General features: G+C 52.1%; 51 protein-coding genes, 7 tRNA genes, 2 pseudogenes and 1 riboswitch (1 of these 61 running past the window's edge). Of the genes and pseudogenes, 13 read left to right on the top strand and 47 right to left on the bottom strand.

From position 1 onward, the window contains the following. The 6 genes from D3P07_RS22345 to D3P07_RS22320 form a co-directional block, all read right to left on the bottom strand. On the bottom strand, window positions 1-159 hold the start of the coding sequence (locus D3P07_RS22345; protein ID WP_259391656.1) for an ABC transporter permease. It extends 756 nt beyond the left edge of the window; only the first 159 of its 915 coding nucleotides appear in the window; its start codon is at window positions 157-159; its stop codon lies beyond the left edge, outside the window. 425 nt (window positions 160-584) lie between these two features. Continuing rightward, a complete protein-coding gene (locus D3P07_RS22340; protein WP_006040330.1) occupies window positions 585-809 on the bottom strand; it encodes a helix-turn-helix domain-containing protein in 225 nt (74 codons plus the stop codon). A 129-nt stretch (window positions 810-938) separates the two neighbouring features. Further along, on the bottom strand, window positions 939-1,604 hold the full coding sequence (locus D3P07_RS22335) for a class D sortase (protein ID WP_119802464.1): 666 nt from the start codon (window positions 1,602-1,604) through the stop codon (window positions 939-941). Next, window positions 1,601-2,041: a GtrA family protein gene (locus D3P07_RS22330; RefSeq protein ID WP_119802463.1), complete on the bottom strand. Its 441-nt coding sequence runs from the start codon at window positions 2,039-2,041 to the stop codon at window positions 1,601-1,603. The genes D3P07_RS22335 and D3P07_RS22330 overlap by 4 nt, the downstream gene beginning before the upstream one ends. Then, the gene (locus D3P07_RS22325) at window positions 2,034-3,032 is read right to left on the bottom strand and encodes a glycosyltransferase family 2 protein (RefSeq protein WP_119802462.1); all 999 of its coding nucleotides are present in this window, start codon (window positions 3,030-3,032) and stop codon (window positions 2,034-2,036) included. Before D3P07_RS22325 ends, D3P07_RS22330 begins: the two co-directional genes overlap by 8 nt. 27 nt (window positions 3,033-3,059) lie before the next feature. Continuing rightward, entirely contained in the window at window positions 3,060-6,884 is a 3,825-nt protein-coding gene (locus D3P07_RS22320) for a glycosyltransferase family 39 protein (protein WP_259391645.1), read from the bottom strand. Between the two features lie 199 nt (window positions 6,885-7,083). On the opposite strand from D3P07_RS22320, the gene D3P07_RS22315 reads away from it, so the two are divergent. Then, window positions 7,084-7,884, top strand: a complete 801-nt coding sequence (locus D3P07_RS22315) for an FkbM family methyltransferase (protein ID WP_182914460.1) — start codon at window positions 7,084-7,086, stop codon at window positions 7,882-7,884. Between the two features lie 70 nt (window positions 7,885-7,954). Here D3P07_RS22315 and D3P07_RS22310 read toward each other — a convergent pair whose 3' ends face one another. The 9 genes from D3P07_RS22310 to D3P07_RS22270 form a co-directional block, all read right to left on the bottom strand. Beyond that, complete coding sequence (locus tag D3P07_RS22310) at window positions 7,955-8,884, bottom strand: glycosyltransferase family protein (protein WP_119802460.1); 930 nt, start codon at window positions 8,882-8,884, stop codon at window positions 7,955-7,957. Between the two features lie 19 nt (window positions 8,885-8,903). Further along, window positions 8,904-9,617 carry an acyltransferase gene (locus tag D3P07_RS22305; protein WP_119802459.1) on the bottom strand — a complete coding sequence of 238 codons (714 nt, stop codon included), beginning with the start codon at window positions 9,615-9,617 and terminating at the stop codon, window positions 8,904-8,906. 7 nt (window positions 9,618-9,624) lie between these two features. Next, entirely contained in the window at window positions 9,625-10,728 is a 1,104-nt protein-coding gene (locus D3P07_RS22300) for a DegT/DnrJ/EryC1/StrS family aminotransferase (RefSeq protein WP_119802458.1), read from the bottom strand. Next, on the bottom strand, window positions 10,725-11,801 hold the full coding sequence (locus D3P07_RS22295; RefSeq protein ID WP_182914459.1) for a Gfo/Idh/MocA family protein: 1,077 nt from the start codon (window positions 11,799-11,801) through the stop codon (window positions 10,725-10,727). Before D3P07_RS22295 ends, D3P07_RS22300 begins: the two co-directional genes overlap by 4 nt. Window positions 11,802-11,904: 103 nt before the next feature. After that, a complete protein-coding gene (locus D3P07_RS22290; RefSeq protein WP_119802456.1) occupies window positions 11,905-12,774 on the bottom strand; it encodes a dTDP-4-dehydrorhamnose reductase family protein in 870 nt (289 codons plus the stop codon). Window positions 12,775-12,799: 25 nt separating this feature from the next. Further along, entirely contained in the window at window positions 12,800-13,486 is a 687-nt protein-coding gene (locus D3P07_RS22285; protein ID WP_119802455.1) for a glycosyltransferase, read from the bottom strand. Between the two features lie 2 nt (window positions 13,487-13,488). After that, on the bottom strand, window positions 13,489-14,472 hold the full coding sequence (locus D3P07_RS22280) for a polysaccharide biosynthesis protein (protein WP_119802454.1): 984 nt from the start codon (window positions 14,470-14,472) through the stop codon (window positions 13,489-13,491). Between the two features lie 53 nt (window positions 14,473-14,525). Continuing rightward, on the bottom strand, window positions 14,526-15,839 hold the full coding sequence (locus tag D3P07_RS22275) for a nucleotide sugar dehydrogenase (protein ID WP_310732568.1): 1,314 nt from the start codon (window positions 15,837-15,839) through the stop codon (window positions 14,526-14,528). Window positions 15,840-15,988: 149 nt separating this feature from the next. Continuing rightward, complete coding sequence (locus D3P07_RS22270) at window positions 15,989-16,735, bottom strand: YhcN/YlaJ family sporulation lipoprotein (protein WP_119802453.1); 747 nt, start codon at window positions 16,733-16,735, stop codon at window positions 15,989-15,991. Window positions 16,736-16,900: 165 nt separating this feature from the next. On the opposite strand from D3P07_RS22270, the gene D3P07_RS22265 reads away from it, so the two are divergent. Next, window positions 16,901-17,920 carry a ketoacyl-ACP synthase III gene (locus tag D3P07_RS22265; RefSeq protein ID WP_119802452.1) on the top strand — a complete coding sequence of 340 codons (1,020 nt, stop codon included), beginning with the start codon at window positions 16,901-16,903 and terminating at the stop codon, window positions 17,918-17,920. A 47-nt stretch (window positions 17,921-17,967) separates the two neighbouring features. Here D3P07_RS22265 and D3P07_RS22260 read toward each other — a convergent pair whose 3' ends face one another. The 11 genes from D3P07_RS22260 to moaA form a co-directional block, all read right to left on the bottom strand. Then, on the bottom strand, window positions 17,968-18,696 hold the full coding sequence (locus D3P07_RS22260) for a GT-D fold domain-containing glycosyltransferase (RefSeq protein WP_119802451.1): 729 nt from the start codon (window positions 18,694-18,696) through the stop codon (window positions 17,968-17,970). Window positions 18,697-18,813: 117 nt separating this feature from the next. Continuing rightward, on the bottom strand, window positions 18,814-19,944 hold the full coding sequence (thiO, locus tag D3P07_RS22255) for a glycine oxidase ThiO (RefSeq protein ID WP_119802450.1): 1,131 nt from the start codon (window positions 19,942-19,944) through the stop codon (window positions 18,814-18,816). Beyond that, complete coding sequence (locus D3P07_RS22250; protein ID WP_119802449.1) at window positions 19,944-20,768, bottom strand: thiazole synthase; 825 nt, start codon at window positions 20,766-20,768, stop codon at window positions 19,944-19,946. Before D3P07_RS22250 ends, thiO begins: the two co-directional genes overlap by 1 nt. A gap of 4 nt (window positions 20,769-20,772) precedes the next feature. Then, window positions 20,773-21,624: a thiamine phosphate synthase gene (thiE, locus tag D3P07_RS22245; protein ID WP_310732567.1), complete on the bottom strand. Its 852-nt coding sequence runs from the start codon at window positions 21,622-21,624 to the stop codon at window positions 20,773-20,775. Continuing rightward, window positions 21,621-22,766, bottom strand: coding sequence for a ThiF family adenylyltransferase (locus tag D3P07_RS22240; RefSeq protein ID WP_119802447.1), 1,146 nt, complete (start codon window positions 22,764-22,766; stop codon window positions 21,621-21,623). The genes thiE and D3P07_RS22240 overlap by 4 nt, the downstream gene beginning before the upstream one ends. Further along, window positions 22,759-24,516, bottom strand: coding sequence for a phosphomethylpyrimidine synthase ThiC (gene thiC, locus D3P07_RS22235; RefSeq protein WP_182914458.1), 1,758 nt, complete (start codon window positions 24,514-24,516; stop codon window positions 22,759-22,761). The genes D3P07_RS22240 and thiC overlap by 8 nt, the downstream gene beginning before the upstream one ends. 191 nt (window positions 24,517-24,707) lie before the next feature. Next, window positions 24,708-24,810: riboswitch (TPP riboswitch) on the bottom strand. A 45-nt stretch (window positions 24,811-24,855) separates the two neighbouring features. Next, complete coding sequence (ytvI, locus tag D3P07_RS22230) at window positions 24,856-25,887, bottom strand: sporulation integral membrane protein YtvI (RefSeq protein ID WP_119802445.1); 1,032 nt, start codon at window positions 25,885-25,887, stop codon at window positions 24,856-24,858. Between the two features lie 24 nt (window positions 25,888-25,911). Next, window positions 25,912-27,063, bottom strand: coding sequence for a radical SAM/CxCxxxxC motif protein YfkAB (yfkAB, locus tag D3P07_RS22225; RefSeq protein WP_119802667.1), 1,152 nt, complete (start codon window positions 27,061-27,063; stop codon window positions 25,912-25,914). A gap of 211 nt (window positions 27,064-27,274) precedes the next feature. Next, window positions 27,275-28,393, bottom strand: coding sequence for an HD-GYP domain-containing protein (locus D3P07_RS22220; RefSeq protein WP_119802444.1), 1,119 nt, complete (start codon window positions 28,391-28,393; stop codon window positions 27,275-27,277). Between the two features lie 152 nt (window positions 28,394-28,545). Then, window positions 28,546-29,985, bottom strand: a complete 1,440-nt coding sequence (locus D3P07_RS22215; protein ID WP_259391644.1) for a bifunctional metallophosphatase/5'-nucleotidase — start codon at window positions 29,983-29,985, stop codon at window positions 28,546-28,548. A 92-nt stretch (window positions 29,986-30,077) separates the two neighbouring features. Next, complete coding sequence (gene moaA / locus D3P07_RS22210) at window positions 30,078-31,076, bottom strand: GTP 3',8-cyclase MoaA (RefSeq protein WP_119802443.1); 999 nt, start codon at window positions 31,074-31,076, stop codon at window positions 30,078-30,080. Between the two features lie 102 nt (window positions 31,077-31,178). Here moaA and D3P07_RS22205 point away from each other — a divergent pair, with 102 nt between their 5' ends. The 3 genes from D3P07_RS22205 to D3P07_RS22195 all read left to right on the top strand — a co-directional run bounded on the left by D3P07_RS22205 (window position 31,179) and on the right by D3P07_RS22195 (window position 34,217). Then, window positions 31,179-31,916 (top strand): molybdenum cofactor biosynthesis protein, encoded by a 738-nt coding sequence (locus tag D3P07_RS22205; RefSeq protein WP_119802442.1) that lies wholly within the window; start codon window positions 31,179-31,181, stop codon window positions 31,914-31,916. 77 nt (window positions 31,917-31,993) lie between these two features. Beyond that, a complete protein-coding gene (locus D3P07_RS22200) occupies window positions 31,994-33,022 on the top strand; it encodes a ThiF family adenylyltransferase (RefSeq protein WP_259391653.1) in 1,029 nt (342 codons plus the stop codon). Window positions 33,023-33,143: 121 nt separating this feature from the next. After that, window positions 33,144-34,217: an HD-GYP domain-containing protein gene (locus D3P07_RS22195; RefSeq protein ID WP_119802440.1), complete on the top strand. Its 1,074-nt coding sequence runs from the start codon at window positions 33,144-33,146 to the stop codon at window positions 34,215-34,217. A gap of 86 nt (window positions 34,218-34,303) precedes the next feature. Here the strand turns inward: D3P07_RS22195 and D3P07_RS22190 are convergent, their stop codons facing one another. The 7 genes from D3P07_RS22190 to D3P07_RS22160 form a co-directional block, all read right to left on the bottom strand. Continuing rightward, window positions 34,304-34,633, bottom strand: coding sequence for a hypothetical protein (locus tag D3P07_RS22190; protein WP_119802439.1), 330 nt, complete (start codon window positions 34,631-34,633; stop codon window positions 34,304-34,306). Between the two features lie 168 nt (window positions 34,634-34,801). Further along, a complete protein-coding gene (gene sufB / locus D3P07_RS22185; protein ID WP_119802438.1) occupies window positions 34,802-36,199 on the bottom strand; it encodes a Fe-S cluster assembly protein SufB in 1,398 nt (465 codons plus the stop codon). 5 nt (window positions 36,200-36,204) lie between these two features. Further along, window positions 36,205-36,633 carry a Fe-S cluster assembly sulfur transfer protein SufU gene (sufU, locus tag D3P07_RS22180; RefSeq protein ID WP_119802437.1) on the bottom strand — a complete coding sequence of 143 codons (429 nt, stop codon included), beginning with the start codon at window positions 36,631-36,633 and terminating at the stop codon, window positions 36,205-36,207. Continuing rightward, window positions 36,620-37,846, bottom strand: coding sequence for a cysteine desulfurase (locus D3P07_RS22175; protein WP_119802436.1), 1,227 nt, complete (start codon window positions 37,844-37,846; stop codon window positions 36,620-36,622). Before D3P07_RS22175 ends, sufU begins: the two co-directional genes overlap by 14 nt. After that, window positions 37,843-39,150 carry a Fe-S cluster assembly protein SufD gene (sufD, locus tag D3P07_RS22170; protein WP_119802435.1) on the bottom strand — a complete coding sequence of 436 codons (1,308 nt, stop codon included), beginning with the start codon at window positions 39,148-39,150 and terminating at the stop codon, window positions 37,843-37,845. The genes D3P07_RS22175 and sufD overlap by 4 nt, the downstream gene beginning before the upstream one ends. 22 nt (window positions 39,151-39,172) lie before the next feature. Further along, window positions 39,173-39,952: a Fe-S cluster assembly ATPase SufC gene (sufC, locus tag D3P07_RS22165; RefSeq protein ID WP_119802434.1), complete on the bottom strand. Its 780-nt coding sequence runs from the start codon at window positions 39,950-39,952 to the stop codon at window positions 39,173-39,175. 146 nt (window positions 39,953-40,098) lie between these two features. Further along, a complete protein-coding gene (locus tag D3P07_RS22160; RefSeq protein WP_119802433.1) occupies window positions 40,099-40,683 on the bottom strand; it encodes a DUF1802 family protein in 585 nt (194 codons plus the stop codon). 179 nt (window positions 40,684-40,862) lie between these two features. On the opposite strand from D3P07_RS22160, the gene mtnK reads away from it, so the two are divergent. Beyond that, entirely contained in the window at window positions 40,863-42,074 is a 1,212-nt protein-coding gene (mtnK, locus tag D3P07_RS22155; protein ID WP_182914474.1) for an S-methyl-5-thioribose kinase, read from the top strand. A gap of 39 nt (window positions 42,075-42,113) precedes the next feature. Beyond that, a complete protein-coding gene (gene mtnA / locus D3P07_RS22150; protein ID WP_119802432.1) occupies window positions 42,114-43,169 on the top strand; it encodes an S-methyl-5-thioribose-1-phosphate isomerase in 1,056 nt (351 codons plus the stop codon). A gap of 51 nt (window positions 43,170-43,220) precedes the next feature. On the opposite strand, the gene D3P07_RS22145 is transcribed toward mtnA, so the two are convergent. After that, entirely contained in the window at window positions 43,221-43,526 is a 306-nt protein-coding gene (locus D3P07_RS22145) for a YunC family protein (RefSeq protein ID WP_119802431.1), read from the bottom strand. A 165-nt stretch (window positions 43,527-43,691) separates the two neighbouring features. On the opposite strand from D3P07_RS22145, the gene D3P07_RS22140 reads away from it, so the two are divergent. Continuing rightward, a complete protein-coding gene (locus tag D3P07_RS22140) occupies window positions 43,692-44,168 on the top strand; it encodes a hypothetical protein (RefSeq protein ID WP_119802430.1) in 477 nt (158 codons plus the stop codon). 148 nt (window positions 44,169-44,316) lie between these two features. Here the strand turns inward: D3P07_RS22140 and D3P07_RS22135 are convergent, their stop codons facing one another. Together D3P07_RS22135 and D3P07_RS22130 are read right to left on the bottom strand one after the other, a co-directional pair. Continuing rightward, window positions 44,317-46,215: a putative bifunctional diguanylate cyclase/phosphodiesterase gene (locus D3P07_RS22135; protein ID WP_259391643.1), complete on the bottom strand. Its 1,899-nt coding sequence runs from the start codon at window positions 46,213-46,215 to the stop codon at window positions 44,317-44,319. Between the two features lie 158 nt (window positions 46,216-46,373). Beyond that, window positions 46,374-46,754, bottom strand: a complete 381-nt coding sequence (locus D3P07_RS22130) for a DUF423 domain-containing protein (RefSeq protein WP_119802428.1) — start codon at window positions 46,752-46,754, stop codon at window positions 46,374-46,376. A 65-nt stretch (window positions 46,755-46,819) separates the two neighbouring features. Here D3P07_RS22130 and D3P07_RS22125 point away from each other — a divergent pair, with 65 nt between their 5' ends. After that, entirely contained in the window at window positions 46,820-47,299 is a 480-nt protein-coding gene (locus tag D3P07_RS22125; RefSeq protein ID WP_119802427.1) for a hypothetical protein, read from the top strand. A 79-nt stretch (window positions 47,300-47,378) separates the two neighbouring features. Here D3P07_RS22125 and D3P07_RS22120 read toward each other — a convergent pair whose 3' ends face one another. After that, a complete protein-coding gene (locus tag D3P07_RS22120) occupies window positions 47,379-50,507 on the bottom strand; it encodes an AAA family ATPase (RefSeq protein ID WP_119802426.1) in 3,129 nt (1,042 codons plus the stop codon). Then, window positions 50,504-51,679 carry an exonuclease SbcCD subunit D gene (locus D3P07_RS22115; RefSeq protein ID WP_119802425.1) on the bottom strand — a complete coding sequence of 392 codons (1,176 nt, stop codon included), beginning with the start codon at window positions 51,677-51,679 and terminating at the stop codon, window positions 50,504-50,506. The genes D3P07_RS22120 and D3P07_RS22115 overlap by 4 nt, the downstream gene beginning before the upstream one ends. Window positions 51,680-51,887: 208 nt before the next feature. On the opposite strand from D3P07_RS22115, the pseudogene D3P07_RS28050 reads away from it, so the two are divergent. Together D3P07_RS28050 and yhbH are read left to right on the top strand one after the other, a co-directional pair. Continuing rightward, window positions 51,888-52,197, top strand: a pseudogene (locus D3P07_RS28050) (hypothetical protein); the annotation flags it as partial. Between the two features lie 33 nt (window positions 52,198-52,230). Beyond that, entirely contained in the window at window positions 52,231-53,385 is a 1,155-nt protein-coding gene (gene yhbH / locus D3P07_RS22105) for a sporulation protein YhbH (protein ID WP_119802424.1), read from the top strand. Between the two features lie 219 nt (window positions 53,386-53,604). On the opposite strand, the gene D3P07_RS22100 is transcribed toward yhbH, so the two are convergent. Further along, window positions 53,605-54,060 carry a DUF6843 domain-containing protein gene (locus D3P07_RS22100; RefSeq protein WP_119802423.1) on the bottom strand — a complete coding sequence of 152 codons (456 nt, stop codon included), beginning with the start codon at window positions 54,058-54,060 and terminating at the stop codon, window positions 53,605-53,607. Window positions 54,061-54,419: 359 nt separating this feature from the next. Then, entirely contained in the window at window positions 54,420-55,229 is an 810-nt protein-coding gene (gene pdaA / locus D3P07_RS22095) for a delta-lactam-biosynthetic de-N-acetylase (RefSeq protein WP_119802661.1), read from the bottom strand. A gap of 289 nt (window positions 55,230-55,518) precedes the next feature. Here pdaA and D3P07_RS22090 point away from each other — a divergent pair, with 289 nt between their 5' ends. Together D3P07_RS22090 and D3P07_RS27685 are read left to right on the top strand one after the other, a co-directional pair. Beyond that, window positions 55,519-55,980 carry a GreA/GreB family elongation factor gene (locus tag D3P07_RS22090; protein WP_119802422.1) on the top strand — a complete coding sequence of 154 codons (462 nt, stop codon included), beginning with the start codon at window positions 55,519-55,521 and terminating at the stop codon, window positions 55,978-55,980. Then, window positions 55,977-56,105 (top strand): annotated as a pseudogene (locus D3P07_RS27685) (cation:proton antiporter regulatory subunit); the annotation flags it as partial. The gene D3P07_RS22090 and the pseudogene D3P07_RS27685, both read left to right, overlap by 4 nt. Before the next feature lie 789 nt (window positions 56,106-56,894). Here D3P07_RS27685 and D3P07_RS22080 read toward each other — a convergent pair. The 7 genes from D3P07_RS22080 to D3P07_RS22050 all read right to left on the bottom strand — a co-directional run bounded on the left by D3P07_RS22080 (window position 56,895) and on the right by D3P07_RS22050 (window position 57,527). Further along, window positions 56,895-56,971 (bottom strand) — tRNA-Pro (locus D3P07_RS22080). A gap of 6 nt (window positions 56,972-56,977) precedes the next feature. Then, window positions 56,978-57,052: transfer RNA gene (locus D3P07_RS22075), tRNA-Gly, on the bottom strand. An 8-nt stretch (window positions 57,053-57,060) separates the two neighbouring features. Then, a tRNA-Thr gene (locus D3P07_RS22070) sits at window positions 57,061-57,136 on the bottom strand. A gap of 33 nt (window positions 57,137-57,169) precedes the next feature. Further along, window positions 57,170-57,246 (bottom strand) — tRNA-Met (locus D3P07_RS22065). Between the two features lie 13 nt (window positions 57,247-57,259). Further along, window positions 57,260-57,334, bottom strand: a tRNA-Glu gene (locus D3P07_RS22060). A gap of 23 nt (window positions 57,335-57,357) precedes the next feature. Next, a tRNA-Ser gene (locus tag D3P07_RS22055) sits at window positions 57,358-57,445 on the bottom strand. Between the two features lie 6 nt (window positions 57,446-57,451). Next, a tRNA-Asn gene (locus D3P07_RS22050) sits at window positions 57,452-57,527 on the bottom strand. Window positions 57,528-57,671: the final 144 nt, after the last annotated feature.

Genomic DNA, 57,671 nt, shown 5'->3' with positions numbered 1-57,671 from the left:
ATTCTCGAATATCCGATGCGCAGTGAACACGTTGTAATCCATAAATGCGGTGAGCACACCATACATCGGTATATAGGAGAACACGAAAACTAATAATATCCCCGGAAAAACCATTAGCTGCACGTCGATCTGCTTCCAAAAGCGGCGGAAAGGATTCATCTTTTTCACCGGTCTCAGCTGTGGCGAAGACGAAGGGTGTGGCTTGTTCGTCGTTGTCTCCGACATAATATCCTCCTCTGGAATGTAGTTCTGGAAGGCGATTGCTTCCTTCCGGCTTATGTACATTCTACCGCCAGCCCGAGAGCGAAACGATATAAGAGGAGCGCGATTTTTTGCACTACAGAAGTTACTTTTTTTTCGAAAAATGATAGAAAACCAAGGTCGGCTAGTGTAAGTTATGGAAATTGTTAGAAAGGCGAGATGAGGGGGAATGGCTTGTTATCAAAGTCGTGAAATCGATTAAATTCGAGCTAAAATGCAAAAAAAAGACAGCATATCGCTATGCTGTCTTCCATACAATCCTATAGTTAGCATGTAGAAAGGGCATACGCCCTGACAAACGAGAATGGAGAGACCTTACTATGTTAAATTTGTAACTCCCCAAGCTTAATTAGCTCGACAACCGCTTGCGAACGACCTTTGACATTCAATTTTTGCATGACATTCGAAATATGGTTGCGAACGGTTTTCTCGCTGATGAATAATTGCTGCGCGATATCTCTTGTCGTTTTGTCCTGCACCAACAGCTCGAATACCTCTCGTTCACGATGTGTCAGTAAAAACTTGCTCTTATGGTCGCTTCCCTTCAATGTTTGTCACCCCTCCTTGCTCGGGTTTTTATGGTATAACAAGGGCAAGGGATACAGTCAACTTATCATATGAAGGGGGTGTAGCGATGGTGCTCTATATGAGTAAAATGGGCGCGGTAGAACCTCGAGTCAGGCGATTTCGGCGTGAACGATCAGCCGGTGCGTCGGATTAACGACAGGGTCGCAGGTGATGAGCGTTAATCTCCGGTCCGTCTTATTATAATTGAGGACGGATACGTCCGTCGGCTCAACGATTGAGGTACCAGTCACTACATACGTATACGTCTCGCCTTGTGTCTCCACAATAATCTTGTCGCCTTCCTTCACCTCGTTCAGGCGGTTGAACAGCTTGCCCTTCGCCCTCATGCGATGAGCGGCGATTGCCGCATTGCCAACCGCGCCGATTGGAGCCGTTTCCTTCAGATGCGCGGCGGCGTACTTCATATTTTTTTGCGTGGCACCCTCCAGCACAGGCAGGTTCACCTTAATGCTCGGTATCCGAATCGTCGCGATCGCATTCAGCTTCGGCGGTTCGTTGGAGGGAGCCGGCGTATCCGAAGGTTCCGATGTCTCGTCAGCTTCGACCGTCTCGGACTCCGCCTCTTCGGCGAATAAGGCCGAAAGCCGGTCATACTGATCCAATGCTTCCTGCTGCGCCTGCTCGTCGTCCACGCTCTCCTCCCACTGCGCCATCAGCTTCTCCTGCTGCCGGTCATCGAGCCATGCGCTGGCCCGCGGATACACAATAATAAGCAGTCCGATAATAATAAGTCCGTATGATAGCAGTCGCTTCATGACATGCCTCCCGTCTCCACCGGTTTGCGCCCGGCAAATACCCACCTCTTGCTTCCGTAGAAGTTCAGCGCTACAACAAGCACCGTTACGATCGCCTTGCCTACCAGCTCATGCAAGCCGGCCCATTCCGTCGCGATTACAAGCAGAAGCAGCGAAACACCCAGCATAAACAGATTCCAGAGCATGAATCGAAGCATCCGCGTCGCTCCGCCGCGCTTGCCGCTTCCCGCCGTCTCGCTTCGAAAGGTAAATACACTGTTCATGATATAACTATTCAGCATGCCAGCCGCATAAGCCGCAATCTGTGCAATCGAATAATGCGTATGCACAACGATGAGAAGCGTAAACACAGCCATATCAATAATCGTATTCAGTCCGCCGATCACGCTGAACGTAAGGAATTGCTTAATGGAACGATTTCCGGCTTGATCAGACATACTGCTTGGCACGCTCCGCTTCGCCTTTGACGCGTTCTTCCTCAGTCGCTGGCTCCTTGTAGCCCTTAACTTCCCTTACAATGTAGAGAGGGCGATTTTTGGACTCGTCATAGATTCGGCCGATATACTCTCCGATCACGCCCAGCAAGAGCAAGATGATGCCATTGAACAGCAAATTCAATGCCACGATTGTCGTCCATCCCGTCTCAGTCGTATCGGTGAACAGGCGCTGGTACAGTACAACCAGCAAGTAGATGAAGCTGCCAAGCGACAGGAAAAACCCTAGATAGGTTGCGATTTTAAGCGGCTTGTAGGAGAAGCTCGTAATGCCGTCCAGCGCAAAGCTGATCATTTTTTTCAACGGATATTTTGTTTCTCCCGCGAACCGCTCCTCGCGGACGTACTCAACGCTCGTCTGCTTAAAGCCAATCCAGCTGATCAAGCCCCGGACAAAACGATTTTTCTCCTTCAAGCCGCGAAGTACATCGCATACTTTGCGGTCAATGAGCCTGAAGTCGCCCGTATCAAGCGGAATGTCGACATTGGTCATGCTGCGCAGCATCCTGTAGAAGGCAAGCGCGGTCAGCTTCTTGAACAGCGTCTCCCCCTTGCGCTTCAGTCTGCGGCCATACACCACCTCATAGCCTTCCTTCCACTTGGCGATCATGTCCAAGATGACCTCAGGCGGGTCCTGCAAATCCGCATCGATAACGACAATCGCATCGCCCTTCGCATAATCCATGCCGGCCGTAATCGCGATTTGATGCCCGAAGTTTCGAGAAAAATCAATTAGCCTTACGTTGGGGTCTTTTGCGCTGAAAGATTTCACGAGCTCTACGGAACGATCCTTGCTGCCGTCATTGACGAAAATCAGCTCATATCCGCCGTCCGCAAGGTCCATCACTTCCTTCAGCCTGCCATACGTATGCTCGATTACTTCTTCTTCGTTATACATTGGCACAATAACGCTATACTTGACCTTATTTTCCATGACGATGCTCCTCATCTATTCTCCATATTAAAATACCCAGCTAGGGAACCAGCGCAGCAGATCAATGTACCATTTCGGCACAGTCAAGCCAGACAACGCGGGGTAATACATCACAAACAATATAGCCGCGGCAATCGCAAATCCATTGCGAATCTTCCTGACCCTCGGATTCCGTTCCTCCGCCAATTGAAACAAGTAGACAATGCTCAGGATCACGAACGGCACCATCGCGAAGTAATGATACAGGAACGTCTCGCGCGGTACGAGCATCCATGGCACATATTGCGCCAGGAAAGCGATCCACAGCATATAGACATGCTTATCGCGCCGCTTGATGCTGATCCACATCGTCGCGAGCATCGCCGCAATGCCCGTCCACCAGATGAGTGGATTGCCCATGGCCACAATCGTCGACTTCATCCCCGCTGCCAGCTCACCCCCGGAATAATACCAGACCGGGCGCTTCATGAACGGCCACTCCCACCAAGAGGAGGAGAAGGGATGCGACGATACGAGATGGCTATGGTAGCTGTACATATGCACTTGATAATCGATCAGCGACTTTAGCGTATAGCCTTCGCTCATGACGGTCAGTATCGGAATATAGGAGAGCGCATAGATTCCGGCCGGTATGGCGATATAGAAGACCAGGCAAGCAGCCAGCGTCAGCACCGTATAGGACGGGAATACGGATACAATCCGCCGGAGCGCATCCGAATCGAACGCTGTCGCGGCAACATCCTGCCGCCGAAGCATACGCTTCGCCGCCGCGTATTCCTTATACCTGTCCCATAGCGATATGCCAAGCATTACAGCCAGGCCTGCACCGCCGTATAGAACGATCCACTTCGATGCAACGCCGAGCCCGAAGAACAATCCGGCCAGACCCAGCGGCACCAGCGTCGCAAGCAGCTTTGTGCGATAGAAGCTAAGCGCCAAATATTTGTTCATAAAGTGGAACATCAGCATAATGAAGAACACACCGTACACATCGATCGTCGCAATTCTCGTCTGCGTGAAATGCATGAAGTCCGCAGCCAGCAGCCCCGCTGCAAGCGCGGCGTACGCCGTACGTCCGAACAGCCGCTTGGCCGTCATATAGATAATAGGAACCATTGCGATGCCAATTAATGTTCCTGCGATCCGCCATCCGAACGGATTAAGGCCGAACAGCTTGATGCCAAGCGCAATGATGATTTTGCCCAGCGGCGGATGGGTATTCTCGTAGGCGACGATGCCTTCGAGATTCTCGTATGCCGTTCTGGCATGGTAGATCTCGTCGAAGTAGCTGCCCTTCATATAATTATGCCCATATATCATCAAGTCTTGCTCGTCGAATAGCTGGGCTACGCTTCCGCGCCTTGGATCTCCCGCTTTCTCATCATAAATAGCGGCAATAGGAAGCGGTTCTTTGCTTCCCGCTTCATAGATTCCCATCTCATGCAAGGAGAAGCCAGGCGTTGTGACGGTCAGCTTCACATAACGGGCATTCAGATCCACCGTCTGACTGCGCCATGCGAATACCGCCACGTGGTTATTGTCCACCTCAACCGGATTCATCCACTCATCCGGCTGGAGCCCAAATTCCAGGCGGAACTTGCCTGTGCCGACTCCGCCGAACGTGGTAACCCGCTCTAACTGCTTCTCTTCTCCAAGATCAATGTAGAAGCTTTGCGTTGTGCTCGCAGGCTGCCATGGCGTCTCCGGCCCCTTCATGGAGCCGAGGCCGATGAGCGCAACTAACGCGTAGACCGCCGTCAGAGCGCCCAGCCAAATCCAGTCCTTGCGCGTCAGAAGACGCTTGGTCCTTCCACCATTGTCCATATCCCGATTTACACGCGACAGAAGACGCTGATCGGCTTCCTTCTTATCGTCTAACGTCATCGGCACGAGACCAAGCGTGCGTCCCCGCTTGTAATGGTCATAGCCGGCATACAGCATATAGAGCAGCAAGCCGATATTGCTTATTGACACCAGCAGAACGACGCCGTCCATCACGACATTCGTTGTTGTCTTGCTGTAATCCAGCACGTAGCTCATATTGAAGAAATTCGTAATCGTAAATCCATAGAACACATGCAGCATTCGTCTGTCCCGCATTTGAATAAAGGCAAACAAGCTCAGCAGCAGGAGCGGGAACATATATCTCTCATGCATTTTGGTAACAAGGATGAACACAACAGCAATCAGCGCCATCGCGATGAAGAAGCTGCGATCCTCTCCCTCCCGGCGCTTGCCCATCAGGCAGAACCAGACGGCCAGCCCTACCGCAACGACAATAAATACATTACCCCAATGCTGATAGCTCAGAAATAGCCAGCTCTCCGTAAGCGGCTTCCAATTCGCGCCAATCAAGGCGTATACATTAAAGGCGTTCAGTGTCGCATACGGATAAGAGGATAATGTGCCCTTGTACAGCTCGTACAACGCCTTAAGTCCTCCGCTTGACCAGAAGAAAGGAAGAGCGAGCAGAATAAATGTGCCGAACCCGTAATATGCAGTGACCGCCACGTTCTTCCACTTCTTCCTAACCAGCAGGGCGAGCAGCAGCACCGGCATAAAGATGAAGGCTTGCGGCTTGATCAGCGCGGCAATCGCATACCAGACCGCCGCTTTGCCGAACCGGTTCTCCGAGATGCCAAGGAGCGACAGAGAAAGCATCAGCGCAAATATCGAATCCACTTGCCCCCATGCCGCAGAATCCAGAATGACAGCCGGATTGAACAGCCATAGCATGGATAAGCCCGTCGCCACCGGTGCGCCCAGCTTCCTTGCCGCCACACGGAAGATGACAGCAGCCGCGCCCAGATCCGCCGCAATGGCGGGAAGCTTGTACAGCAGCATCGCCGCTGATTCCCCCGTTATGCCAAGCCAGCTCTTGATATGCCCCAAAGCAAACAACACATAGATGTAGCCTGGCGGATAATCCACGAACATCTCCGTATGATAGAAGCCCGCCAGCCCTTCGCGAACCGCTTGCTCCGACCAGAACATGAACAACGCGATATCGTTAGCATATCCCTCATGGCTTATAGCCAGCACGATGCGCAATGCCAAAGCTGCCGCAAAGGAAACCGCAACCAGAATAGTCACGCTGCTCCGACGCTGCTCCAGCCACTCCCGGTCACGGAACAGCTTCACGGTCACGAACGCGAGCAATAATGAAAATAATGCCGAATAGATCATCGTGCTCAGAATGGATACCTTCTGCGGTCCTTCCGACTCTCCCGCAACTGAAGCAGTCTGCTCGAGCGAGAAGACATCGGCACCCTCAGGCGCTGCCGCCACCTGCTCGACCTTGAGCTGGTCGAACCAGGCCTTGCCTGAATTGATGCTTCCGTATCCCCCAAGGCTGCCTCCGACAAGCATTTCCTTTTGATTCTTCCCTGTCTTGCCGTAAAAATCCAGATACGCCCAAGACCCGTTCGTGTCGCGGAATTCGGGATAATGCATCGCCACACCCTCGACGTACAGATGGGCGCCCGCTCCTTGATTACCGACTCCCTCCGTTCTCACATAACCGGAAATTCGGTATGTCGCATTGGACTTGACCTTCACCCGCTGCAGCAAGCGCGCATGATTATCACCGCTGCTATGTATGTAGGCAGACTGTTTCCCTGAATAAAACATGTTCCGATCGACGCCGTATTGCGTCACTCCGTTGTCATCGATCCATGCTTCAGTCATCCATCCATCCGGCATGTCGCTAGCCGCCGCTTCAAAATCGCCGTTTATTAGCAAGTTGCCTTCTGCGTTCGCCGCAATGCCGGGTATCAGCATGAAGAGCAGGAGCATGATAGCGATTATTCGGGAAAAGCCATTGCTCATCTTCATCACGATTCCTTTCGTCAACCATACGTTACCTATAATTATACAAACACATAACCACTTTATCGAATGCATCCTGCAAGGTCAATGAAAATAGCAAAAAATACGTGGTTTTGGTTGCGACTGGATGCCAATCTAGTACAGGTTGCGAGAAAGCTGAATATGTTAATAGAAGCGCTGCGCGACAGATGCGCAGAATTTGCCGTACAGGAGGAGAATGATTGTGCATAAATTGATTATACCGGGAACCAATCATCCCATTTACGTCAATCCGAGAGATTTGAAGGGCGCGAGCCTAATGCGCTACAAAGGCATGACGCAGCCGCGCATTGTCCATTGGTGGAGAACGATGACGCAGAAGATCGGACCTAGTCTGGTCATTGACGCTGGTGTCAATTATGGAGAGATTGTCCTGTCAACTGTCTACGGCAGCGACGCATCCATTACCGTCATTGATGCCAACGAGGTGCTTCGCCCCTACTTGACAAGGTCCATCGAGGAACATCCGAACGGAAGCCAATTCCGCATCGTCAACGCGATTGCATCCGACCAGCTCCAGTCCTCCGTCACGTTCTACGTCGATAAGGTGCGGTCCGGCAATTCGTCGGCCTTCCATCTTGGAGAGCGGGCCTTCCGGGAAATTACCATTCCGAGCGTAACCGTCGACAGCCTGTTCGACGACCGGACAATTAAGGACGACACGCTCCTGTTCAAGCTTGATGTGGAAGGCTATGAATGGAACGTCCTGCGCGGCATGAGCCGTCTCCTGAAGGAAGCCAAGGAGGTCGCGGGCATCATTGAATTCAACATGAGTTATATGGAGAAAAAGGGCGTCGATCTGCGCGCGTTTGTATCGTTCCTATCCGAGCACTTCCTGCTCTTCGCACCTGGCAATAGAGGCGCGCTGACGGAAATTAAAGCGCCTCATTATGAATCGGCACTCCAATACTTCACGCGAGACAAAGACTGCAATGATTTAATCCTCCTGACCGACGTAGAGCAGCTTGCCAAGCTGAAGAGCTGAATACTTGACGCAAAAACAGAGGGCCGCTCCTCCATGGCAGATTTCTGCCGGAGAAACGGCCCTCTTCCCGTTACAACATCGCTTTGATCATACCGACGAATTCCTCCGCCCGCCTTTCATTCGTATGGTTCTCATGAATAAAAGCATAACCCGCGTCCGTCAGACGCTTCCTCTCCTCCGCCTCGTTCACATAATGGAGCGCCTTGCCCAGCAAGTTGCCTCTGTCACAGGCGATGTAATTGGCTCCGTCCTTGAAGCCGAGCTCTTCAATATCGGGATTAGGCTCCGCCAGCATAAGCGACCGGCAGCCCGGAATTTCAAAAAACTTGGCAACCGGAATTTGCAGCACGCTGCCGCATGTGAAGGACATCAGAGAGCGGTTCAGCGCGGCGGCATAAGCCTCCTTCACGAACAAGCCCGGCCGCTCCGGCGTCCGGTGACCGGGATGCTTGAAATGCGTAAACCCTTCTATTCCGTTCATCTTCTTCAGGACGGCATGACGGAACGGATACTTGTTGTCCATCAGTCCCATTAAAGAATATTTAATATCCTTCTCCAGCCCGTAATCTCTAATTAGCTCCGGATTGACGCCGAATGGAAGCCAGCAGAACCGGGAAGCGCATTCCGGGAATGCTTTCAGGAAGGGATATTTGCTGGCTGAGAAGATCAAATCTGGACGAGCGTTTTGGTGAAAATATTTATTCCGCTTTTCCGGCTCGAAGTGAACGTCGAGCACGTAGCAGCCCTTCAATATATTGACCTTATCCAGATTCGTAATATGAGGCGCAAACGCATTGCGCCATTCAAAATCATAATGGAAAATAAAGTCCGGCTGAAAATCGATTCGGGCGAGAATATCGAGAATATTCCCATCCTTCGTCCAATACCGGACCTCGGCAACCTTCTCGATTGCCGCCAGCATATCAAATTTATGCTGATGCTTGGGCATGGCTTCCGCAAACCGCTTGACCAGCATCAATATTTTCAACGGCCTCTCCACGGATCAGCCTCCTTGTCGACTATTGATTCTCCAGCCATTGCTCCGGAGGCACATCTCTCAGTCTGCGCGCCGGCACTCCCACCACGATCGTCCGCGGGGGAATATCCCGGGTTACGACGCTTCCCGCTGCCGCGACACCCTCCTCATGGATCGTCCTGCCCGGCAGTATGGTAGCATTCGCCCCGACCCGGCCTCCTCGCTTGATGATGACGCCCCGAAATTGGCCGAAGCGCTGCTGCGAACGGGCGAGATAATTATCATTCGTCGTAGTCGCGAACGGCGCAATAAAGACATCATCCTCCAGCACGGAAAATGCGCATAGATAGCTATTCGTCTCCAGCTTGCAATTGGCGCCGATGCTGCAGTCATTCTCAATCGCCACTCCGCGGCCGATAATCGTAGCCGCCCCGACAGTCACGCGCTCCCGGACGGTGGCGTAGTCCGCAACGAACACATCACTCCCAAGCAGGACTCCTCTGTAAACAACCGCACCTGTGCCGATTGTACAGCCGTCTTGGATGACCGCTGGCGCAAGCGCTACGTTAGTTGATGTGGTCGCGGAGTTTTTGGCTTTCACAGGCAGCTTGCCGATTACGGCATGATCATGAATCCGGACATGCGAGCCGATCTCGCTTCCGTCGTGAATAACGGCATGATGGCCGATGACCACGTTCTCTCCGAACTTCACGCCTTCACCGATGACCACATGCCCGCCCATTGTAACAGCGTTCATTTCGTCCTCACCCCTTTGCATAGCGCATCAGTTTATCCATAATATAACGCTGCTGCTCTCTCGTCAGATGAGGCGAGATCGGCAGCGCAAAGGACTGCTCGCAGACGGCCTCCGTGACCGGCAAGTCTCCGCGCTTATATCCCAGATGCCTCAGCGCCTGCTGAAGATGCTGCGGACACGGATAATAATGACCCGTCGAGATGCCGTGGCGCTTCAATTCCAATGTAAGCCGTTCCCGATCCTTGTATAGCGTTACATACAAATGATAGACATGACTGCTCTCGCTGGAAGCGTGAGGAAGCACGAGCGGAAGCCCTTGCAGGTGTTCGCTGTAATAAGCAGCTGCGGCTCTCCTTCTGTCGTTCCATTCATTCAGCTTTGCCAGTTTCACGCGTATTGCCGCCGCTTGCAGCGGATCGAGACGACTATTGTAGCCGGCAATTTCGTGAAAATACTTGCGCCGGCTGCCATGATGGCATAACAGCCGGATGCGGTCAGCTACTCCCTCATTATTGGTCACGACAATGCCCCCGTCGCCATAGCCCCCCAGGTTTTTGGTCGGAAAAAAAGAAATACAGCCGATATCTCCGATCGAGCCGATAGCCCTTCCCTTGTAAGTGGACCCAATTGCCTGGCAGGCGTCTTCAATGATAAGCAGGTTATGCCGCTCTGCAATATCCTGCAAGGCGTCCATATCGGCAGGCTGGCCGAAAATATGGACGGGCATGATCGCTTTCGTCCTCGGCGTCACCCTGGCCTCCACCGCTTCCGGACTTATATTGAATGTGCGCGGGTCAATGTCCGCGAATACTGGAACCGCTCCTTGGCGAACAATCGCCTCCGCTGTTGCAAAAAACGTAAATGAAGTCGTAATGACTTCGTCACCCGGACCGATACCCGCCGCCTCCAAGGCAAGCGTCAGCGCATCCGTACCGTTCGCCACGGAGATCGCATATCGTACGCCCGTGAACCTAGCAATCTCGCTCTCCAGCGCTTCCACCTCAGGGCCTCCGATGTAAATCCCGCTGTCAAGCACGCGTCGCATGGCCCCTTCCAGCTCATCCTTCACTTCCATATACTGCGCCCGCAAGTCGATTAACGGAATAATCATAAGCTGCTCTCCTGATCCTGCCGCACAGACTGACCGCTGTCCGTCCCCATCGGCAACTGCACAACCTCGCCTGCCGTAAGAGAGCTGTAGATCGCCAGCACCACTTCCAGCGCATGCATCGTCTGCTCCGCCGAGACAGACGGCTGTTTTTGCTCCCTGATGCTTTCAAGTATTTCCCGATATAGAGGTGTGTGGGATATGCCATGATTCGCTATAACCTTATCCTCCGCTGGCGCTTCATCCTCATAAAAAGACCATACTTTCCGCTGATCCAAATTCGCCCCTTCGATCACCGCGCTGCCTTTCTCGCCGAACAGGCTGATCGAAGTGCCCAGAGTTCGCGGAGCTATAATTGTCGAAGCTTCTATCAAGCCGATTGCCCCGCTTCGGAACCGCAGCACGACTGCTCCCGCGTTCTCTACCCCGATGGGATCGCCATAGGTTCCTGCTTGCGCGTATACAGACTGCACCGGACCCATCAGCCAAAGGAGGAGATCAATGTAGTGGATGCATTGATTCATGAACACTCCGCCGCCATGCCCTCGCGATTCGCGCCACGGACTGCTGCGGTAATAACCAAGCTCGCGCTTCCAGCGCATGGAGACAACGCCGTGACTCAGCTTGCCGAATTTCCCCATGCGTTCGGCGGACTTCATCTCTTCCATCAAGGGCAAATACCTCGCCTGGAAGCAGACCGCCGCCACAAGCTTCCGCTCTCTCGCCTCTTCAGTGACCGCCGACGCTTCCTCCAGCGACAGCGCCAGCGGCTTTTCGACTATCACATGCTTGCCGGCTTTCAATGCCGCCATCGCCAGCCTTCCATGGGAATCGCTGCTTGTGGCTATGACTACAAGATCGATATTTTCCTGCTCCAGCACTTCGCTTACCGAAGTATACGCTGCGACTGCCGGAAAGACAGGTCGGACGATATCGTTTGCGAAACGCTCCACTCTCTCTTGCTGCAGATCGCATAGGCCGACAAGCTCCGCTTCCCCGTCCAGCTCGGCGATCGATGCGACATGCTTTTCGGCGATGCCCCCGCAGCCTATGATCGCGATTCGCCATACTTCCATACGGATTCTCCTTCCGCTTTCTTGCTGCCAGTTCTCTCTCATCTTTACTTAGCAGTATATGATTGCCTTGCGAGAATGATATGGACGCGGCATACGTTATTTCTCAGGGTTTGCCCTTCGGCAGGCGATAGTGAGGATACAATTCACGATGCTCCCCCATCCACTGCGCAAGCTCCTCCAGCATGGCGGGATAGTCCGCAGCCGCATATGCGAAGTCCGCTCTTGTGTTCAACAGGCTTTTGTCATGATGCAGCTTGCTGCAAGGCGTAATCGATATTCCTCTGCGGAACACTGCGTTCATCGTCTGCAGCAGCTTGTGCTTCGACAGCTTTTTATTGCCGGTCAAATGCACAAGCCCGTCAATCGGATGACGCAGGGTCCAGCCGATAAACTTCGCCAGCTCCAGCGTGGTCACGCCGTTCCAGAATACACGGCTATACCCTTGAACCGGGCCGTTCTCCAGAAGAAACCAATGCATAAGCCCGATCCCGTCTGCCTTCAATTCCGGACCGATAATGGATGTACGAATCGTCAAATGATTCGGCCTGATGACTTCCCCCAAGCTTTTGCTCTTGGCATAAGCCGTCGCTCCATCCGCCGTCCTCGATTCCTCATAGGGCCCCGATATGCCGGAGAATACACAATCCGTACTAATATGGAACAGCCGAAAACCTAACTCGTCCCCATAATCGGCAAGCCTGTGCGGGAGCAGGCTGTTGATTTCAACCGCTTCCCGCAGCCGAAGCTTCGCCTCTTCGTTCAGCAAGCCGGCCGCATTAATGACCGCATCCGGCTTCTGCTCCTTCAGCATAAGCTCCAGACGTTTCTCATCCCTGAGATCGAGGCGCGTATAAGGCGCAGCCTCCGCTCCGCTTCGCTGGGTTGCAATAACCTCGCAGCCGTTGCGGGACAGCCAGAGTGTCAGCAGATGCCCCGCCATGCCTTTGCCTCCGAGCACTACTATTTTTTTCACGATTCGCCCCCCTCGCTTTTTGGCATCATACCTTGAACAGACTGAGCAGCGCGTCGACCTGCGAAGGCTCGATCAACTCCGATGACTTGACCTTGAAACGGAGCAGCTCATTAGACTGATGAATAACCACCACGAAGTTTCGGCCGCCCAGCAGCTCATACCTGTAGTTTATGGCATCGTTATGCGTCTTTACGGCATACCTTTTACCTGCCAAATAATCCTGTGTGTTGTAGAGGAAGGCAAAGAAAGAAGGAGATCTATACGTTACCTTAGCCATGCGGTGCGAGGTGCAGTCATACAAGTAGCCATGCTGAGTGATAATAACCTCCGTCGTGCTCTTGGGCACATAAGCCCGCAGTCGCTCTACATAATCCCGGCTGAACATATTGTCGGAATCAATGCGGGCCACAAAGGCGCGTTCCGAGCCCAGAATCGCTTCGCTTACTCGGGCGTCCCGCTCCGAGATTGGCACGAATTGAATGTGGGCAGGCAGCGGCGGGTATGGCTGCAGCGCTTGGTTGATCAGAGCCTCCGTCCCGTCCATATAATAAATAAAAGTATGAAAGTTTGTATCCGATTGGCCTATAAAGCTTCTGACGGTATAGTCCATCGTCAGCTTCATCCGGTAATCAATCCAATCCTGATTGTAGATGTTGTCACTGAAATATATGCTGTTGAAGTGTACCTCGATCACAATAACAGGCTGATTCAATGCTAGTACCCTCCTTTTTGCAGCAATTGGATAATTTCCTGTTTGGACATTAAGGAATCATTCGAGCTATATCCGCGGAATCCGGCTTTCGGCAGAGCACGGTACTTGTCCGATAGCCGCCGGGATGGATGGGGAGGCAGGATGACATAATACTGCCGGTCAAATCGATATGCGCTTTCGGATTCGTAAGGGGACACCAGCTCCTCATGCAGCTTCTCACCTGGCCGGATGCCGACCTCCTTCATGCCCAGATGCGGTACGCCATGCTTCTCCTGCAAGGCGCTCGCCAAATCGGTGATTCGGCAGGCATTCATCTTCATCACATAAATTTCGCCGCCGACGGCTTCCGTCGCTGCCTTGATCAGCAGCTCAATCGCATCGGACACCGTGAGCAGGAACCGGGTCATCCGAACGGAAGTAATCGGAAACGTTTTTTGCTGCTTGATCATATCGAGGAAGAATGGCACGACGCTGCCGCGCGTTCCAAGCACATTCCCCCCTCGAACGCACGCATACCTAGTCGTCTCGCTGCGGGCGTCTGCATTCAAGATCAGCCGCTCGCCCAGCAGCTTCGTCATGCCATAGAAGTTGACGGGATTGACCGCTTTATCCGTTGATACATCGATGACCTTCTTCACGCCCGCCTCGAGACTGGCGCGTATGACATTCTCTGTGCCCTTGACATTGGTGTTCAGCGCTTCCTCCGGCTGATTCTCGCAGATCGTCACATGCTTCAATGCAGCCAGATGGAAAATATAGTCGACATTGGCGCATGCGCTGCGCACCGCCTCATAATCTCTCACATCCCCGATTCGGAAGGTTACTTCGGGAGCATGCTCATACTCTCTTGCCATTAGTACCTGATTAAATTCACCCCTGGAGAATATCCGGATTTCCTTGGGACGCAGAGCAAGCAGCCGCTTGGTCAGCTCCCTGCCCCACGAGCCCGTTCCCCCTGTAATCAAAACAATAGAATTATTGAACATATCGCCGCCCTCCCTATTCACATCTCTGCAACCCTCATCTAAAGATTAGGCGGCTAGCCGTTTCCGACACCTAGCCGCAGCACCTTAGCTTTGCCGCTTTTCCCTTGCGTCGAATTGCGTGTATCGTAAATCAATTTGGCATGCTCCAGCATAAATTCCACGGGCATGCCGCTATGGTTGGTCGCAATGACGACGCCATCCATGTTAGCCAGCAGCTGCTGATCCAGCTTGACGCTTGCCATCACTCCATCTCCCAGAGACAACTTGGGAATATACGGATCGTGATAGTAGACCTTCGCGCCTTCCAGTCTAAGCAGCTTCATCAAATCGATAGATGCCGATTCCCGGTAATCCGCGATATCCGGTTTATATGCCACGCCATAGACGAGGATGCTGGAGCCAGACAGCGACTTCGGCGACAGGACATTCTTGAGCTGCTGCGTCACGTAGAGAGGCATTTTATGATTGATCGCGTTCGACATGCTGATGAACTCGGAATTCATATCATATTGCTTCACCTTCCATAACAAATAGGACGGATCAACCGGAATGCAATGTCCGCCAATGCCCGGACCCGGATAGAATGGCGTAAAGCCGAAGGGCTTCGTCCCCGCCGCGTCGATCACTTCCCAGATGTCCAGATTCAATCTGTCGCATATCATAGCCATTTCATTCATAAAGGAAATGTTTACTAACCGATACGCATTCTCCAAAATTTTGGCCATTTCCGCTGCATCCGTCGTGGACACCGGGTGAACCTTGGGGAAAATTTCGCTGTACAGTTCTTTGACTTTGGCCAGGCAGCGAGGCGTCGTGCCGCTGACGATCTTCGGGATTCGTTCCAGCGGAAACCGCTTATTCCCTGGATCGACGCGTTCAGGTGAATAAGCCACATGAAAGTCCTCCCCCGCCTTGAGGCCTGATTTGCCGAGCAGCGGAAGCAATACTTCCCTTGTCGTCCCGGGGTACGTAGAGCTTTCCAGTACGACAAGCTGCCCCTTCTTCAGCCGGAGGCCGATCTGAGTCGCAGCCTCCGTCAGATAGCTCAAATCCGGTGTCCCGTATTCGGTAAGCGGCGTCGGCACACAGACAATAACGGCCTCGGCCGCTTGTATCGCGCTATGCTGGCTCGTTGCCAGGAATCGTTGAGTTTTTACCGCAGACTGTATGCTTTCGTCAGGAATTTCATGAATATAGCTTTTTCCTTTGTGCAGCAGCTCGATTTTATTAGCATCCAAGTCGATGCCCAGCACACGGAATCCTTTTTTCACAAAGAGCAGCGCCAGCGGAAGCCCCACGTAGCCAAGCCCGATAATCGCCACTGTTTTCTGGTCATTGCCTTCTGCCCATTGCTGTTCCATCATCATTCCTTCTCTCGCCTTCTTTCCAGCCGTTGTCAAAATCGCTAGATTACTATATGACGAGATTCATAAGCTGGAATGGACGATTGTTTCCACACACGCAAAAAGGCCGACCTGCCTATTCGGCGGTCAGCCTTTTCTTGCTAACGTCCTTCTTAATCAAGAATTCTGTATTTTCTTGATACGCTTGTCGTTTTTAAGATGCCGCGATCTGTCGTTAGCGGCTGGACCACAGGGAACACGCGCTCCACAAGCCCATTGAACTCCATAATGTAGTTCTGCACCGGATAGCCCATTTCATCGTCTTTCATGTAGGCGGCCATTCTGCCTACAAATTCAGGGTTGGCGGATACATAGACGTGTACGATGGTTGGTCTTAGTTCCTTTACGATACTGGCGATTTGAGCCTTCAGCTCTTCTGTTAGCTTATCTTCCCCGGTAGACAGGCTGCTCATACGCTTGCCCGTCTGCGCGCCGTCCTTGCTGAATAATCCGATATGTGTCCGGCCGGAGTTTTGGTTTTGCGACTGCATCGTCAAGCCGCCCCCATCCAGCGATACAGCAACATAGGCATTATCATCGGCCAACATGACGGAGGATGATTGAACCGTGTCGATTTCGGTTAACTTATCAGCGATGGCCCTGCTCATTTCGATACGGTAATTTTTATGAGAACCGACGAGATTATTGCTTCTTAAATGTCTTCCGTTCACCCGGTTGCGCTCGTTCATGCCATCATCGGCAAATCGCTTGTCCTTGATCAATGAACCGCTTGAATCGTATCGGATTGAATTCTGCCGGATGTTTTTGTTGCCCAAGTCGCCTTGAAATTCCATTCCGCAGCCGCCAAGCATAGCGCTAAGCACAACGCCAGCCGTCAGCGTCATCATTTTTTTCCGCATTGGCCAACCTCCCGTTCCTGTAATCAAAGCCTTATTCAGACTTGGCTATAGCGTTTGTCAATCCGCCTGCGGCTATACGTCCGTTGACAATTGGCAATACAGCTACTATATTATTAGTATCAAGTATTAGTATCTGGTGCTAATTTTGGCGAAAGAGGTGTTAATATGTCTTCATCCGCACGCAACAACGGTCAATCCTTTGTATCCAACAGCGTCATCACCGCAATAGGTACGTATGTGCCTGCACGCAGATTAACAAATGAAGATCTTGCCGGAATGGTTGACACGAACGACGAATGGATCGTGCAGCGGACCGGCATCAAGGAGCGGCGCGTAGCCGAAGAAAACGAGTTTACATCCGATCTCATCGCAGGAGCCGTCGACAATTTGGTGGAGCGGTACGGCTCCGAGCTGAGTGACGTTGATTATATTATTGTAGCGACGTCTACGCCTGACACTATTTTCCCGAGTGTGGCAGCTACCATACAAGCCAGATTCAATATCAAGCAATGCGGCGCCATAGATATTCAAGCGGCATGCGCAGGCTTCACCGCTGCCTTGCAGCTTGCGAACGGACTGCTTCTGTCAGGCTTGTACCGGAAGGTGCTCGTGCTTGCGGCGGATGCCTTGACGAAAATTACGGATTATTCAGACCGTACGACATGCATCTTGTTCGGAGACGGCGCAGGTGCGGTATTGCTGGAACTTGCGGGGAACGGCAATGGGGCTATGCTGGGAGCTTACTCCGATACTGAAGGAGATGGCGGGAGACATGTTTACTTGAGCAATCTGTCCGCTTCCATCGGGGACTATGCCATTCAGACCAGCGGAAAGCTCGTACAGAACGGCCGAGAGGTCTATCGCTGGGCAGTAAGCCAGGTATCTGAAGGAGTTCGCGAATTGCTGCAGCAATGCAGCCTGCAGCCCGAAGACATTGACTGGTTTATCCCGCATAATGCCAATCAACGGATCATTGACGCCTTATGTGAAAGAGTCGGCTTTCGCGAAGAGCAGGCTTTGTCCAGTATAGCGAAATATGGCAATACATCGGCAGCTTCCATCCCGCTCGCGTTAGATGATGCGGTTCGGGACGGCAGAGTGAAGGCCGGGCACACGCTCCTGCTTCATGGCTTCGGTGGCGGACTGACGCAAGCCGGCGTTGTGCTTCGCTGGCAGTTGCCATAATGAATAGAGGATGGCCCGCTTGTTGAAGCGCGGGCCATCCTCTACCGCTATATTTTGACAGATGAAATAATTTGCGAGCCAATACCGAAATCCACGCCGATCTTGCCGATTCGCTTCTTAATCTGATGGGCCAATATGACCGCATTAATCCCGCAGGAGCATAACACGATATCGTATTCATCCTTGCGCTGCTCCAAAATGTCCAGCGTATCCGCCATCATTTCGTTGCGCTCGAATGGCAAGGTGAATGGCACTTGCAAATGATAAGGCGGCCTAATCAGCCGCTGCTTCGTCCCGCCAGCCCATCTGGAAACGAGCACAACCCGGCTGTTCTGCTCATGCAGCATCTCCCAAAACGGCTTATGGTAGATCAGTTCCCTATTCACGATTGCGTTGCAGACTGCCTGCGGCATAAGCTCGAAGTGGTTGAAAATCCGGTTCGTCAATACACGCTTATGATTGGGATGAGCACGGATCACCTTGTCGTTTTTGGCAAGAATGCCGACAATATCCGCTTCCCGAATCGCTTCTACCAGCTGGTCCCGAACCGGAATATTGGGGAAGCGCACACCCTTCCTTCCTTTATTCGCCTCTTTCACCCACAGCTGGCCAAGCGTCTGTTCCATCGTATAAACGGAATCCTGCGACAACACGAAATTTTCTCCATCCCCAATACGAACGAGACAATACGGGGTTTTATTTATCAGTGCCGTCTTCAGGCGCTCCACAATCTCATCTTTGCTCAGAAGATCCTCATCCAGAATATTCGAAATCATATCATACCTCCACGATCCATAAGTTAAAGACTCTTATCCCCTAGTATATGGTTCTTCCTCGCGAAGGTTTGGATATCCGTCCTGCTGGGTGAAAGATAAGTATAAGGCAGATGATCGTTATACAGACCGTAGCGCTGTGAATCGATTTGGCGAAAACGCCGTAATCAGCGAAGACTCTGTGCGTCCGTCCAGCAGATCGCAAGCAAGCATGGCCGTCACCGGACTAAGCAAAATGCCATTGCGATAGTGTCCCGATGCCATAATGGCGGAGGGCTTGCCCTCGACGCTTCCGATCAGCGGCAGTCCATCCATGGTGGCAGGCCGGAGTCCCGCCCAGCGATGAGCCGTGTTCTTGTCTGTCAGATGAGGCAGCCAGCGCTCGCTTGCACGGATCAGCCTCTCGATGCCTCTATCCGTAACCGAGGAATCGAATCCAGCAACATCTTCAGAAGCTCCGCAGACGATCCGGCCCATCGGCTTGTTCACCCAATAAGCCTGACTGGAGAAGATCATATGGCGCAAATCATCGGGCATGCTTTCATAGGAGCAAATTTGCCCGCGGATGGGATGAATCGGAAGAGAAATGTTCAGCCAGCGCTCCAGCGCGCCTGACCAAGCCCCTGAGCAAATAACAATTCGATCGGCGCTTATTGCGGGGATTCCGGCCATCCGCACGGTCACGCCGGATGCTTCATGGAATGCCAGATCGAGCAGCTCTCCGGCATAATCGTATAGCTTCACGCCGAGCTTGCGGCATGCTGTCTCCAGCGCCGCTACGAGACCTGGCGCATAGATATGGCTCTCTTCCGGGCAATATAGGGCAGCCGTAATCTCATGCGACAGCCCCGGCTCCAGCTCCCGCAACGCAGCCCCCTCGACCAGCTCCGCCTTTGCCCCCCATTCATTATGCCATCTTATTCTGGACCATAAGGGAAACAGATCCGCTTCATGCCGGAAGACGTTCAAGCTGCCGCTTCTGACCCAGTCGGTCGACATGCCGGAGTATGCCTCTACCTTCTCAACCCACGGCTTATACAGATTCAGGCTTTGCAAGCATAACCGGAAGAAGGCATCCGGCTGATCTGTATTCTCCGAATAAGGAGCCAGCATGCCAGCCGCAGCGCCCGATGCCTGGCCTCCGAAGTTACCGGCTTCCAGTACAATAACCCGATAGCCCCTTAGAGCTGCTTCGAATGCGCAAGACAAGCCGATAATGCCGCCGCCTAGCATAATGACCGATTGCGGCATTAACAGCCCTCCCCTTTATAACTTAAGGGAGTATGCTGGAATAAGGAGCCGGCGGGATCGCTGCTTGCCGATGCGTATTTCTTCTTCGGTATTCTGCCCGCCTCGCTTGCCAGCCGTCCCGCCTCAATCGCCATGGCAAAGGCTTGCGCCATCTTGACCGGGTCCTTTGCCTTGGCTACAGGCGTATTCGCCAGAATGGCCGAAGCGCCCAGTTCCATCGCTTCCGCTGCATCCTTCGGCGATCCGATGCCGGCATCTACAATGATCGGCACTCTTGCATCCTCGATAATCAGTCCCAAGTGATACGGATTTAGCAAGCCGAGTCCTGTGCCAATGGGCGAAGCGCCAGGCATAACCGCTGCAGCGCCCGCTTCTTCAAGCCGCTTGCATAGAATGGGGTCGTCAGATGTATAGGGCAGCGCAACAAATCCTTCATTTGCTAAAATATCCGTAGCTCTCAGCGTCTCGATCGGATCGGGCAGAAGCGTCACCGGACTGCCGCTAATCTCGATCTTGATCCAATTGCCAAGGCCTGCGGCACGTGCCAGTCTCGCAATCCGTACCGCTTCCTCCGCCGTGCTTGCGCCGGATGTATTCGGCAAATAGTGGAGCCCCCTCTCCCCCAGATGCTGCAGGATTGAGTCGTCTTCATAGCTGTCCAGATCTACCCGCCGCACCGCAAAGGTGATCACTTCCGCTCCGGATGACTCCAATGCCTGCTGCATGACAGCCGGGCTCGGGAACCGTCCCGTACCGAGAAAAAAACGTGAACGCAGCTCCTTCCCTCCAAGCCGGAAGACAGCCGAATCGTACTTTGCCGTCATGCGATCAGCCCCCTCCAACAAACTGTATCAATTCGACATCCGCTTCCGGTTCAATAGCCGTATCCGCCCACATGCCTTTCGAGACGAGAGCGCCGTTCAGCTCGGCGACAATCCGCTTATGGCTTTGACCAAGCTCCCTCACCAACTCTTCCAAATTGCCTGCCGAAGTATGGCGTGTCTCTCCGTTCAGTCTGATGGTGACTGTTCTTCTCTCCTTTGTTTTGCAACGGGCTATCTTGTCTAAAAAGGAGCGGCATGCGGCAGCGGGATCTTCACTGCCGACAATGGCGGACACGGCGCATAGGCGTCGAGCGCCCGCTTCCAGCACCAAGTCGGCATTGTCAAGCGTAATGCCGCCGATTGCCACGAACGGAATGCCAATATGCGCTGCAGCCTCCGATACATAGGAGGTCGATACCGCTGCTCTTCCCGGCTTCGTATTCGTCGGATATACGGGACCTACGCCGATATAATCCGCTCCGTCCCGCTCCGCCTTCAGCGCTTGCTCCAGGCTGTGGGTCGATACCCCTATCAGCTTGCCGGGACCCAGCAGCTGGCGAGCCTCCGCCATCGGCATATCGTCTTGGCCGATATGTACGCCATCCGCACCGACCTGAATGGCGATATCGACGTAATCATTTACAATGAACGGAACACCGTACGCTCTGGTCAGCTTCCGCAGCGCCGTCGCTTCGTGAAGCACTTCCTCCCGCGAGCCTGTCTTATTGCGAAGCTGCAGCATTCCAGCACCGCCAATCAGCGTCTGCTCCATCACCTCAATCAAATCTCTGCCAGGATAATTGGCAGAAGCGGTGATGACGTACAGCTCAAAGTCGCTCCACTGTCTCTCTATCACGTTTTTGCCTCCTCTGTTGCCATCGCTTTCGGATCGGCCAAGTAAGACGCGCATAGCTGAAGCGCTCTAGCAGGATCGGCGACGCCCTGCACCAATACGCGACCATCCGGGAACAGCACCAATCGCTCGCCCTCCGGCAGCAGTACCTTAAGCAAATAGCGATTTGCCTTGTATTCATATCCCCGACGTTCGAATGTATCTCTCCACTGATCCAATTGGAACGATGCCTGGAGCGTCACCTGGACAGAATCTCTGCCGCAAAGCGCAACGGCCGCGTTATGCACCCAGTTGGATGCATGGGAGCCGGTATCCCTATTCCTTTCTGCCTGCCCATCCCGAATGGATGCATCTATCCACTGCGTGCCCGCTTCGCCAGCATGCGCGCCACATACGCGGCATCCCGGCGAGCAACCGGGCAACGCGGACTCGCGAACGGAAAAGTCCCACAGATCTGCAGTAATCCAGCTTTTGCGAACAGCGGCTCGATTCCCGCTTAACCATTTGATCGCTTCGACCGCCTGCAGCGACGCTACAAATTCAACAGCGGCGGACAAGACGCCAGCGGTATCGCAATTCTGGCCTTCATCCGCTTCCGCATCGTCTCCGATCAAGCAGCGCAAGCATGAAGTCTCGCCTGGAACAAGCACAGCGCTCATCCCCTCTGCTCCAGCAATGCCTCCATAGACAAACGGAATGTTGCGCGCAAAACACGCTTCGCTCAGCAGCAGCCTCGTTGCCGTGTTGTCCGTTCCGTCCAGCACCAAATCCGCTCCATCCATCGCGATCGCTAGATTGCCGATATTCACATCCATCACAAGCGCTTCGATGTCGATGCTTCCGTTAATGGCGCGCAGCTTCTCCGCCGCCGCTACCGCCTTGGGGAGCGCGGCCAGCGCATCCGCTTCATGGAAGAGCACCTGCCGCTGAAGGTTGCTGGGCTCCACGTAATCGCGATCGGCGATTCGCACCTTGCCCACACCAGCCCTTGTCAAATGCTGGGCCAGCGAGGCGCCGAGCGCCCCGCAGCCTACGACAAGCGCCTGTGCCTTCGCCAGACTCGCCTGACCCTTCGGCCCGATTGGGGCGAACCGAATTTGCCTGTCATACCGATCCGCCCATATTCCATTTGCTTGCTTATGCATAGATCGAGCTTCCTGCCGCCTTGAACGCTTCCGACTTCTCCTTCATGCCGGCTTCGATCGCCTCTGTCGTCTCCATTCCGTTCTGTGCGGCGTATTCCCGGATGTCCTGCGTAATGCGCATGCTGCAAAACTTCGGTCCGCACATGGAGCAGAAGTGTGCAGACTTCGCCGCCTCCGCAGGCAGCGTCTCATCATGGTAGGACATCGCTCTCTCCGGATCGAGCGACAGATGGAACTGGTCGCGCCAGCGGAATTCGAAGCGGGCTTTGGACAAGGCATCATCCCGTACTTTCGCACGCGGATGCCCTTTGGCCAGATCAGCCGCATGCGCTGCGATCTTGTACGTAATAACCCCTTCCTTCACATCCTCCTTGTTCGGCAGGCCCAGATGCTCCTTCGGCGTTACATAGCAGAGCATCGCGGTGCCGAACCAGCCGATCATAGCCGCGCCGATGGCAGACGTAATATGATCATAACCTGGCGCAATATCTGTCGTCAGCGGACCCAGCGTATAGAATGGCGCCTCGTCGCATACGGCTAGCTGCCGGGTCATATTTTCCTGAATAAGATGCATCGGCACATGGCCCGGTCCTTCGATCATCACCTGCACATCATGCTTCCATGCGATTTTCGTCAGCTCGCCAAGCGTGTCCAGCTCTGCGAATTGGGCTTCGTCGTTGGCATCCGCAATCGATCCGGGACGGAGACCGTCACCTAGAGAGAAGGACACATCGTATTGCTTCATGATCTGGCAAATTTCCTCGAAGTGCGTATACAGGAAGTTTTCCTGATGATGCGCCAGACACCAGGCAGCCATAATCGAGCCTCCGCGCGATACGATGCCTGTCACCCGCTTCGCCGTGAGCGGAATATAGCGCAGCAGCACCCCCGCATGAATGGTAAAGTAATCCACGCCTTGCTCCGCCTGCTCGATCAGCGTATCCCTGAATACTTCCCAGCTAAGAGCCTCCGCTTGGCCGTTCACCTTCTCCAATGCTTGATAAATCGGCACCGTTCCGACCGGTACAGGGGAGTTGTTGACGATCCATTCCCTCGTCGTATGTATGTTTTTGCCGGTGGACAGGTCCATGATCGTATCGGCGCCCCAGCGGGTTGCCCAGGTCATTTTCTCCACTTCCTCCTCAATCGAGGACGCGACGGCGGAATTGCCAATATTCGCATTAATCTTGACGTGGAAGCCTCTGCCGATAATCATCGGCTCACTCTCCGGATGATTGATATTGGCCGGAATGATAGCGCGGCCAGCTGCTACCTCATCTCTGACGAAAGCCGGGGACATTCCCTCCCGGATCGCGATGTATTCCATCTCCGGCGTTATGATTCCCTGACGGGCATAATGAAGTTGTGTAACGTTGCGTCCTTCCTTGGCCCGCAGAGGCCGGTGCGACAAGTTCGGGAACAGCTCCGCTCCCTTCTCGCGCACCCTCTCCTCCGTAGTGAACCCGTTATCCTCCGGACGCACTTCCCGGCCATCATAGCGCTCTACATCGAGGCGGCCTGTAATCCAAGATTCGCGCAGCTTCGGCAAGCCGGCACGCACATCAGCCTCATAGGAGGTATCGGTATAAGGGCCGCTTGAATCATAGACGAGCACGGGCTCATTCACCAGCTCTTCTCCATTTCTTCCTTGAGTTGGCGTTAGTGCGATTTCTCTCATCGGCACTGCTATCGTCGGATTCGAACCTTGCACATAGACTTTCCGGCTACCCGGCAATGGTGTAGTCAACATAACAAAAAACCTCCTAAATGGAATAATGGAATTCCACCTGGAGGCATACACAGACATATAAGAAAGTTAGAGGACGCTGCAGCGAACATCGTCCTATGAATGATCGCAGGCTCAGCCGATGAGGCGTGAAGCGCAGTTCAACATACATCCATACACGATACCGCTCGCGATATATTCGGCTGGCATAAGCATTGCCGATTGTCCCACTTTCCTACGCTGGCATGACCCAGATCAGGTTCAAAGGGACCAAAGCAAATGCTTTATCTCAGCCTTACGGCGCCCCTAGTGGATTTCCTTGTTAGACTATAACGCTGAATGACAACGGGTGTCAACCTCTGGTTACAGTTTGATTTTTTGCTGGAACAGGCCCGCCTGCCTCGCCGCCATATAGACAATGACGACCAAAGGACCGATGAAGACGCCGATCACACCGACCAGCTTGAAGCCGACATAAAGGCTGATCAGTGCAGACAAAGCGCCGATTCCGATGGAATCGCCCAAAATTTTCGGCTCAATAATGCGGCGGAATACCGTAATGAACAGGAACAGCACAATAAGCCCGACACCCGTGAACAGATCGCCGGTCAAGATGAGATACGATGCCCATGGGACAAGAACGGAGCCGGTTCCCAGAATCGGCAGAATATCGACGACAATGATAAGCAGCGCGATCGCCATCGGATATTTCACATCCAGAATCAGCAGTCCCGCCAGCGATATGATGTACGTCAACCCGCTCAAAATAATTTGCGAACGGAGAAATCCGAAAATCGATTTTCTCAGATTGTTCAACACCTGATCGACCTGCGATCGGGAAGATTCATCGAAGAACGACAGAACCGATGCTTTCATCGTATTCAGGCTGAAGCTGAACATGTAGACTGCAACGAGGAATACGATGAAGAAGATAAACATGCCAGGCAGTGTAGATGCAAATGCCACCACGGTCGACGAAAGCTTGCCAACCACCGATGTGATCGTATCCGTCAGCTTAAGTAAATAATTTTCCAGCGTTGCTATCGCATCTGGCGGCATGTTCTGATACAAGCCTCTTGCATCGACAAGCAGCTGATCGACAAATTCATTCGCATTCTCGAAGTAATGCGGCACCTTCTCAAGGAAAGCGATCAGCTCCGCAATGATCTTGATGCCGAGCAAGACGATGAGTCCGAGCAGGATAACCGTAAATAGCGTACTGGATATAATAGCTGCGACAAGCCGATTCACTTTTAGCCGCTTCATAAAAAATCCGTTCAACGGCTCAAGGAATATCGCCACGACTAGTGCCAGCAAGAACGGTGCCCCGACCGTAAACATCAAATAGATCAGGAACAGACCGACTGCAATCAGTACAATCGCTCGAATGGACATACCGTACCCCTCCTCTCTTAAGTTCTATTCAAGTATGGCACTTCTCATGTGAAAATTAACATCCTTGTAATACATATCTTTGACAAGCAGATTCGGCCCGCAGCATGATGCAGCCGGACAATGGCAATTCACCCCTTGAGCCAGCGGATGCTGCAGCCATCTGTCGAATATATCGTCAAGCCTCGAATCGGCAATATTGCCGAAGGAAGGCACGTCGGAGAAATCGGTCACGTAAACATCGCCGGAAAACAAATTGACGTTCAGCCGGTTCCGTCCATCGGGATCGTTCCGAACCGTTACGTTCCGCTCATTAGCCAGACGCGTGAGCAGCTCACGCTCTCCCTTGTCGTCGCTGCAATGATAGAAGGGCAGTGTCCCGAACAGCATCCACACATGGGGATCGCGGTTATCAAGAAGAAGCTCAATGGAGCGGCGCATCTGTTCTCTCGTGATGACAGGCAGATCCTTGGCGAACGAACTCGGATACATCGGATGGACTTCATGACGCTGGCAGCCCATCTCAACGATCAACTGATGAATTTCATCTATTTTGTCATGCGTGCGATAATTAATCATGGATTCGGCCGATACAAGCACGCCCGCTTCGCTCAATCTGCGCGCATTGTCAATCATTCGGTCATATAGCTTCGCTGCCGCATCACGCGACACGCTATGTCCCGCTTTGGCGAAGCCGATCTGATGGAAATCATCCGCATTCGTGTAATTGAACGAGATGTGCATCACATCCAGATAGGGAGCAAGCTGCTCATATCGGCTGTACGGCAACGTCACGTTGGAGTTGATTTGAGAGCGTACGCCTCGGCTTCTGGCGTATTTCAAGAGCGGAACCATATAGTCCTTTACGGTTCGGTCCGAGAATGTCGGCTCGCCGCCCGTAATGCTGATCGTCTCCAGATGCTCCACTTCCTCAAGCCGGAGAATCATATCCTGAATCGGAATTTTATCCGGCTCCGCCATTACAAGCGTATCGCCCACGGCACAGTGCTCGCATCTCATATTGCACAGATTCGTGACCGTCATCTCCACGCTGGTCAGTCGATGGCTTCCGTACTTATGAAGAGAACGGATCGGGTCCCACGGATCATTCTTGGGGGTTAACGGGGCAAGCTGATGGACAGCGGGGCCTCGGTATTGGTCATTTTCTGTATGTAGCATGTTCATCTTGTTCAACACCTGACTTCTTAATCTCGTAATAACGCATCTCTACCATTGTAATGTCAGACGGTAAAGGAAGCAAATAAAGAAAAGCGCTAGCGAACCTTTCGAAGATGAACAACCGCATTAGATCCGATACCCTCGGAAAACGAATCAATTGCGGCAAAGAAAAAGGAGCCTTGCGGCCCCTCCCTAATCCTATCCAAATGTGTCAAATGCCGGATACAAGCGGCACATTCTGATCCTCATCGTTCACACCGGTTATCATGACGGTAAGCTGCTTCGACAGATCCACCTCATAAGGAACTTTTAGCTCCTCGCCACCTTCATTGTACAAGACCCGTACAATAGGCCGATGCGGATAACTATTGTTCAAGTCGACGACTACGCCTCTCTCGCCCGTATGCAGCTTGACGGAAATGCCAATCGGATAGATCGCTACCTTATCGCGGAACAGTTGCAGCATACGCTGCTCGTACAGCGTTCCTGTGCCGGCATACAGCCTCTCCATCGCATCGTGAGGGAGCATCGGCGCACGATAGACACGGTTGGTCGTCATCGCGTCATAGGAGTCGACAAGGCCGATCCACTTCGCATAATCATGAATCTCGTTGCCCTTGATGCCTCTCGGATACCCGCTTCCATCCAGCCGCTCATGATGCTGGAATGCGCAATGCGCAACCAGCAGCGGCAGATTCGGTTCATCCTTGAGCAGCTCATAGCCAAGCTGCGCATGCCGCTTCATCATCTCGAACTCGTTAACGCTGAGGTTGCCCGGCTTCGTGAGCACATTCGTCGAAATTTGTGTCTTGCCGATATCATGAAGCAGCGCTCCCATGCCGAGCGTCATGACTTCTTCCCGTGAATACCCGTTCGACAGGCCAAGCAGCGTCGTATAGACGCATACATTCAGCGAATGCTGGAACAAATAGTGGTCCACGGTCCCCATGTTCATCAGCATGATCATGGCGTCTTTATGATTGGACAAGTCGTCCATAATGGAATTCATTAAGTTCTTGAACGGCTGGGCGATATAGGGATACGTCACGCCTTTCCGGTGCTTGGGACGATCCATCATCTCGCGGAAACTCGTGCGGATTTCCTTAATGGCCATCCGGAACGTATCCTCGCTAATGATAGGCGCCACCTCAACATCCGCCGTTCTTGGATCTTCAATGTATACATATTGAACGCCACATTGCTCGAGCCGAGCAATGAGACGTGTCGTTAACTCCATATGATTGCTAAGAAGGACGATACCGTCTTCGGAAAAAATCTTCTTGGCCAGCTTCATCCCAGGCGCGCACTGCGAAATCGGTAGCAAACGCATTTTCTCGGTCCTTCCCCTTTATGTCGTCAATACAATATTTATCGGAGTAAACCGCTTTTAATGTTAATTTACGTGAAAATGCGCAATTTTTCAACCATTATATCCTAATTTTTCGACAGAAAACGCCAATATATCGTTTTTTTACGACATTTTCACCCGATTGGCCGCCATCTAGGCTGATTGCAGCAAGCCAAGGCGCTCTCGGATAAGAGTTCGCCGGCTATCACATCCCGGATAAACTCGGGCAAAAAGAAGCTGTAGCTCTCTCCATTAGCCAGAGATTCATATCCCGCCCTGAAGCTGAACATGTCGATGGAGCCAACCGAATAGACCCTCTCATCCTGGAACGGCTCACCGCCCACTTCCATATGTAGAATTCGATTCATAGGCGGACAACTCGCATCGTAAGTGATCGACAGCCCGTCTACGGCAAGCATGCCCAGCACCTCGCCCCTGAATCCGAAGCCTCTGATCGGCTTATATACGAACTCGCTCAAGAGCGACTGCTCCAGCGCTTCGCGCAGATGCGCCCCTGCTATCATCATCCGGCATGGATTAATGGGAGACGGGCATAGCGCGTGTAGCTCCCCTGCCGATACGTCGCCAATGGCCAAGCCGCCAAGCAATTGCCCGGCATTGACCAGTCCGATCTCCGCCTCGGCTAATCGGCGCAGCCCTGCCGCAAGCAGATTGGGAAGCGCCGATTCCCGATCCACCCGCGCAGGCAGCGGATGGTCGAGCGTGGCGAGCACCTTGCCAAGCCGAAGCTTTGCTTCCTCTCCATACGCGCTAATAATCGCTTCCGCCTCCGGCCGCTCCGCATACGCTCCCGTCGGAAGACAGCAGGCGCTGAAGACCGGCTTGCCTGTTGCGGAATCTATCCGAATCTCCACCCGCCCGATATAATCCCCGAACTTGCCGGCGGCGCATATCGTCGTCTCTCCCATGACTATGGGCTCCTCAAGCAGATGATGGGTATGCGCGCCCAGAATCAAGTCGATGCCCGGAACCTCTTCCGCCATCTGGCGGTCAAGCGGCAAGCCAAGATGGGACATCACGACCATGACATCGCAGCGGCTTCGCAGCAGGCTTACCTGCTCCCGGATCGCTTCAAGCGGTGCAGTCGTCGTCCATCCTAGCAGCTTGTAGAACGGATGAAAATTAGCCGTAGCTCCGACCAAACCGATACTCAGGCCGTTTTTCTCCAGAATGATGCCGGGCTGCATCCAGTCCGGTCTCTCTCCTGTGCTGTCCAGCGTCATATTGGCGCACACGACCGCAAATCGAGAAGGAGAGCTGTACAATTCATGAAGGGCTGCGCCCGTATATGTCAGCCCTTCGTTATTGCCCAGCGTGATCGCTTCATAGCCCGCTTCCTGGAGCAGCGCCAGATTCACTCTGCCCTCGCTGCCCTCCGTCTCCATTCTCATACGATCCATATGATCACCGATATCAACAGCCAGTACGCGGTGAGCCCCCATTACTCTGCGCTCGTCGGCAATGATTGCGGCGATGCGGGCGGCGTTCTCCAACCGGCTATGAATATCATTGCTGTGCAGAAGCACCACTTGTGCTTGCATGGCTTCCGTCAACTTCAACCAGCCTCCCTATTGCAACCCTATGATCCCGCTTCTACATTCATAAGCTCCCGCTGACACCAACCCTTGCCCGGTTGCAGCAGCCGTCAGCCTCCGATTTGTGACATGCGCCGCTCCGTCGGAACATGAGACAGCGCCGTATCCGCCAGCTTGGCCGCCATCTCATGATTTTCCGGCTTAATATCCATGGCCTTGGCGAACATCTCCGTCATTGCCGCAGTGTCGCCCAAAGCCCCCTTCACATTAAGCTCATCCATCCAATACAGGCATGGCTTCAAGCTGCCGTCAGCCGTCAACCGCAGCCGGTTGCAGCTCTTGCAGAAGTGATCGGAGATCGGATGAATCAGACCGAAGGAACCGACGCCACCCTTGATTTCCCAGTCCTCCGACGGTCCGTTCCCTTTCACATCTTCGCGCCTTGCGATGGAATAACGTTCACTCGCGATTTCCAATACGCGGGACAACGGCAAATAGTGGTTTCTCCAGTTATCATCCGCATGGCCTATCGGCATATATTCAATAAACCGGACATGAAGCGGCTTTTCGTACGCCATCCTCAAAAACTCCGTAATTTCGTCTTCATTCACATTTTTCAGCAGCACGCAGTTCAGCTTGATGGGATGAAAGCCAGCCTCTGCCGCCGCTTCTATGCCTTCCAGTACTCTCCTCAGCTCGCCGCGCCTCGCGATGAAAGCGAATCTGCCCGGATCGAGTGTATCGAGACTAATATTAACACGGGTCAGCCCCGCTTCCTTCAGCGCTTGCGCCTGCTTTGCCAGGAATACCCCATTGGTCGTGAGCGCAATATCTTCAATGCCGGGAATGCCCGACAGTCTGGCTATCAGCTTAGGCAAGTCCGGCCTAACAAGCGGTTCGCCCCCTGTAATCCGAAGCTTCGTAATGCCAAGCGATGCTCCAACCTCTACGACTTCAGCAATCTGATCGTACGTAAGCAGATGGGAAGCTTCCGTGAATGCCACGCCTTCCTCTGGCATGCAGTAGACGCAGCGCAGATTGCAGCGATCCGTTACCGAGATCCGCAAATAATTATGCGTTCGACCAAAGCGGTCCTTAAGTGCTTTCATGCTGCTCGCTCCCTTCTATCGTACCTACAAGCATAACATTTTTTTTCGTTCTATGGTATTCTAGAGACAACTGAACGTCATACATTCGAGAGGTTTACATACATGGAATTTCATTGGAAAATCAAGCTTTTTGCCGGTTTGCAGGAGCGTCTTGCAGCCCCCCAGCTGATGCTGGCTTTGCCGGAGGAGCAGCTGACCGTCAGGGAGCTGAAAGAACGACTGGCCAGCGTCCATCCTGAGCACGCTGCCATCCTCTCCATCTCGTTCGTCGCCCGCAATCATACGTACGCTGCGGATGAGGCCATTGTGCGTGCAGAGGACGAGCTGGCTCTGCTGCCGCCTGTCTCTGGGGGCGAAGATACGGTACAGGATAGCCTCCAGTCTGGAGATAAGGAGCTCTATATCGTGACAGCAGATGCCCTACATTCGGATGATGTGCTGCGCAAAGTCATCACAAAGGACCATGGCGCTTCCATTGTATTCGTGGGCACAACAAGAGAATGGACACAAGGGCAGCAGACCGTCCGGCTGGAATACGAGGCCTATGAGCCTATGGCTGTTGCCATGATGCGCCAGATCGGCGATGAGATTGCCGCTCGTTGGCCCGGAGCCCTATGCGCCATCAGTCATCGTACCGGCATTGTTGAGCTAGCGGAGATTAGCGTCGTTATCGCAGTCTCTGCCCCTCACAGAGAGAGCTGCTATGAAGCTAGCCGCTATGCGATCGAACGTCTGAAACAGGTCGTTCCGATATGGAAAAAAGAAATTTGGGCAGATGGCTCTGAGTGGAAGGGCCATCAGCAAGGGCCTTGGAATCCGACCGTTCCTTTGCCGGAATAACAGGAGGGGCAATCATGACAGACCATTCACAACCGTTCCATACAATCGCCGGGCAACCTGCTGACGCACGATCCTCTATCGAAGATCGATATTCGAGACAGATTCGGTACAGCCGCATCGGACTGGATGGTCAAGAACGGCTTCAGCGCGCCCGAATCGCCATCGTTGGCATGGGGGCGCTTGGCTCCGTGCTTGCCCAGCACCTGGTACGGTCGGGCGTTGGCTATACCCGCCTTATCGATCGCGATATTGTGGAGTGGAGCAACCTGCAGCGGCAGATGCTCTATACCGAGCAGGATGCAGAGAGACTGCTCCCGAAGGCTGCTGCAGCGGCAGAGCATTTGAGAGCCATTAATAGCTCTGTCATCGTAGAACCGGTCATGGTTGATTTGAACTCGGCCAACGCGTGCCAATGGCTTGGAGATGTCGATCTGATACTGGATGGTACAGACAACTTCTCTGTCCGCTACCTAATTAACGATTACAGTCTGAAGTCGGGCACCCCGTGGATCTACGGCGGCGCGGTAGGCGCAACTGGCATGACCCTGACGGTTGTTCCGCATGAGACACCCTGCTACCGCTGCTTATTTCCCGAGCCGCCCGCTCCAGGCGCTACGGATACCTGCGAGACGGCGGGCGTCCTATCGCCGATTGTGGATATTATTGCCTCAATTCAGGCGGCTGAAGCGATTAAGCTGTTATCTGGCAATCGGGATGCCCTCCATCGCACGCTCTTTCAAGTAGATCTTTGGAATCATGCTTGGCTTCCAGTCCATATTAGCGAAGCACGGAAGGACGATTGTCCAGCATGCCGAAATCAGCGATATGAGTTTCTGGATGAGCAGCGCCGCGAGACGCTCGCCACCGCTCTCTGCGGCCGCCAGTCTGTGCAGCTATCTCCCGGCCAATCCGCTTGTCTAGACCTGGATGCTATGGCTCAGCGACTATCTGAGACAGGTCAAGTCTATCAAAATCCCTATCTTCTCAGGCTGAATTTATCCGGCGGCATGACCTTTGTTTTATTCTCCGACGGACGCGCTATCGTCCAAGGGACCGAAGATTTGGCAAAGGCAAGGTCGATTTACGCCGAATTATTAGGTAATTAGTTGCATTTGTCAGTCCCTCATATTGCCATTGTGTGAATAGATTGCTACTATTAAAAGGAATTATGCTGCATAGGGCTTACATACTACTGTTTAATAGATAATAATTATTAGAGGTGTCTCTATGAGGATTCATGTAACAGATTTGGTAGACGGAGACCAACTTAGCCGCGATATCTTTAATAATTACGGGCTGCATGTGCTCTCCAAGGGAACATTAGTGACAAAAGCAGAAATTTCTCGCCTGCTGCAGCATCAAATCGATTTTGTCGATGTGGAGGAACGTGTTCAAGGCAATAAGCGTTCCGGACGAACGATCGAGTCAACGGTCAATCCGAAGTGGCTCCCTAAAGTGCAACCTATCTATGAAAACGCAGTCAAAAGCTTCGAGAAGTTTTTCTCCTCCGCCGTGCAATCCGGCAAGGTAGATGATGATGAAGTATCCGCCGTACTGCAGCCCCTCCTGCAAAACTTGCAATTGGAACGGGATGTTGTTTCCATGCTATTGCTGCTCAATACGTCCGATAATTATACGTATCAGCACTCCGTGCAAGTAGGCATGCTCTCTTATTACCTGGCCACTTGGCTTGGGTATTCGGCTGCAGAATCGGCCATGATCGGCAAAGCCGGTTTTCTTCACGACATCGGCAAATGCAGGATTGACGATGCGATCTTGAACAAGCCAGGCAAGCTGTCAAACGAAGAATTCGACGAAGTAAAGCGTCATACGGAATACGGTCATGACATTATCCTTCAATCCTTCGAAGACTCCATGCTGGCTGTGGGAGCTCTGCAGCATCATGAGCGGATGGACGGAAGCGGTTACCCGAACGGACTCAAGGGGGATGAGATTCATCCGATATCGAAGATTATAGCGGTCGTCGATATTTACAGCGCAATGATCTCTGCGAGAGTCTATCAGAAGGAACGCGATCTTCTGTACGTACTTAGAGAGCTTCATAGACTGAGCTTCTCACAGCTCGATCCGGTAACGACGCATACCTTCATCAAGCATATGATTCCGAACTTTATTGGCAAGCATGTTCAACTAAGCAACGAAGTGACGGGACATGACGAACTGGGCATTATCGTCATGACGCATCCGGCGGAATTTTTCCGTCCGCTCGTTCAGATCGGCGACCAATTCCTGGACCTTACGATCGAGCGCGACTACGAAATTAAGCACGTCTATATTTAATCGTTACATAATTGAAAGCCCTGCCGCCCTTACAAGGGAGCAGGGCTTTTTGGATAACAAAAAAAGCGCCGAACGGCGCTTTTTTACTACAGGTTCGATACGTGTGGCGGATGCGGATAGTTAGCAGGAGCTGACTTCTTAGCAGCTGTAACCATCAACAAGATACCCGTAATAATATGTAGGGCCATACCTACGAATGGAATCCATGCTACAACGGAAGTAACGATGCCTAGTATAGATCCATACTTAGGCTCTTTGTTACTAGCCGATAGGATTAACGTCACAACGTGAAGAATCAGCATAATTCCTAATGGGACATACGCAGTACTGAGAATGAAAGCTCCACCGATAAGCGGAATTCCCAGCAGAATTTCAAAAGATCCTGTAACCCATTTCATTACTCTAGATCCAGTCATGTAGTTCTCACCTCCCAAGGAAAATAGTACCACTTATGTATGCTTTACTAATATAGCAGATTAATTTGTAAGTTTCCATATCATTTTGTCGATTTTGTGAAAATTTTTTCTTGATGCAAAAAAAATACGTGCCCGGTATCCCGGACACGCATTCTTCGATTATATCGATTAGCCGATGGAGCCTTCCATCTCAAACTTGATGAGACGGTTCATCTCTACCGCGTATTCCATTGGCAATTCTTTGGTGAATGGTTCGATGAAGCCCATAACGATCATTTGAGTCGCTTCGTCCTCCGACAAGCCGCGGCTCATCAGGTAGAACAACTGATCCTCAGACACTTTCGATACGGTTGCTTCATGCTCCAGTGTAATGTTGTCGTTCAGGATCTCGTTGTACGGAATTGTATCCGACGTCGACTCGTTATCCAGAATAAGCGTATCGCATTTGATGTTCGCTTTCGCGCCATCGGAGTTGCGTCCGAACGATGCCAGACCGCGGTACGTTACTTTGCCGCCATGCTTACTGATCGACTTGGATACGATCGTAGAGCTTGTGTCAGGCGCCAGATGCGTCATTTTCGCGCCGGCGTCCTGATGCTGGCCTTTGCCCGCAACAGCGATCGACAGAACCATGCCTTTTGCACCGCGTCCTCGCAGTACAACAGCCGGATATTTCATCGTCAGCTTGGAGCCGATGTTGCCGTCAATCCATTCCATTTGCGCGTTCTCGTCCGCAACTGCACGTTTGGTAACGAGGTTGTAGATGTTCGGCGCCCAGTTCTGAATCGTCGTATAGCGAACGCGGGAATCCTTTTTGCAAAGAATCTCTACGACTGCGCTATGCAGCGAGTTCGTGCTGTAGATTGGAGCTGTACAGCCTTCTACGTAGTGAACAGAGCTGCCTTCGTCCGCAATGATCAGCGTACGCTCGAACTGGCCCATGTTCTCCGAGTTGATACGGAAGTAAGCCTGCAGCGGGATATCACACTGAACGCCCTTCGGTACATAGATGAAGCTGCCGCCCGACCATACCGCGCTGTTCAGCGCCGCGAACTTGTTGTCGTTCGGAGGAATAATCGTGCCGAAGTATTCTTTCATCAGCTCCGGATATTCGCGAAGAGCTGTATCCGTATCGGTGAAGATAACCCCTTGCTTCTCCAGGTCTTCCTGCATGCTGTGGTAAACTACCTCGGACTCGTATTGAGCCGATACGCCTGCCAGGAATTTTTGCTCCGCTTCAGGAATGCCCAACTTGTCGAACGTTTCCTTAATTTCTTGCGGAACCTCTTCCCATGTCTTGCCTTGCTTCTCGGAAGGCTTGACATAGTACTGGATATCGTCGAAATCCAGATCGTCCAAATCCCCGCCCCAACGCGGCATTGCCATTTTGTAGAATTGCTCAAGCGATTTCAGGCGGAATTCCAGCATCCATTCCGGCTCATTCTTCATCTCGGAGATCGTACGGACGATTTCCGGAGTCAGACCTTTACCCGATTGGAATATCGCCTTATGCTCGTCGCGAAAACCGTATTTATATTCTTCCATTTCCGGCATCGATTTAGCCATTCATCTCACTCCTTGTTTTGATTTTCAATTCCTTTGCGCAATGCGTTCCACGCAAGTGTCGCGCATTTGATGCGTGCAGGAAATTTATTCACGCCAGACAGCGCCTCAATATCCTCATTTTCCTCGAACTCGACTGGCTCGCCCTTCATAAGTGCGGAGAATTTCTCCGCCATTTGAATGGCCGAATCGAATGACTGTCCCTTCACGGCTTCCGTCATCATCGATGCGGAGCTCATGCTGATGGAGCAGCCTTCGCCCGTGAACTTGGCGTCCACGACCTTGCCGTCCACAACCTGAAGCTGCAAGGAGATGCGATCTCCGCAGGTCGGGTTGTTCAGGTTGATCGTAACCGCCTCATCCGCAAGCGTTCCGCGATTGCGAGGATTTTTGTAATGGTCCATAATCACTCTGCGATACAAATCATCCAATTGCATGACCGAAGAACTCCTTTGTTTGAATTAGGCCGTCGGTTAGGCGATCGATGTCCTCTTCGGTATTGTACAGATAAAAGCTTGCTCTAGCCGTCGCCGATACATTCAGCCAGCGCATCAGCGGCTGGCAGCAATGGTGGCCCGCTCTGACCGCAATGCCCTTCGAATCCAGCACGGTAGCGACATCGTGAGGATGCACATCATCCAGATTGAACGTGACAAGCCCGACACGATTCTCCTTCGGCCCGTAGATGGTTAACCCGTCAATCGTCGACAGCTTATCGTAAGCATATGCCGCAAGCTGCTTCTCATGACGGTCAATCTCATCCATTCCGATGCTCTCCAGGAAATCGATCGCGGCGCCCAGTCCTACCGCGGCGGCAATCATCGGCGTGCCACCCTCAAAACGATAAGGTATTTCCTTCCACGTGGATTCGTACAGCTCTACGAAATCAATCATTTCGCCGCCGAACTCAATGGGCTCCATTCCGTTCAGAAGGTCCTTCTTGCCGTATAGAGCGCCAATACCGGTCGGACCACACATTTTATGGCCTGAGAATGCATAGAAGTCTACGCCCAGCTCCTGAACGTCCACCCGCTTATGAGGCGTGCTTTGCGCGCCGTCTACGACCATAATAGCGCCGTTGCGATGGGCAATGGCTGCAATCTCCTTGATCGGGTTCACGACACCCAACACGTTCGATACGTAAGTGACCGATACGACCTTCGTATTCGGTGTAATCGTATTCTCCACATCCGCAAGCGAGATGGTGCCGTCCGGCTGAAGCGGAATATATTTGAGCGTTGCGCCTGTCGCTTTGGCAGCCTGCTGCCATGGAATCAGGTTGCTGTGATGCTCCATCGGCGTAATTACGATTTCGTCGCCTTCTCCGCAGACTGTCCTAGCATAACCCGAAGCGACGAGGTTAAGTGCAGTTGTCGTACCTCTGGTGAATATGATTTGCTCCGGCGTCTCCGCGTTCAAAAATGCGGCAACCTTCGCACGGGCGCCTTCATAAGCGTCCGTCGCCCTGGAACCAAGCGTATGAACGCCGCGATGGACGTTCGCATTATCCAGCTCGTAGTAACGTTTGACCGCATCAATGACGGAACGCGGCTTCTGAGAAGACGCCGCGCTATCCAGATAAACGAGCGGATGCCCGTTTATTTCTTGATGCAATATCGGGAATTGTTCCCGTATCGCATGTATATTCATCCCTCTAGCTTCCTTTCGAGCAAGCGCTGGAGCTGCGTCCGTACCGCCTCGACCGAAATCTCGGATACGACCGGAGCCAGGAATCCGTAAATAATTAACCGCTCAGCGTCTTGCCTGCTTATTCCTCTGGACATCAGGTAGTAGACTTGCTCAGGGTTGACTTGGCCTACGCTTGCTGCGTGGCCCGCTGTTACGTCGTCCTCGTCGATCAACAGAATCGGATTCGCGTCACCGCGCGCCTTAGGGCTGAGCATCAGAACCTTTTCAGTCTGTACGCCATTCGCTTTTGTTGCGCCATGCTCGATTTTCGTGATGCCGTTGATGATCGCCGACGCGGAATCCTTCATAACCGCGCGAGTAATCATGTTGCTGTCGGAGCTCTTGCCGAAGTGGACCGCTTGCGTCGTCAAGCTCATTTGCTGGGCGTTCTTGCCTACGCTAATGACCTTAACGTCGGAAGTAGAGCCTTGGCCATTCATAATCGACTTCGTGTCGGACAGCGTGTGGCCGTCGTTGAGATCGCCGATTACCCACTCTACGCGTCCGTCGTTCTCTACCACAGCACGGCGCAATGTCATATCCACGCCGCCTTCGCCAAGTGAATGAACAGATCCGAAGCGCACAAGCGCACCCGGCTTCACAAATACTTCAACGATAGAAGGATGCACGAATTCGCCTTTAATCGAGCCTTTGTCGGATACGACCGTGTCTACATAGGATACACGGCTATTGGCGTCAGCTACGATCAGAACATGCGGAGCGAATGTCGCTTCTGCCTTGTCATTGAACAAGATCGCTTGAAGCGGAAGCTCCACTTCTACGTTTTTCGGCACGTATACGAATACGCCGCCGTTCCATAGCGCTGCATGAAGAGCAGTCAGCTTGTCTTCGTCCTTCTTCACAGCCTGGAACAAATATTGCTGAACGAGATCGCCATGCTCCTTGCATGCCGTCTCCAAATCGGTGAAAATAACGCCTTTGGCTGCCAATTCAGCCGACAATTGCTTCCATACAGCACCGGAATTGTGCTGTACGATCAGATTCTCCGTACCTTCCGCGATCAGCTCCTGCACATTGGCAGGGAGATCAGCCAGCGAAGCCGCCGATGCGGACGCCTCATAGCTGCCTACAGCTGTCAGATTCCAGCGCTCGATGCGGACCTTCTCAGGCTTAGGCCATGGAAGCGTACCAGCAAGCTCCGCTGCTTCTCCGCGAAGCGCTACCAGCCATTCCGGCTCACCCTTGCCGCGAGCTAGCGTCTCGGCAGAACCGCGGTCGGTCGGAGTGGTTAGTTGTGTACTCATATCGTATGTCCCCCTTCTCCGATTAAGCCTGGCCTACGGTTTCGTCTGTAATGCCTAGTTCTTCCTTCACCCAATCATAACCTTCGTTCTCCAGGCGCTGAGCAAGCTCAGGACCGCCGGATTTCACGATGCGTCCTTGCATCATTACGTGAACGAAGTCCGGTGTAATATAGTTAAGCAAACGCTGGTAGTGCGTAATGATCAAGAAGCCGCGTTCTTCAGAACGCATAGCGTTCACACCGTTAGCAACGATGCGGAGAGCATCGATGTCAAGTCCGGAGTCGATCTCGTCAAGCACGACGATTTTCGGATCAAGCAGCATCATTTGAAGAATTTCGTTACGCTTCTTCTCGCCGCCGGAGAAACCTTCATTCAAGTAACGGTGCGCGAATTCAGGATTCATCTCCAACTCTTTCATTTTGCCTTCCATTTGGCGAATGAATTTGATCAGGGAAATTTCACTGCCTTCCTCGCGGCGGGCATTGATTGCGCTGCGCAGGAAGTCGGAGTTTGTTACGCCAGGAATTTCACTTGGATACTGCATCGCCAGGAACAGGCCTGCGCGTGCTCTCTCGTCTACTTCCATCTCCAGCAGGTCTTCACCGTCAATGGATGCGCTGCCTGCAGTCACTTCATATTTCGGATGACCCATCAGAGCCGAAGCGAGCGTACTTTTACCAGTACCGTTCGGTCCCATGATCGCATGGATTTCTCCGCCTTTGATCTCAAGGTTGATGCCCTTCAAAATTTCTTTTCCTTCGATCTCGGCTTTGAGGCCGTTGATGACAAATTGTGTTGCCATATTATACTGATCCCTCCAAGGTTGGTTTAATCGTAGATTAGGTAATTTGATTCTCAATGATTCTCAATAATCATTTTAATATAACTTTAGTTATAAATCAACGTACGAGTTGACAGGCTGCCCTCTTTAGTCGAGAATTTCTGCCCTTAAATTCCGAGTGCGGACAGGATTCGATCGGTTTCCTTGTCGAACTGCGCTTGCGTCAGAACAGGACTCATCGCCGGCTGCTTCATCTCATCCTCTATTCTTACCCAAGATTTACATCCTGAATAAGCAGGCCTCATTGGCGCATAGACCGGTTCTTCGAGCTTGTACACTCTCAGCAGCATCAGGTGAAGCGGATTTTTCTTTTTCCATTTAAGTCGTTCCTCGGCGAACGTATCGGTCCAAATATGCCTATCGCGCAGCTTGTCCAGCGTCTCCTGATCTGTAATCTCAATATCCCGCTCCACGACCGCATAGGCGGACAGCTTGATGGTCTCTGCTTCAGGCGACCATTCGCTCAGCGTCTCATCCATTCCATCGCGGTATGCCTCCTTCAGCAACTCCTTCCGTTGATGCTCATAAGCGGGCATTAAATAGAAACTTTGGCTCAGCAGTTGAAAATCCCGTGTTTCCTCAATAATGCCGCCCTTGCGCATGACGATAATTTGTTCCCCTTCGTGAAGCGCCATAACGGATACGGCCCATTCCTTCAGTGCGATTGCCTGGCGCGTCAAACCTTCTGTCATTCCAGCTCCCCCATCCATCTGGCGGTTCTTTCCTGATGCCGCCTTCCTATCTCTCTATTTTGAAAAAAACAGCCCGCGAAGTCAATCATTGGCGCTTAAAGGTATTCCATGGCGAATTAATATCCATTATACTATTAGGCATGGTAATGGAACGAATAGAGAAATCGGAGGTGGACGAGCTGACCACGTATCATGCCTTAAATGAACAAGAAGCAATTGAAATCGCAAGCGGAATCGACGGATTTTTCCCTGCCGGCGCTCATTTGGCTTGCCGGGAAATCGGGGACGGCAATCTGAATCTCGTCTTTCATATTACAGATAACGCGAGCGGCAAGAGCCTGATTATGAAGCAGGCGCTGCCATACGCCAAGGTCGTTGGCGAGTCTTGGCCTCTGACGCTTGACCGCGCACGCATTGAGAGCGAGAAGCTCATTCTGGAAGGAAAGCTGGCTCCCGGGCTGGTGCCAATCGTATACAAATACGATCCGGAGCTGTCGCTTACCGTTATGGAAGATCTAAGCGATCATATCATTATGCGGCAAGGTCTGCTCAATGGTACGAAGTATCCGCTTTTCGCGGATCATATCTCGACCTTCATGGCCAACACCCTGTTCTATACATCCGATCTCGGTATGAACCAGCAGGACAAGAAGCTGCGCGTCAAGGACTTCATTAATCCCGATCTGTGCAAAATAACCGAAGATCTTATATTCGACGATCCCTATACGGTTTCGGCCAACAATAACGTACCTTCAGCGATTGAGGATGCTGCGGAAGCCCTTCGAAACGATCGTGCTCTGCATCTGGAAGTTGCGATATTGCGTGATAAATTCCTGACTAACGCTCAAGCTCTGCTGCATGGCGATTTGCATACAGGAAGCATCTTCGCAACACCGGCATCCACAAAGGTGATCGATCCTGAGTTCGCATATTTCGGCCCGATGGGCTTTGATGTCGGTGCAGTTTTTGCGAATCTGATTCTGAATTACGCCGGACAGCAATATTGGACCAGCGACGACGCAGCCCGCAAGGACTTCCGCCGTTATCTACTGGATACGATTGAAGATGTGTGGACCCAATTCGATCGGAAGTTCCGCTCGCTCTGGAATGAGCATGGCATCGATCGCCTGGCAAATTCCACTCCGGGCTATCAGGACTATTACATGCAGCGATTGCTTCAGGACTCCATCGGATTCGCAGGATGCAAGATCGTGCGCCGTATTGTCGGGCTAGCCCATGTCGCAGACATCGACAAAATTCCAAGCGATGAGATTCGTGAGCAGGCACAGAGAGGCGCCCTTACGATCGGCACGGAGCTGATCCGACGCCATCGTCGTGCACAATCCATTCAAGAACTGATCGATATTACAGAAACAACCATGCAAGGTTAGCCTACGGGCATTGCAATTTACGCAGGGAGGACCAACATCATGACCGAAAATTACGCAGGCTTGCAGTCCGTTATCTGGACGGGCACTCAACTTGATTTGCTGGACCAACGGCTACTGCCGGAAGAAATCGTATATTTGCCGCTCACCACATCCGAGGATGTCTGGGAAGCGATCAGACATCTTAAAGTACGCGGCGCTCCGGCTATCGGCATCGCCGCCGCATACGGCGTTGTCCTTGGCAGCCGCGATGCGGCAAGTGCCGATGATTGGATTGCAAGCGTGAAGAAGCATGCAGAATATTTGGCTACCTCCAGACCGACAGCTGTTAACCTGTTCTGGGCGCTGGATCGGATGACAGCAGCAGCTGAGCGATTCTCAGGGGAGGGGCTTTCCCTTGACCAGCTTATAGAAGCATTAACCAATGAAGCGATTGCCATTCAGAGTGAGGACGAGGAAACCAATCGCCTGATCGGTGAGCATGCGCTCGGATTGTTCAAGGATGACATGGGCGTCTTGACACACTGCAACGCCGGTGGGCTTGCCACTGCGAAATACGGCACGGCTTTAGCGCCATTCTATCTGGCGAAGGAGCAAGGCATGAATCTTCGCGTATTCGCCGATGAGACTCGTCCAGTGCTGCAAGGCGCGCGCCTTACTGCGTTCGAGCTTCAGCAAGCCGGAGTCGATGTCACCCTCATCTGCGATAACATGGCCGGAATGGTGATGTCCAAGGGCTGGGTAGACGCCGTTATCGTCGGGACGGACCGCGTAGCGGCTAACGGCGACGTAGCGAACAAGATCGGCACTTACAGCGTAGCCGTTCTTGCCAAAGCGCACGGCATTCCATTCTATGTCGCTTGTCCGCTATCGACGATCGATCTATCTACGCCAACAGGAGCGGAGATTCCGATTGAAGAACGCAATGCGGAAGAGATTACGGAAGGCTTCGGAAAGCGTACCGCTCCTCAAGGAGTGAAGGTATATAATCCTGCCTTCGACGTGACGCCACATGAATATGTGACGGCGATCATTACGGAGAAGGGCATCATTACAGCGCCTTTCGAAGAGAACTTGCGCAAGCTGTTCCCCAATTAATGGCCTAAGCCCCAAGCTGCCGCAGCTTGGGGCTTTATTCAACCTTAATGTCTATAGCATCAGACGAAGTGCGTCCGCACCTTTCATACCGGCAACGATGCCAAGCGATTCCGCTTTATGCGTAACCGATTCCAAAGGCGCTTCTATCAACTCCTCCAATGTTCTTACACCGACGGCCCGGCCTGCTATAATCTCGCGATCCCGCAGCTTATCGTTCAGCAGCGACACGTCAAGTGCTCCACACATAATATAACCCCGGTCTGTCGATAGGGAGAGGAGAGTTGTTTTCGGCAGCTTCACCTCCACTCCAAGAACGGTCTCTCCGCTTTCGAGCTCGAATGGAACCATTCTGATCAACTCGCATCCACCTCCTTTATCTACCAAATGATGCGACTTTTATGCCGCATAACCAGTATATGCAGGGAATCATTCCCAGTGTGGTTAAACGCCAGATATAGGTCTATATCAGTATCCAAAATAGTGGTATAGTTAGACTATCACCACAAGTGCGGAGGCAAGCAAATGACAAAAAAGCAATCAGACAAGCAGCAACAAACCTTCATCTTCAATGTTGAGATCATGGTGGAGGATGGACACCACGCCCACGCACTGGAGAAGCTGATCCAAGGCTTGAATCGGTCCGAATGGTCGGACTATCGTATAACATCCGGCATTCAACTAGGAAGCCTGATTGACCAGCAGCTTGCGGAAGCATCCGGGGCAGCCCCGGTCCCCATTCCTGCCCAAGCGTCTGAATCTGCGAAAGCAACAGACGACATTTCGGCTGAACAGGACGGTTTTGGACCTATTCGCACATATATGAAATCGAACACTCTGATCCGGCTCATTGTCAATAGAGGTCTGGGAATCAAGCTGAACATTCCATGCCGGATCATCAATATGGATGAGCGGGAAAACTTGATCACGGTATACCATGTCGACGAGAAGCAAGTATATACATTCAGAATGAATGAAATTGAAGATTTCATAGCGGGATAATCAACAAGCCCGCTAACCGAGAGAATGCCCTGTCATCCTCTTGGTTAGCGGGCTTGATGCTTATCTGGCCGTATGGCGTGGTGGCATCTGTCCGGATATGAAAAAAACTGTTTCACCGGCAGCGCTCTGCCAGCGAAACAGTTCTCTATTACCCTGCTTTAAGCATTTCCTCGATATTATCACTGGAAACCGGCGGGCTCCAATAGAATCCCTGCATTTCATCACATTGATGCCGCTTCAGAAATTCCATCTGCTCCTCTGTCTCCACGCCTTCGGCTATAACCTGTATATTCAGGTTATGCGCCATCGCGATGATGGCAGCCACAATCTCCGCATCGCTAGGGTCTTGCTGAATATCTCTAACGAATGAGCGGTCGATCTTCAGACGGTCAATCGGGAAGTTCTTCAAGTAGTGGAACGAGCTGTAGCCCGTTCCGAAGTCGTCTACGCTAATGCCTACGCCCAAGTCCGTAATCGCCAGCAGGCAACGCGATACCAGTCCTACATCGATCGTCATCGACTCCGTAATTTCAAGGTCCAGATACTTCGGCTCCAGCCCTGTCTTCTCCAGCACCTCCGCAATGCGGCTTGCCAGATCATGCTGCAGGAATTGGCGTATGGACAGATTGACTGCCACCGGCATGGGCTGCAATCCTGCATCCTGCCACGCTTTATTCTGGCGGCAAGCTTCCTCTAACACCCAATCGCCGATCTGAACGATCATGCCGCTTTCTTCCGCAAGTGGAATGAACGTCCCTGGCGATAGAAGCCCCCGAACAGGATGCTTCCAGCGAACCAGCGCTTCGACGCCTACCATACGACCGCTGATCAAATCATATTGCGGCTGATAGTGAAGTATGAATTCGCTTCGCTGAATGGCCCGATACATCTCATGCTGCAGCTTGAGACGCTCAAATGAGGAATTGCTCCAGCTGTCGGAATAAAGCAGACAATCGTTTTTGCCGCTTTCCTTCGCTTTGACGAGCGCCATATCCGCTTTCTTGAATAGCGTATATCCGTCATCCTGATTGTTCAGGCTTGTGACCAGACCGATGCTGGCCGTAATATGTAGAGGGAATCCCTTCAACTCGTAAGGCTCCTCGATCGATTTCAGTATGCGCTTGGAATACTCCAGAAGCTCATCCTCGGATTGAATGGAAGTGATGAGCAAGGCGAATTCGTCGCCTTCCATTCTGGCTACGAAGTCTTGATCCGACAGCCCTCTGTTCAGCCGCTCGGCAACTTGCATCAGAAGCATATCTCCAAATTCCCGTCCGAATGACGCGTTCACAAGCTTGAAGCGGTCAAGATCCAAATAGCAGATCCCGACAATCCGTTCGTCTTCCTTAGCTCTGGTCAAGCTTTCTGTCAGCTTCATTTGGAATAATGTGCGATTAGGCAAGCCCGTCATGTCGTCATAGTAAGCCATGTATCGAATACGCTCAACATTGCGCTTCCGGTCGCTTAAATCCTGGCTGATCATGACCGTCCCGATTACTTCACCCTCCTGCAGCATTGGGGCATAGACTACCTGCAGCTCAAGTGGAAATCCCGAACGATGCGTAATATGGATATTGTTCTGGTTCGTCTCTCCGTTAAGCGCCTTGTCTATCGATTCTTGAAGCTGTACTCTGCTGGCTGGATCAACCATACGTATCATGGGCTCCCCAATCATCTCGGACCGTTGGTAGCCCAGCATGCGGCTGGATGCTTCATTCATCTCCACCAGCTCGCCCGCCCGATTCAAAACGGCGAGAGGAACGGCTTCAGAGCGAAGCAGCGTCTCCACGATGGCGGTATGGTATTTATGGAAGTTGCCCATTGAATTGCGTTTGAAGAAGACGATGACAGCTGTGGCCAGCAGCGAGGCCGCTACAGCAAGAGAAGCCCATCTGTACATCGCATTGGAAATAACCAGAAAGGACACCATAATCCATATCGCTGCCATGGCCGCTATACAGGAGCTTATCGCCCATGATTCACTTAGCATCAGCAGCTTGCGCGGCTGCTTCTTCGTTTCAGCCAAATCTCCCATTCGTTTCGCCACACACAAACTTCCTTCCTCTTAAGTCGGTCAAGTGATAGCTAGGTACATTATAAACGAAATGGATGAATTGGCATAGAAATATTTGCTAACATTCTATAAATAAAATCCAAAAATGATCGGTTTCTGTCGAAAATCATTCGATTATATGACAATAATACTCACTTCGCCGCTTGTTTGGCCGCTCCCACGATTACAAAGACCCAGCCTGCAATCATCGCGACTCCGCCAATAGGCGTAATCATGCCCAGCTTCGAGAAGCCTGTCAACGTCAAAATATATAGGCTTCCGCTAAAAATAATCGTACCGGCGAAGATCAGCCTTCCTCCTGTCAATACCTTTCGGCTGCCGCCAATAACCTTGTCCAGCAATGCGATCAGCATAAGCCCGAGCGCACTGTACATATGGTATCTGACTCCGGTCTCGAATACATCGAGGTAATGATCGGTTACCTTGCCTTCCAATCCATGGGCTCCGAAGGCGCCAAGGGCAATAGCAAGCGCAGCATTCACAGCGCCGATTATAAAATATTTTGGGAACATCGGTTTTCATTCCTCTCATTATTGTGTATAATTTTACCAAACTGTTGGAAGGGGACTACATCACAATGAACGACAATCAAAATCAGCACGATCAGCAGCATGGACAACAGCCTGACCAGGGCCAGGCTTTCACCGGATTTTCTCCGGCAGGCGGCGTTCCTTATGGCCAGGGGCCTATCGTCAAGAAACATTCCGGACTCGGTATCGCGTCCTTTGTATTAGCTTTGGTTGCGCTGCTTACTTTTATATTATCCATTATCCTAATCGCGTCCAGCTTGCCTGAGCTTATGAACATGACTTCACCCGAAGAGTTTCAACAACGGATTATTGATAACAACGGTGAAGGTTTCGAAGGATTAGTCATCGGCAGCTTCATTATTTTTCTGGCCGTCGGCATAGCCTTTATTGGATTCGTGCTGGGTATTATCGGACTTTTCATGAAAAACCGCAAGAAAGTATTCAGCATCATCGGTACCGTGCTGAACGGCTTGATTACGATCGGCTCCATCTTTATGTTGATTCTCGGCCTTGCGACCTCCATCTAACAAAGCCGACTGTTCCTCTTACAGACCCGCATGGACTCGCCCTATCTGCGAGCCGGCGGGTCTTTTTCATGTGCATGGCTTAATGCTTCAGCAAGATAGCGGTCCGGCTGAAGCCCTCTCTGGACTTGCTCACTTCCAGGCATGCGGGGAAAGCCTCCTTTAATTCCGTGACGTGGGAGATCACCCCGATCATTCGTCCTGCTTTCTGCAAGTCGACAAGTGCCGCTACTGCTTTATGCAGCGACTCCTCGTCGAGAGAGCCGAAGCCTTCGTCAATTAACATCATCTCGATGGAGATCCCTCCTTGATGCGCCTGAATGACATCCGTCATACCGAGTGCAAGACAGAGGGACGCATTGAACTTCTCGCCACCCGACAATGACTTAACATCGCGGAGCTGGCCCGTATACGCATCGTAAACATCCAGTCCCAGTCCGCTTTGCTTCCCCCTCGTCTCCAGCCTGTCGCTGCGCTGAAGCTCATATTGTCCACCCGACAGCTCCTTCAGCCGTACATTCGCCATGCTCAGAATCTGATCCAGATATTCAATGAGAATGTAGCGCTCGAAGGACATTTTCAGTGCATTGTCCCCCTTTAGCATGGAATAGAGGTCAAGGACGCCTTCCATTTCCTGTTCCAGTCCAGCCATCTGCTCGCCAGCACGCCGGATCGATCCGGCAAGCCGAATCGCTTCCTCTTCATATCGGAGCGACCGGCTTTCCTGGGCAACGGAGGCTTCATAGTTATTCTTCGTGGACGCAATAGCGGACATTAGCTCTTCCGTGTCTTCTCTGGGCTTGTTCACCAGCTCTTGATCCAATGTCAGCAACCTCTCTCTCACCGCAGCAGCAGCGGAACGATAAGCTTCGATTGCCTCTTGTACCTCTCTGCTTTCGGCTTCATTCATGAGTGCCGAGCGATACGCATCAAGCGAGGAGAAGCCCGCTTCCAGCCATTGCTGCTCAAGCCGCTTGGCAGTGCTGGCCGCCTGCTCCTTCGCTTCCGACAGCGCGCTTGCAGCCTGCTCGGCATGCGCCTTGCTCTCTGACACGCTTGAGGCTGCCCTATGAAGCCGCTCCTGAACATTCGCCCAAGCCTGCTCCATGCGGCGGAACAACGCGGCTTGTTCCATTGTCCGAGCTTCCAGCGCATCCGGACTTCTCAGATTGTCTGGAATTCGCTCTAATTCCTTCTCCAGCGAGGCCTGTCCTGCCGATCGATCCACCGCAAGCTGCTGCAGCTCCGCCTGCAACCTCTCCCGCTCCGGCTCGAGCCGGGCGATCTCTTCTTCCGCCTTTCCCAGCGACTCTCTCCATTCCTCAGCCCGTTTGGCGTCTTCTTGCAGCTGATCCGCTGCTTCCTTATGCTGTCGCCACTGAATTCGCAGATCACCCTGCCGGTCCCGCATAATCTCCAGCAACCGCTCGGCTGAAATCCCTTCCTCCAGCACGATGCCAAGCTCTTCGAGCTCCTCTTGCAAGGCCGAATGGGAAGCAGCGGCCGAGGCAGCCTGAGCTTTCGCTGAGATTAGCTCATTCTGAATCGCAGTTAGCGTATCTTTGGTATGCTGCAGCTTTTCCTTTGATGGAAGCTCACCGCCTTCTGCATGGGCTTTGGACGGATGCTCCGTGCTCCCGCAGACCGGGCATGCCGCTCCTGCTGTCAAGTGTACGGCCAATAAGCTTGCTTGCCCCTCCAGCCACGATCTCTCCGCACGCTCATGCTCGGCCAAGGCCCGCTCCAATGCGCGCGTACCCTCTTGCTCCTGCTGAACCCAGCGAGCGCGCTCTTCGGTCACATCCAACAGGCGTTTGACCGTTTTGCCTTGCTGTTCCACCGTTCTCAGCTTTTCCAGCACACCCGGAAGCTTGGCGGCAGATACATCCATCTCCTTAAGCTCCGATTGAATCCGCGCTCTATGTTCACGCAGATGAACCATTGATCGTTCGTTAAGGGTTAACTTCTCTCTCGCTTGCGTCTCCAACCGGGTCAATTCGCCGACCCGCTTCTGCTGCTCGCTTAACGAAGCCACAATGGGCTTAAGCTCTTGTAAACGGACGAGCTCGCGTTCGGCACTGCGACGCTGCGGCTCCCTGTCCGCTTCCTCGCGATGAGCTCCTTGCGCATTCGCCCACTCCGCTTCTGCAGAACGAAGCGCCGCTTCTCGGCTCTCCAGTGCCTCCTGCTTGCTTCGCCTTGCCTGTTGAGCCTGATCGGCCTGCTCCTGGTAAGGAAGCAGCGACGACGCTTTTTTTGCAAGCTCCAGCCTTTGCTCTTGCTGCTTGAACGCAGGCTCCTGCTCCACAAGCCCGGCCAATTGCGTTCGCTTTGCTTCCAGCTCATCATGCTTGGCATTAATGTCTTGCGCTCTTCTAAGCTGCTCTTGCTTCGCATCCATCTCTGCCGACAGCTTCAGCTTGCTATCGCGGGCATACTCCGCTTGCTCCCGATAATGGTCGGCTTCGCCAGTCAAGCCTTCCCATACTTGCGCTGTGCTATAGATCTCCTGTGCGAACGTATTCGCAAGCTTGCTGTCCGCTCGGGTCGGGAACGTCTCCTGCGCTTGCCGCATCATCGCGGAAGAGGCTGACCGCGCTTCTTTCAACCGGTCTTGCAGCTCGCGGTTACGCTGATGGAATCGTGCTTCCAGTTTCTCGTACAGCTCCGTACGGAATATACGACGCAATATCTCTTCCTTATTATCGGTATCGGACGTAAGCAGCTTGCGGAACTCGCCTTGCGGCAGCATGACGATCTGGCTGAACTGATCCTTGGTTAAGCCGACAATCGCAAGCAGCCTCGCGTTCACTTCCGTCGCGATGAACCGGTCAACATCCGGAATGGCAATACCGTCCTTCAGCTCATACAGCTCGGTCTTCTCGCCCGTCTCGCTCCGATTGCCGCCCTTGCGATGCTTCATTTGACGATGAATACGATACTGCTTGGCTCCTACCGAGAAGTCCAGCTCAACAGCCGTATGCGTATCATCATCCGCGAAGTGGCTGCGCAGCATTCGTGGATCGGACCTGTCTTCGCCGCTTGCTGTCCCGTACAAGGCGAAGCATATCGCGTCAAAGATCGAGGTTTTCCCCGCTCCCGTATTGCCCGATATGACAAAAAGCCTGCGGTCGCCAAGCTTCGTAAAGTCGATTATTTCTTCATCCCGATAGGGGCCAAAAGCTCTCATCATCAATCGCAGCGGTCTCATGCTTCACCTCCGCTTGCTTGCTGAAGCGCGCCCAATTCCCGTTCGAACAGCATCCGCTTCTCCTTTGTCAGCGGAATGCCCTTCACTTCTTCATAAAAAGCGGCAAACAGCTCTGCCGGATCGCTTTCGCTGCGCATTGGCGCAGTATCCGTACCAGCCGTCCCCGATGCAACAAACTCCACAGCCGCCGTCCTTGTTCGTCTCTCCACATGCATCGCATTCGGGTAGATGGCTCTCACCTTCTCCATCGGGAACAGGACAGGATGATCGCTTAGCAGCGTGACAAAGACGTAATCGTTGCATACCTCATGCTGCTCCAGCTCCTCCAAGGTCGCCTCCACCCGTCTCATATCGCGCAGAGGTCGCAGCTCTCTCTTCTCCACTGTCGCTTGACCGTGCTTGTCCAGCTCTACCATGAGATAGCCCTTGTTATGTTTCTCTTCCGAAATCGAATATTTCAACGGGGAACCCGCGTAACGTATATGTTCATGCCGCACATAGTGCGCCTGATGCAGATGGCCTAGCGCCACGTAGTGGAACGGGCGGAAGTGAGCCGCGCTCACATGCTCCGCGCCGCCAATTGCAAGCGGACGCTCCGATTCACTCGTATTATCGGCGGATTCTCCAGATGGGGTGACGAATGCATGTCCGACCAGAACATGTCTGGCAGACGGGTCCATCGACTTCCCAAGCCGGCTCACAACCGCACGCATAGCATCGTCATGCGTTCGAATGGATTCATCGCCTAGACGATGTCTGATTTGAGCAGGGTCCGCGTATGGAACTAGATGAAAGTGAACCTCGCCATGTTCATCGCGAAGCACAACAGGCTGCCCGTCTTCCCGCAGCTGGCCCGCAAGATACAAGCCGCGGCTCTCCATCATGCTTGTTCCGAAGCTGATCCGGTCAGGACTGTCGTGATTGCCCGAGATAGCCAGTACTGGCGTTTCCAGATCGATTACAATCCGCCGAAGCCCTTCATCCAGCAGTTCAACCGCCTCCGTAGGCGGTACAGCTCTATCGTACAGGTCGCCAGCGATGATCACCGCATCCGGCTTCTCGATCCGAATCGCGTCCATCATTTGCTCCAGCACATGCCTCTGGTCCTCCGTCATATAAACACCGTGGATCAGCTTGCCCAAATGCCAATCCGCCGTATGTAACAGCTTCATTCCTTCACTTCCTCTCCCGCGGCTTGCCGCCGCAGTCCTTCCTATTATTCTATCACCATGGCGCGCTACGTAGCTAGGTTTTTGGGAGGCGGCAGCCGTGGCTTATCTGACAGATTAATAGAATTGGACTCAATTCGTTCACATAACCGCTCGCCACTTGAATATATTAATTAACAACAAACAAATAAGCGAGGGAGGTGCTCCGAAAATGAGTTCAGCTGACAACGGCATGTTCATGGTTTCACGCGAGGATTGGTCACTGCACCGGAAGGGGTATCAGGATCAAGCCCGCCATCAGCAAAAGGTACGCGAGGCCATTAAGCAAAATTTGCCCGATCTGTCCAACATCGACATGAAGTGGACCATTATCGAAAAATCACGCCGCACTGCCACGTCTGGGCAGCCCGGCATCCACGACATCAGCCCCGATGATCTGCGCTTATTGAGAGGAAACCATCAAGCCGCAGTCCAATGCCGTCATTCTGGTCATGATGGACACCTCGGGATTCATGGGTGCGGCATAATTAACTAATAGGTCAAGAGGTGATGATATGGCTTCGGAAAAGCTTTTTATTGTCTCCCGGGATGATTGGTCGCTCCACAGGAAAGGGTATTCGGATCAAGCGCGGCATCAGCAGAAAGTGCAGGAAGCAATTCGTAATAACCTCCCCGATCTGGTCTCCGACGAAAGCATTGTATTATCCGATGGGCGCAAAACGGTGAAAGTCCCTATTAAAAGCCTCGACGAATCCCATTTTATTTATAACTACAACAAAAAGCAGCATGTCGGACAAGGAGATGGCGATTCACAGGTAGGCGACGTTCTCGGAATTGATCCTCAATCGGCGAAGAAAAGCGGCAAGGGCGAAGGCGCCGGCGATCAGCCGGGAGAGGATTTAGTAGATACGGAAATCAGCATCGACGAATTAGAGGATATGTTGTTCGAAGAGCTCGAGCTTCCGAATTTGGAGGAAAAGCAGAAGGAGCAGCTGCAGACGAAGGAAATCGTCTTCTCTGATATTCGAAAAAAAGGGATCATGTCCAATATCGACAAGAAACGAACACTAATTGAAAATCTTCGCCGAAACGCAAACGCCGGCGTCTCCGGCATCGGCGGCATTTCTCCAGATGACCTTCGTTATAAAACATGGACAGAAATCGTCAAACCGCAATCCAACGCCGTTATCCTAGCGCTCATGGACACATCTGGAAGCATGGGCTCGTTCGAAAAGTATTGCGCCCGAAGTTTCTTCTTCTGGATGACCCGTTTCCTTCGCCGTAAATATGAACACGTTGAAATCATTTATATCGCTCACCATACAGAAGCCAAGGAAGTTACGGAAGAGGAGTTTTTTACTCGTGGTGAAAGCGGCGGTACGATCTGCTCTTCTGCGTATCAAAAAGCACTGGACATCATCGATAGCAGATTTCCGACAGCTGCATGGAACATCTACCCGTTCCACTTCTCGGATGGCGATAATTTGACCTCTGATAACGAACGCTGCGTCCGTCTGATTTCACAATTAATGGAACGCTGCAATATGTTCGGCTACGGCGAGGTTAACCAATATAATCGGAGTAGTACATTGATGTCGGCCTATAAGCATATTCAGGATAAGAAATTTATGTACTCTATAATTAAGGAGAAAGGTGAGGTCTATAAGGCATTAACTACTTTCTTTTCTAAAAAGCAGATTCAAACCTAAGGTTTCGAAAACCCGCCGGTTATCATTTATCGGGGGATGGCATATTGTTCCTTAATGATTCATCAAGTTTGAAGTATAGGCAGCCGGTCGCTTTGGCCGGCTGCCGTCAATGCGTATGAATCCCATTCTTCATCGATAATCGCCGTCTTCCGGACTACTACAAGATTAACCATTCGACGAAAACATCGAGTAGTATACAACTTGATCTAATAAAAAATTTTATTTTTGTCGTATTTCTGATGCTTCCCGCCACTGTTCTTCTGTTCCTACAAAAAAGGTAACTTTTTGTGGGAAGATTTCACCACTTGAACTACCTCCGGATGAAGTGTTCACCCCATGTATCATTGGACTAACTGTTCGAAATTCTATTAGTTTTCCATTGCGATCCATATAACTAAAATCCATCGGCCCGGAGAAGTTTTTGGTTGATGTTAACATTTTTCCGGACTCTGGGACATTGTAAATGTATTTTTTGCCTTCCTTTTTCAATGCAGGATACCCAGGCTGTTCATATATAATTTCGACCCATCCGGTAAAACCTTCTGGCAATATGTATTTGTGTGTTATCTTATTCTCACTAATGGATAGTAGTATAATAACTCCTGCTGCCATGCAAACGATAATTAGTGTAGACACCCACATAACCATATTAAACGCACGCGATTTCTTCACCATAATCACCTACCCCACTTGCAATTTCGCCGGAAGTTCCCGTTTCCTGTATACCGGACCTTTTTTATACTAAACGTGTTTTGCTAATCTAGATAATCCCACAACCGGACAGGGTTTACCTGGCGTCTAAGTGTTGATCTACGCTTATTCATTCCCTCGGCATCGAGAATCTAACAGCTATCGGGCTAATTGCATGATACAACCGATTACTCAATTCCTTAAGGCTTATTTTATCATATGGAAACGGCACATCCGAAGTGAAACCGGAAGATTGGCGGCTGCTGTATGCCTCTGCACACGTTCAAGCCCCCGGCGTCTGATCGCCGGGGGCTTGAACGGTTGTTTGCGGGACTGCAGACAAGTTAAGGCGCATCTTGCGGTGCCGGTGCTGAGGATGGTGCAGGCTCCGCGGTCTGTGTCAATTCGGGCAGGCTCTTGAACGCATAGCCTTGCCTTCTCGCCTCATCAATGATGCTCCCAATCGCATCCGCATTATCCTGCGACACGGAATGCAGCAGCAGGATCGCGCCTGGGTGCAGCTGCTTCGTTACTTGCTGGAAGGCATACGAGGCGCCCTTTTGCGCCCTGACATCCCAGTCCTTGTACGCGATCGACCAGAAGACGCTGGTGTAGCCTGAGCCTTTGCTCGCAGCCAGTACCTTTTCGTTAAAGATGCCTCTCGGCGGTCTCAAATAAGTCATTTCCTGCTGTCCCGTTACTTCACGTACCTGCTCCTTCACCTTTTCAAGCTCGGATCTGATTGCTTCTTCCGATAGCGTGGTCATGTCAGGATGGCTCCAGGAATGATTGCCGATAATATGCCCCTCCGCCGCCATGCGTTTCAGAAGCTCCGGCTGATCCTTAATATAATGTCCGGTAACGAAGAACGTGGCGGGAACCTGTTTTTCCTTCAGTACGTCCAGGATTTTGGCCGTCAGTCCATTTTCGTAGCCGTTATCGAAGGTCAGAAAAAGCTCCTTGCGCGATGTATCGCCCAAAAATAACGCGCCATGCTTCGTTATAATGGGCTTGAAGCCTTCTTCATCAATCGAAGGCAGCCTGCCGTCTACACTCTTTTTGAATCCGAAATGAAAGGCCCCTGGCTGTGCCTGAACGGCAATAGGCCCTGCAACAACAGCTGCAATCAGAGCGGTCGCTGCGGCCAGCTTCATGATCTTTCTGTACAAAATGAACGCTCCTCTCAAACCCTATTTTAACGTTGGCCAATCGGTTCTTGCTCGTTCCATCGACCTGCGATTACTATTTCCTTTATTCCCCTGAGCTATTCCAAATGATTCGATCCAGAAGGGTTGTTTTCCTGTGCTAATTTGCTACACTGATTACAAGGCCTCTGCCCTCGCAGGTGGCCTCTATTACTATCCAAGGAGGAATTGGACATGAGAAAGACAAATCGCTTGACCTTCCATGCACGTGCCAAACATATAGGAGGTGATATCTACTATGAACCTTAGGTCTGAAGATAAAGCGTTGAAGGAGACGTACATCCGACAGCTTATTTCGCTGCGTGATGAGAAGGATCTTTTTCTTGGCGCGTATTTCCCCGAGTTTGGAAGCCGACGTACCCAAGTGGAGAAGCTGCTCTCTTCCTATACCCGCATGCTGGAACATCTGATAGATCGTCCTTCTAACGAATGGCGTAATTTTGTGCTAATCGGATGCGGCGTCACGGTTACGTACATGGATGACGGTATGACCGAATCCTTTACGATTGTATTTCCGGATGAAGCTCAACCTGATATTAATCGTATTTCTTTCTTTTCACCTATTGCGGAGCAACTGCTCATGCGCTCATGCGGCGATCTTGTCTCGATGAATACGAGCATGGACGCCTACCAGGTTCGAATCGACCGGATTTGGTCCAGTGAAGAAGGTGTCGAAGAGGAACGGAGAGCTGCTCCTTGAATCTTCGGAAAAGCAAATTGCCCGGCATTGGCGTCAAATACATGCTAAACACAAAAAACGGCGTTGAAATGGTCATTGTGATTCACAATGACCAAAGACGCGAGATGTATCATATGAACCTTGATGAGGTCATGGAATTTGCTCCATGTAGAACTGGATGACGAGGAAGCCACTACATTCTCGCAGGAATGGCGGTAGCCCCGCATGCGTCTCGTTCCTGGATCATTGAACTACATGGAAAGGTCCCCGGTTATCGAGTTTATGAGACGCATCGCATTTTATTTTTATTAGCAGTCTATTCTCTTAGGCTGCTCTCATTGTCAGCGGGATTATTACTAACTTTTCTACAGCTATCGTAGCCACGGTGCTTTTCGATCTGAAGTGAACAGCGTATCCGGAGACCGAAATATTATGGCATGATCATGTTCGACGATCTATTTATCGCGATTCACATATCGATTCTATCCGGTTTTGTTCTAAGCGGAGATACTTCACTTTCATGACGATGCTCTTCCTTAAAGGTGGGTATCCGGTGTATTTGTCTAAGGTTCACTCAACGTGGGCTTTTCACTCGTATGCCGAGGCGAATTCTCCATCATAATGGCTCATATCGGCATAGCAGGAGGCTATATGCCATCCGCTCAATCCTTTGCCGTGCTTTATGTACTGATCCTTGAAGTATTCGGTATTGGACCCTTCTTGACGAAGGAGCCCCTACATATGTACGGTTGGTTCCGACGCGTATTGATAAGCGCAGTCTAACTAGAGCTGGCTGATCATTTCACTTCAAGACGCAAAAACACAAACACGCAGAAAATGGCTTTGTCGCCGCTATTCTGCGTGTTTTCATTTTTCATTAACGAAAACAAAAAAACCGACACTCGATATGAGTTCGGTTGCCTTGATTAATTGGATGGTCGGGATGACACGATTTGAACATGCGACCCCCTGGTCCCAAACCAGGTGCTCTACCAAGCTGAGCTACATCCCGATACTATGGAGCGGAAGACGGGAATCGAACCCGCGACCCTCGCCTTGGCAAGGCGATGCTCTACCGCTGAGCCACTTCCGCAAAAAAAATGGTGCCGTCGAGAGGACTTGAACCCCCAACCTACTGATTACAAGTCAGTTGCTCTACCAGTTGAGCTACAACGGCAAGTAGGTTTACATGATGTCAATAGAAATGGATTGGTTGCGGGGGCAGGATTTGAACCTGCGGCCTTCGGGTTATGAGCCCGACGAGCTACCGGGCTGCTCCACCCCGCGTCGTTAATTAAATTGGTGACCCGTAGGGGATTCGAACCCCTGTTACCTCCGTGAAAGGGAGGTGTCTTAACCCCTTGACCAACGGGCCTAGCTATGTAGAAAAAGTTCGTACGGAGAAGGAGGGATTCGAACCCTCGCACCACTTACGCAGTCTAACCCCTTAGCAGAGGGTCCCCTTGAGCCACTTGGGTACTTCTCCAGGAAATGGCTCCCCGAACAGGACTCGAACCTGTGACAACTCGATTAACAGTCGAGTGCTCTACCAACTGAGCTATCAGGGAATATGGCGTTTTTCGCAGGATACGCTTCCTGAATCGCTTCAGAAAAGACACAACCATGCATTTCAAGATGTTTTGCACCTTGAAAACTGGATACGAAAGTAACTGTTGAATCATCCTTAGCAGTAGGATAAGCCCTCGACCGAT

Source organism: Paenibacillus sp. 1011MAR3C5 (assembly GCF_003591485.1).
Lineage (GTDB): Bacteria > Bacillota > Bacilli > Paenibacillales > Paenibacillaceae > Pristimantibacillus.
Note: the sequence above shows the minus strand (reverse complement) of the source record. Positions and strands in the feature narration are given on the sequence as shown.

Excerpts from the sequence above, each read along its gene's own strand:
- D3P07_RS22335 (WP_119802464.1), bottom strand. The coding sequence starts at position 1,604 with ATGAAGCGACTGCTATCATACGGACTTATTATTATCGGACTGCTTATT.
- D3P07_RS22330 (WP_119802463.1), bottom strand. The coding sequence starts at position 2,041 with ATGTCTGATCAAGCCGGAAATCGTTCCATTAAGCAATTCCTTACGTTC.
- D3P07_RS22325 (WP_119802462.1), bottom strand. The coding sequence starts at position 3,032 with ATGGAAAATAAGGTCAAGTATAGCGTTATTGTGCCAATGTATAACGAA.
- D3P07_RS22305 (WP_119802459.1), bottom strand. The coding sequence starts at position 9,617 with ATGAACGCTGTTACAATGGGCGGGCATGTGGTCATCGGTGAAGGCGTG.
- D3P07_RS22300 (WP_119802458.1), bottom strand. The coding sequence starts at position 10,728 with ATGATTATTCCGTTAATCGACTTGCGGGCGCAGTATATGGAAGTGAAG.
- D3P07_RS22295 (WP_182914459.1), bottom strand. The coding sequence starts at position 11,801 with ATGGAAGTATGGCGAATCGCGATCATAGGCTGCGGGGGCATCGCCGAA.
- D3P07_RS22280 (WP_119802454.1), bottom strand. The coding sequence starts at position 14,472 with ATGTTCAATAATTCTATTGTTTTGATTACAGGGGGAACGGGCTCGTGG.
- D3P07_RS22275 (WP_310732568.1), bottom strand. The coding sequence starts at position 15,839 with ATGATGATGGAACAGCAATGGGCAGAAGGCAATGACCAGAAAACAGTG.
- D3P07_RS22270 (WP_119802453.1), bottom strand. The coding sequence starts at position 16,735 with ATGCGGAAAAAAATGATGACGCTGACGGCTGGCGTTGTGCTTAGCGCT.
- D3P07_RS22265 (WP_119802452.1), top strand. The coding sequence starts at position 16,901 with ATGTCTTCATCCGCACGCAACAACGGTCAATCCTTTGTATCCAACAGC.
- D3P07_RS22260 (WP_119802451.1), bottom strand. The coding sequence starts at position 18,696 with ATGATTTCGAATATTCTGGATGAGGATCTTCTGAGCAAAGATGAGATT.
- thiO (WP_119802450.1), bottom strand. The coding sequence starts at position 19,944 with ATGCCGCAATCGGTCATTATGCTAGGCGGCGGCATTATCGGCTTGTCT.
- D3P07_RS22250 (WP_119802449.1), bottom strand. The coding sequence starts at position 20,768 with ATGACGGCAAAGTACGATTCGGCTGTCTTCCGGCTTGGAGGGAAGGAG.
- D3P07_RS22240 (WP_119802447.1), bottom strand. The coding sequence starts at position 22,766 with ATGCATAAGCAAGCAAATGGAATATGGGCGGATCGGTATGACAGGCAA.
- thiC (WP_182914458.1), bottom strand. The coding sequence starts at position 24,516 with ATGTTGACTACACCATTGCCGGGTAGCCGGAAAGTCTATGTGCAAGGT.
- ytvI (WP_119802445.1), bottom strand. The coding sequence starts at position 25,887 with ATGTCCATTCGAGCGATTGTACTGATTGCAGTCGGTCTGTTCCTGATC.
- yfkAB (WP_119802667.1), bottom strand. The coding sequence starts at position 27,063 with ATGCTACATACAGAAAATGACCAATACCGAGGCCCCGCTGTCCATCAG.
- D3P07_RS22220 (WP_119802444.1), bottom strand. The coding sequence starts at position 28,393 with ATGCGTTTGCTACCGATTTCGCAGTGCGCGCCTGGGATGAAGCTGGCC.
- moaA (WP_119802443.1), bottom strand. The coding sequence starts at position 31,076 with ATGAAAGCACTTAAGGACCGCTTTGGTCGAACGCATAATTATTTGCGG.
- D3P07_RS22205 (WP_119802442.1), top strand. The coding sequence starts at position 31,179 with ATGGAATTTCATTGGAAAATCAAGCTTTTTGCCGGTTTGCAGGAGCGT.
- D3P07_RS22195 (WP_119802440.1), top strand. The coding sequence starts at position 33,144 with ATGAGGATTCATGTAACAGATTTGGTAGACGGAGACCAACTTAGCCGC.
- D3P07_RS22190 (WP_119802439.1), bottom strand. The coding sequence starts at position 34,633 with ATGACTGGATCTAGAGTAATGAAATGGGTTACAGGATCTTTTGAAATT.
- sufB (WP_119802438.1), bottom strand. The coding sequence starts at position 36,199 with ATGGCTAAATCGATGCCGGAAATGGAAGAATATAAATACGGTTTTCGC.
- sufU (WP_119802437.1), bottom strand. The coding sequence starts at position 36,633 with ATGCAATTGGATGATTTGTATCGCAGAGTGATTATGGACCATTACAAA.
- D3P07_RS22175 (WP_119802436.1), bottom strand. The coding sequence starts at position 37,846 with ATGAATATACATGCGATACGGGAACAATTCCCGATATTGCATCAAGAA.
- sufD (WP_119802435.1), bottom strand. The coding sequence starts at position 39,150 with ATGAGTACACAACTAACCACTCCGACCGACCGCGGTTCTGCCGAGACG.
- sufC (WP_119802434.1), bottom strand. The coding sequence starts at position 39,952 with ATGGCAACACAATTTGTCATCAACGGCCTCAAAGCCGAGATCGAAGGA.
- D3P07_RS22160 (WP_119802433.1), bottom strand. The coding sequence starts at position 40,683 with ATGACAGAAGGTTTGACGCGCCAGGCAATCGCACTGAAGGAATGGGCC.
- mtnA (WP_119802432.1), top strand. The coding sequence starts at position 42,114 with ATGACCGAAAATTACGCAGGCTTGCAGTCCGTTATCTGGACGGGCACT.
- D3P07_RS22140 (WP_119802430.1), top strand. The coding sequence starts at position 43,692 with ATGACAAAAAAGCAATCAGACAAGCAGCAACAAACCTTCATCTTCAAT.
- D3P07_RS22130 (WP_119802428.1), bottom strand. The coding sequence starts at position 46,754 with ATGTTCCCAAAATATTTTATAATCGGCGCTGTGAATGCTGCGCTTGCT.
- D3P07_RS22125 (WP_119802427.1), top strand. The coding sequence starts at position 46,820 with ATGAACGACAATCAAAATCAGCACGATCAGCAGCATGGACAACAGCCT.
- D3P07_RS22120 (WP_119802426.1), bottom strand. The coding sequence starts at position 50,507 with ATGAGACCGCTGCGATTGATGATGAGAGCTTTTGGCCCCTATCGGGAT.
- D3P07_RS22115 (WP_119802425.1), bottom strand. The coding sequence starts at position 51,679 with ATGAAGCTGTTACATACGGCGGATTGGCATTTGGGCAAGCTGATCCAC.
- yhbH (WP_119802424.1), top strand. The coding sequence starts at position 52,231 with ATGGCTTCGGAAAAGCTTTTTATTGTCTCCCGGGATGATTGGTCGCTC.
- D3P07_RS22100 (WP_119802423.1), bottom strand. The coding sequence starts at position 54,060 with ATGGTGAAGAAATCGCGTGCGTTTAATATGGTTATGTGGGTGTCTACA.
- pdaA (WP_119802661.1), bottom strand. The coding sequence starts at position 55,229 with ATGAAGCTGGCCGCAGCGACCGCTCTGATTGCAGCTGTTGTTGCAGGG.
- D3P07_RS22090 (WP_119802422.1), top strand. The coding sequence starts at position 55,519 with ATGAACCTTAGGTCTGAAGATAAAGCGTTGAAGGAGACGTACATCCGA.